Below are 57,671 nucleotides of genomic sequence, written 5' to 3' on the forward strand. Positions count from 1 at the left end.
GTTCTTTGAACGGCTTTTTAATTACTGTCGCCATTGCATCAGCATTAAAACAAAAAGAATTACTAGGAGAACTGCACAATAGGCCGTTGCCAACCATGCGATAATTTGTACGAACGGCAGTGACGATACCACCGTAATTATTTCTAAAACAATCGCTAATACACACCACACAATTAACCGGGTTCGTACCCGCTCAATCGCAGATTTCAAATTTCTTTTCACTTAACCATCTCTTCAACTAGCGTTGCAATAATTGCCCCTAGCAGCGGGCCAACCATTGGTACCCAAGCGTACCACCATTGACCGCTTGTTTTATGTGGTACTGGCAAGATCGTATAGGCCAAACGTGGCCCCCAATCTCGAGCTGGATTTAAGGCAAAACCGGTCGTCGTTCCCAAACCAGCACCAATGGCAAAAATCGATAATCCAACAATTAATGGTTTCAAACCTAACGTAAAATTACCCAAATTAATCAAAACCAGCATAAACATAAAGGTGGCAATCACTTCACTTAATAAGTTTGCCCAACCGGACTTAATCGCTGGCACTGTAGCAAAAATGCCAACGGTATTTTGTTTCTTCTCTGGCGTTGCTTGGAAATGCACCCAAAACTGGATAATCACTAAAACCGCCCCTAAAAACGCCCCAATAAATTGGCCTAGAATATAGGGCACTACCTGTCGCCAAGGAAAAGTGTGGTTAACCGCAAAAGCAATGGTAACTGCTGGGTTCAAATGTCCCAGTGAACCTAATGAACCGGCGGCATATACTCCCATTGTCACTGCTAGTCCCCAAGCAAAAGCAACGTAAAACCAATCTTTCTGCTGACTACTGAAGGTGCAGTTTAAATTCAGTCCCGCACCTACCCCGCAGCCAATGGTGATTAAAATTAGCGTACCAATTAATTCACCAATAAAGCCATGCCATACCATCACAAACCTCACTAACTCTCTAAGTTCTTGAGGGCCAAGGCAAAGTTACCAATCGTGGCCGAACTATTATTCTTGGCTAGTGGCATCGTGATGTAGTCTTCCAACGGTTCACAATCAACATAGCCATTCATTAACTTAGCAAACTCACGCCGAACCTTCTTTAAGAATTCTTCGCTGGTTACTCCTCCACCAAAAATAATTTTATCTGGCCGCATCATTAAGGTGGTATTCAAAGCCGCTTGGGCAACGTAATAAGCCATAATGTCCCAAACGTGATCCGTCAATGGTACCACTCGGCCACTCTTACCAAGCCGCGCATCAAAAGTCGGTCCGGCAACGAGTCCTTCCAAACAGTCCCCGTGGAACGGACAGATCCCCTTAAAGTCTAAGTCGTCCGGGTGTCGTTTCAAACGAATATGTCCCATTTCTGGGTGCCCCATCGTGCCAATAAACTTGCCGTCCACAACTGCTCCAGCACCAACACCTGTTCCAATCGTGTAATAAACTAATGAATCCAGCCGTTGATTAAAGAGCGTTGACAAGACATATTCACCATATGCGGAGCCATTAACATCCGTCGTCCAGAATACTGGAATATTAAGCGCCTGTTGGAGCTTGCCCACGACATCCGTATTACTCCAGCCCTTCTTTGGTGTATCGGTGATATAGCCATATTGAGGCGAATTACGCCGAATCTCAATCGGCCCAAATGATGCCACTGAAAGTGACTGTCATTCCGGAAACTTTTTAAAATAATCAATTGCCTTTTGCAACGTTTCAGCTGGCGTGGTTGTCGGAAACACCGTCATATCCTGAATCTGGTAATCCTCATTTCCGACTGCACATACAAATTTGGTACCGCCGCCTTCAATACTCCCTAATAACATTGTATCCACCTCATTTTTGAAATCGTTTTCAGAAACATTATCCCAGTTTTTATTTAAAATGGCAAGCGTTTAACAAAAAAGATCCTCATCGAACGAGCTCGATTGGGGATCTTTTAAAATACATCGATATTATTGGTTATCTGCCATTTCTTTACGGAGTTGGTCACCAATTTCCTCATAACCTGGCTTACCTAGCAAACCAAACATGTTTGTCTTGTAGGCTTCAACCCCCGGTTGGTTAAATGGATTAATACCATTCAGATAACCAGAGATGGCAATTGCAACTTCAAAGAAGTAAATCAGGTAACCCAGGGTGTATTCATCTTCCTTGTCAATGTGGACTGTCATAACAGGAACACCACCAGTCGTGTGGGCAGCCACAACTGCTTCATAGGCCTTGGTGTTCACCCAATCCATATTCTTGCCTTGTAAATATTCAAGACCGTCTAAGTTACTCTTCGCCTCTGGAATAGTCAGATCATGATTTGGTTGGTCCAACTTAACGACCGTTTCCATTAAGAAGCGGCGCCCTTCTTGGATGTATTGACCAAGTGAGTGAAGATCCGTCGTGAAGTTGGCACTTGATGGGTAAATCCCTTTTTGGTCCTTCCCTTCGGATTCGCCAGCTAATTGCTTCCACCATTCCGCAAACATCGTCATGTTCGGTTCATAATTTTCAAGCAATTCGGTTTCGTAACCCTTCCGATAAAGGATATTCCGGTAAGCTGCATATTGGTATGCTTCGTTCTTAGTTAAATCAGGGTCAACATACGTGTGTTCTGCAGCTGCTGCCCCTTCCATAAGCTTATCAATATCAGCACCAGAAGCTGCGATTGGTAACAAACCAACGGCACTCAGGACAGAATAACGACCACCAACACCATCAGGAATTACAAAGGTTTCCCAACCAGCATCATCGGCCTCACTCTTTAATGCGCCCCGCTTTTGGTCGGTAGTAGCGTAGATTCGGTGGTTAGCTTCTTCTTCACCATACTTATCAATTAATTTTTGTTTGAAGATCCGGAAAGCAATTGATGGTTCAGTTGTTGTCCCAGACTTGGAAATTACGTTCACAGAAAAATCCCGATCGCCAATTAATTCAATCAAGTCATATACATATGAAGAACTCAAGGAGTTACCCGCAAATAGGACTAATGGATTCTTGCGGTCAGCGGCTGCTTGAGCTTGATAGAAACTATTGTGCAAAAAGTCGATGGCCATCCGAGCACCCAAGTAGGAACCACCAATCCCGATCACTACCAATACATCTGAGTCATCTTTAATCTTGGCGGCAGCTTTCTTAATCCGGGAAAATTCTTCCTGATCATAGTCGCTTGGCAAGTGGAGCCAATCACGAAAGTCAGCACCAGCACCAGTTCCTTTCCGTAATTCATCATCCGCTGCATTGACCATTGCCTGCATTTCACCTAATTCATTTGGGTGAACAAACTTCTTTAAAGCACTACTATCAAATGAAACATGCGCCATTTGTCTAACCTCTTTCTTAATCATAGATATTAAACTTACACTTCAAATCATATCTGTTTATGAATACCTTTTCAATATAATTAATTAAAAAATGTCAATTATTAACCTTTTCTTTTAGTCCTGGTGCATTTCTTAAGCCCAGGGTTCGTGATATACTGATAACCACAAAATGACGATTCGAGGACATAAAAATGATTTTAAAAATAATTTTAGGACTGGTTTTTGTCTGTATCCTTTGGTTAGCAATTGAAATTTTCATCCATGCTAAAAAGGATCCAATGAGCCGGCCGCTTAAATTCAACCTGATTGGGTTCCTAATCGGTTTGATCACTGACTTCGGTGACACATTGGGAATTGGGAATTTCGGTACTACGACCACTCTCTACCGCTTCACCAACTATATCCCTGATGAGCGTAAATTGCCGGGAACCCTCAATGCTATTCAGGCCATTCCAACAATGACTGAATCCTTCTTCTTTTTAACCGCGGTCCCGGTGGAATTAACTACGCTGATTCCAATGGTGATTGCCGCAGTGGTTGGCGCCTATTCTGGAAGCCGGATTGTGGTTCGGTGGGAAACCGCAATGATTCAAAAGGTAATGGCGATTGCCTTAACGATTACTTCACTCCTAATGTTAGCTAATAAAATGGGCTGGATCGCCCTCATTGCCACCAACAATAGCGCCTACGGTTTGCATGGCTGGTTGTTAGTGATTGGAATTGTGGGTAACTTTATCCTTGGCGTTCTAATGACCGCTGGAGTTGGATTGTACGCCCCATGTATGGTCTTAGTGTACCTGTTGGGGATGAAACCAATCGCCGCCTTTCCAATTATGATGCTTTCCTGTGCCCTTCTGATGCCTGTCGCCAGCTACAACTTTATTCAAGAAGAACGGGTCTCCTACCGGGGCGTTTTTGGTTTCTTGATTGGTGGGATCCTTGGGGTTTATATTGCTGCTACCTTTGTAAAGAGCCTGCCGATGAAAGTACTAACCTGGTTAATCGTACTAGTATGTCTTTGGACAGCCCTGCAGCTTTACCGTTCATCCGTTACCAATCAAAACAAATACTAATAAGATAAAAAATCCAGTGTTCGACTTTATCGAGCACTGGATTTTTTGATCATAACATATTTTCGGTTAGGCAAAAACAGTTAATACTGCGCCCACAACTACGAAACATAGTCCGATTATGGTGTAACGCATTTCAAATGGTGACTTGGTTTCTTTTAAGAAGTAAATTCCCCCTAATGTAGAAATCAAGACATTCATTTGACTAAAGATGAAAGCAACGGTAATCCCAATTGCTCGGGCACCAAAAATGTAGCTTAGTCCAGCAACTCCCCAGAGTAATCCGGAGAGAATGTTTGCATACTGACCACGCTGTTTAAATACTTTTGGTCCTTCAGTCATCAGCTGGTAGACAGTTACCCCAAGCAAAATACCGATGGTTTCTGGTAAGTAAATGGCAATGGAATCAGTGTGCGCAAGCACTGGGAAGCGTGGGAAGGCAGAATAAACAATGTAACCAAGGGTGGTGACCAGTAAGAATAAGATATCCTTAATCGTTACTGACTTACCTGCCGACTTGTCTGTGATGGAAGTCAGCATCGCACCAATCACTACCAGTGCCAAAGCGATGAAACCAATCACAACTTGCTTAGTTCCCGTCCATTCATGGAAAATACATACCCCAATTAAAGTGTTCCCAATTAATTGGAAAGCCGTTGAGAGGGGCATGGTGTTAGAAACCCCAATCTTTTTCATGGAAGCAAATTGACCAAATTGGCCAACTGACCAACAAGCTCCAGAAATAACTGCCACTACAAATGGCACTAAATCGATGGACGGCCGCATCAATAACATACTAATTATTGAAACAATCAGTGCTCCTAAACCAATCCCAAATACTTGGTTACTGGAAGAACCACCAACCTTTGTCGTAAATAATGGAATAATCCCCCAACAAACTGCTGGGATTAAAGCGATTAAATAACCCATTGACTATTCAACTCCCTCTCTTAAAATCATAACTTTAACAGGATACAATGAAAGCGCTCAATTGACAAGCGCTTTCATAAAGTTTTCTTATTTTTTCACTTATCGTCAGAGCGATCTGGAAAGTAGATAGTAAAGGTCGTCCCGCGGTTAACTTTACTCTGAACAGTAATTTTACCGTGATGTAATTTAACTAATTGACGAACGAGTGACAATCCAATTCCAGATTCTCCATACTTCGTATTCATTCGGGAGCGGTCAGCCTTATAGAAACGTTCCCAGATGTTCTTTAATTGTTCTTCCGTCATCCCGATTCCTGTATCCTGAATCGTAAATTGCGCCCCTTTCGGGAGACGTTCCCCACGGATCGTAATCTTTCCTTGCTGCGTAAACTGAATCGCGTTTTGAATAATGTTAAACATAATTTGCACAAACCGGTCATAGTCAGCATACGTCCGTAAGGGATGCGGAGTCTGAATCACAATTTGATCACCCTGTTCCCGTGCGTTGGGCTCTAATTGATCCTTCAAGTTAGCCAAAACTTCGCTCGCGTCGAAAATTTGTCGATCCATTTTAATTTGATTGGTCCGAATCTTCTCATAGTTCAAATTATCATTTACCAAACGGATTAAACGTTTCGTATCTTTCTGCATCAATTCTAAACTATGCTTGCGGTCCTCTTCTGGAATGGCATCATAAATTAAGCCTTCCAATAGGCCGTTGATGGTAGTCAATGGCGTTCGCATTTCATGGGCTGCGTCAGCGAGGAATTCTTTCCGCCGTTCTTCCTGTTCCTTGATCTCTTCTTGCGAAGCCTGCAAAGAATCCGCCATTTTATTGAAGTTCTCACTCAATTCAGCTAATTCATCCTTTCCTTGACTGGAAAGGTGGATATCATAATTACCTTGAGCAATCTGGTTTGTCGCAGTTTTCATTTTATCAATTCGGCGGGTTAATGACCGTGCTAGAACGTAGCTAACTAATAGGGCCACCACGAGCGCAATCACAAAGTCCCATAACATTCGATGAAAAATCTGGCCATAAATTTGGCGCGCAGTCGACGAGAAGGTACTAATGTTAACGACCGCCACTAATTTATGATTAAAGAAGTATGGTTTCAGCATTCCAATCATTTGTGGCACCGGTACATTCTGGTGTTTTTTTTGCATTACCTTTTCATCCGGGTATGCAATTCGCTTTTTAATAATCTCGCCCTTGCGCAGTTTTTTCCAATCCTGCTTGTTAATCCGTGCTGAATATCCTTGACTATTATCGTAACGAGTATTACCTTTTGCATCCAATACCGCAAAATAAACGTTCTGTCGCGACAATAATTTCGATTTGGAATCGATCGCTTGTTGCTGGAACCCCACAATTTGATTCGTCTTCCGGTTAATGATCACTTCGTCATCTTGGATGAGACTATCAGCGTACTGGCTGAGTTGAAACCACGTTTGATGATACATGGTCTCATTAGCGACACTAACGAATGAAACCATTAAAATGGCACACAGCACCACCACCACCGTGGTAAAGCCGAGAATTTGCCGCCATATTAATTTCATTGGTCTTAGACCTCACTATCGTCAAATTTATAGCCGACACCCCAAACCGTCTGAATGACTTTCGGACCGACCTGCTCAATCTTTTGCCGCAACTTTTTAATGTGCGCATCAACGGTCCGTTCGTCACCATAATATTCATAATTCCAAACCAGTTGTAATAACTGTTCACGACTAAAGACTTGCTTAGGTTTAGAAGCTAAAGTCTTTAGCAAATCGAATTCTTTGGGGGTTAAATCTTTAATTGGCTGATCATTTAAAAAGGCTTCCCGAGTCTTTGTATTCAATTTAAAGTGCGGGGTCTGAATATCAAAATCCGATTCACTGGCTGGTTCTTTACCGCCTACATTGCCCATTGCAATCCGGCGGTGTAATGCTTTAATGCGTGCAATTAACGTCAACGGGCTAAACGGCTTGGTAACGTATTCATCTGCTCCCATTTCCAGTCCTAACACTTGATCACTTTCGGAATCCCGCGCCGTCAACATAATAATTGGTACTACTGGTGAAATTCGCCGAATATCAGCCGCTACTTGCATTCCATCTTTTTTCGGCAGATTAAGATCTAGTAATACTAAATCCCACCGTTGAGGATCTTCATTAAACTTATCGACTGCCTTTACTCCATCATATACAAATTCAGCCGTCCATTTTTCTTTTTTAAAAAACATTGCCATCATTTCACAAACTGAGTGATTATCTTCGACCATCAATATGTTCATGATTACACCCCTTATTTCGTCTTTAGTTCTACATTATAATTAATTCTTTGCAAAGTCTATGAAGATTTCTTGAATTTTTTGAAATTCCTGCGGGTTGTTGATATAATGTTTAGTACACCTTTTGGGGACGTTTTTGGATTCGACGGGTATAGGTTGAATCTTAATTGCACTTCGAAGGTTGCGTCTTCGTAAAAACGCTCAGTTTTTAAATTATAACTGCAAACAATAATTCAAACGCTTACGCATACGCTGCCTAGTCGGTAAGCATGCGTAAATCCGGCCGGACTCGTCCACGGTGCGTTACCGGGTTTCATATTTAGTGGACTAACGTTACTAATTTCCGTTTGTAATTAGTAAAAGAGATTCATCAAGCTAGCTGATTATGCGTGCCTTGATTAGCGGCGTTTTAATTAGTGAATTTTAAATAGTTAATCTATGAGTGTAGAGATTAGGATGGCAATATGCCCGGACGCGGGTTCGATCCCCGCCGTCTCCATAATGACGAAGCGGACTGGAAAAATTTTCCAGTCCGCTTTTTTATATTTTTTCAGCAAAAAAATGACTTTAAATGAGTCCATTCAAAGTCATTTTATACATTAAAGTTAGTTAGTCGCGCTTCTTACCCAAGCCCAGGCAGATGGCTAGACTTGCACTGGCTAAGCCAAGCAATGCGAGTACACTATTTTGGTTACCAGTTTGTGGTAATTGAGTAGCATGTTCGTTTGCTGAAGCAGCAACACCCTTAGTAACTGCCTGATGTTGAACGACTGGCTTTGCTGGAGTTGAACCAGTTTGCTCATCAGCACTTTCGGACTGATGATCTGGCTTCGTCAGCTGATCAGGCGTCTGTGGAGTTGGTACTGTGTCCTTGGCTACATGTACAATTTGCAGTGAGTGGTCCGCGCTGATGGTCAGTAATGGCTGACTGCCAACATAATGATAGCCATCGGGTAGAGAAAGCTTAATCGGATCATTTTCCTTACCTTCCTGATGGTCGGTTTTAACAACGTTCCCCTCCTGATCAACATAGCGAATAACGTTGAGAACAGGCTTATCAGGCACGACCACTGGGACATCAATTTGACTGTAGCCAATATTTACAACTGTATCTGAAGAATTTGGAGTGACCGTTTGTGCATCAACAATAGCCTGACTTGGCTTGTAGCCCGCATAGGTTGGTGCCGTGAACAAAGCCCATTGATGGTTATTGTTAGTTAATTCACTCCAGGAACTTTCATCTGCAGAGTTATTGCCCGTCAAAACCTTCCAAGGCGCATCGTTTAGTGGCTGGCCGGTAATGGCATCATAATCACCAAACTGCTGGAATTGAACGGTTTGCTTAGTCGTGACGACATTGCCATCTGGTTGCATAACGTTGATGGTCCGTGTTTTGGTTAGTGGTGTTTGGTGAAGAGCCCCTGATTGTTTATTAATAACAACGAATTCGTAATTAAGCCCCTCCTCATTACCAACGGTGTCGTCTAATGATGGGTAGTCATCACTACTTTTGATTTGATGTAATTTACCATCGTTACCAAAATAGCCATAAATTTGGTAATTGTCAGCCGATACACCAGCATTCTCAAGGTATTGACTAAGCTGCTGCCGAGCAAAATTATAAATAACGTTTTTGTCATACGTTTGTCCATAATTCAGTGGCGTCAACGCTGTCACGGCATTCCCAGATGGTCGTTTATCAGAGTAGGCATTATACAAGTTACCGTTCATGTCTTTAAACACAAGGTTTACGGGAGCAGACATGTAGATCTTATTGGCGTTTGAATTGTAATCTTCGGTGGAACCTTTACTACCATGATAGGTTACAACCATTGTTCCCCGTTTAATTTCGTTAGTAATTGTTGCACCAGTCAGGTAGTAGTGACCATCACGCTTAATTATTTGGTCGTTAATCCCGAAAGGAAGCGATGGACGGTAGCCAGTTGGTACCCCAGAAGGCAGAACTAATTCTTGGTCGGGGATAGTCAGTGAGTGGCCATTTTGAACCAAGTAGACATTCATAATTGGACGATCACCATCTGGTAGCGAATAAATGGTAACCCGGGCAATGTAACGGAAATAAAGATCCTGGTTACGCGAAACATTGTCAGCAGCGTCAAGGTGAATGCTTGGTACTGCGACTCCGTCCGGAACATAACCGGTAGGCAACGTCCAATCAAACGAGTCCCAATGTCCATTCACTGACTGTTGAGTTATGGTTTGTTCAGTTTCCTTAACAGTTTGGCCATTATAGGCAAAACCGCTGGCCTGGATGTGAATAACCCGGTTGTATTCTTTGTCCGGCGTGGTCTGGTTATTTGCCACCGGCTGGTTCTCGTTAAGAACCGGCTGGGAGTTAGCAGCTTCCTGTGACGTTTGCGTAGCACTGGTGCTGTTTGCTGCATCATCAGTGGAAGATAAAGTAACAACTTGTTTGTTCTCTTGACTAGTAGTTAAGTCTTTCTGCGCACCACTAGTCGTTGGCATTGCTGGCGTTGCTGAATTTGTTTGATCAGCATGTGCGACCGTCATCCCCATTGTCAGAGAAAGCAAAACGGCAGAACAGCCGATTACCCATTGCTTTTTCTGTTTATATAATTTGTATCGCTTGATAACACTCATATTAATTCCTCAAAACAAAAAGTGTAACTATCCGTAAAATAGTGTAACACAAATTGAGGAAGACAAGAAGTGCTATAAATGTTTTGATATTAAGACGAAAATCATAATCATTTTGTCTAAAAAACAGCATCAAGTTTCATCCTTGATACTGTTCAATAATCAGCTTAATTTGATATAGCATTATAAATACTTATTGGCTTCCCGAATCGACAAGGCGCTTAATCCCTCTTGATGTGTCTGAATAAACTGTCGCACCCATCGAGGATTGGTTTTGGAGTAGTCACGTAGCGCCCATCCAATCGCTTTGTTAATAAAAAATTCCTTCCGGTCAAGGTTATTTTCAATAATCTCAGCCAGGAGGTTGATATTCATTTGTTCTTTCCGCAATAACTGGTGTTCGATCGCCACCCGTCGCATCCACTGGTCATGATCCAACGACCATCTTAGCATCACGGCATCTACGGCCGGTTCACGTAGTCCTAGCTTACCTAGCGGTTTAATAAGACTATCAATGGTATCCCACCACTGCTTAGTTCTTAAATAAGGTTCAATTCGTGGTAAATCTGCTAATGTTAAAAACTTTTCCATTTTCCACAAATAATCACATACAAAATATTGCATTTCCCGATGGGGGTCAGCCCAAGCCTGGTCCAATAATTGCCAATCAATCCTACCGTTTCGGCGTTCGGTTAGTAAATCTTGATGATAAAGTCGTCGTCGAGCAGCGCTTTGGTAACCGTAAAATTCAAACTGGTTTCGCATATAAGCTGCCATTTGCTGTGCTAATTTCTGATTTGCTCCCTGGGCAAAACGCGTTTTTAAATCTTCATATCTCACAATCAATTCGCCAACTTTCTCTTTTCTCAGCCCTTTATTATGCCGATAATTGAATTGCCCGTCAACTTATTCCTACTTGAAAATGCTATAATTAATAATGGTTAAATAATTGACGTTTCGGATGAAAGGAGATCTTTATCATGGCAGTTAATCCGCAATTGGCGCAGGATGTTTGGAAAGACGCCGGTAGCAACGTCCTTTTTACCACCTTTGAACTTAAGCGAACAGATCAAGCGGCAGAACAAGCAGCAATTCAAGAATTTGTCGACCGCTATCAAGCAATTATTCGTTCCATGCGAATTCGCGCTGAAAAGGCCAACGTCCGCGCAGCACTCGGTTTTAGCAACGCTGCCTGGGACTATTTATTTCCAGATGCGCCAAAGCCAAAAGAATTGGAAACATATCAAACATTAACCGGACCTAAGTACTCGATGCCAGCAAGCAAGGGCGATATTTTTATTCACCTCCGTGCCAATGAAGAAGCGGTTCTATACGAAATGATGAGTCAAATGCAGCTCTTCTTAAAGGACTTCACGACCGTCGTGGATGAAACGAAGGGCTTCCGCTATTTTGAAGGTCGTGCCATCATTGGTTTTATTGACGGAACTGAAAATCCCCAAATGGAAGACGCCGTCAACTACGCAATCATTGGTGATGAAGATCCCACATTTGAAAACGGCTCATATGCCTTTGCTCAAAAATGGCGGCATAATATGGATATCTGGAATCACCTCACCACGGAAACACAAGAAAAGGCCGTGGGCCGCAAGAAATTCTCGGACTTGGAATTAGCTGATGATGAGAAATTCAAAAATGCCCACAACGTCGCTTCACAAGCAACGATTGATGGAGTTGAGCAAAAAATCGTTCGCATGAACGTCCCTTACTCTGATCCAGCGAATAACAACACGGGAACCTTCTTTATTGGTTACTCACGATACTGGAAGGTTACCAAGACCATGTTGCAAAATATGCTTGACCAAAATGATTATTTACTAACCTTCTCTGATATTTTGTCAGGTCAGCTCTTCTTTATCCCATCCCGTCCACTATTAGATAAAATTGCGGACGGTGAACTAAATTAATTGTTCCATACTAAAAAGATCCACGGTTCAATCTATCACGAACTGTGGATCTTTTATTTAGGATTATTTTTGAATTGGCAAATCTTCTTTAACAATCATCTCTGCATATTCTTTACTCGACTTTTGCAAATCATCTAGTTCATAAATTGTAAACGGCTGACAAAATTGCATTCCTAAATGAATACTCAGAACCTGAAATGGCTTTAGTAATTCATCAATCGTCGTCCGGTACTTACCATTCTTTGTAAAATCATAGGATGGTTCCGAATAAGCTACCGCTAATAGTAATTCCTTATTGGCAAGCACACTCTGACCACCTTTACCCGAATGGAGCCAATAATCATCAAATACTGCCTCTTTCCAACGCTGAACTAGAGTCGGTGCATCATACCATTTCAGGGGGAACTGTAATACGACCCGATCTGCATTCATTAAAATTCGTCGTTCTGCGTCAACATCAATTGGTTGACCACGATACAGGGCATACATATCACGAATGGTCACGCTCCGTTTTTGACCAGCCGCTTCAACTAATCTTTTATTAACTAACGAATGCTGCATGTCTGGATGGAATAACAATACAACCGTCTTCACTCCTGGCGCACCCCCTACCAATCAAATTCTTTATAATTATCATACCATAGTTTTAAAAAAGGCGGAGACCACCCATGTGAAGATCTCCGCCAATGAATATTAATTATTAATTTTAGTACCAACCGTTGGCCATCCAGAATTGCTGAGCAGCAGTCCAGGAACCGTACCGGTTAGCAACGTATTGGTCAGCCACCCGTTCTTGATTTTCTGGTGACAAATCACCATTTAAGTAAGATAAACTTAATTGATACTTACCGTAGTATTGACCGTTTTGCACCGTGTACAAGCCACGGGATTCATGATAAGCAATCCAATCCTTCGCTGCTTGATCAGCGGCAGAAAGGTTTGAATTATTATTTGGAGTATAAGCTGTTTGTTCCATCTTAGCCTTAGGTTTAGCAGATTGCTTACTACCCTTGATTACCAACTTTTGACCAACGTGAATCGTATTGATGTCATCGATATTGTTCTTCTTAGCAATTGTGTTCACATCCGCATTGTTGAACTTAGCTGCAATCGAAGAAAGGGTATCGCCATTTTGAACAGTGTAAGTTGTGTCAGCATGACCGATCGCAGAAGTTGCGACCATTCCCAAAGCTGCCGCCCCAAACGTTGCGCTCATCTTCAATAGATTCTTGTTTAACATAAAGTATTAACCGTCCTTTACAAAATCTTTCTTTATCAACGTTCTATATGATACAAGGTGATTATTACTAATTGATTGCAAAAAGTTTGCTTTTCCACTGATTAACTCAAATGGCTGTAATATTCTGTAACATTTACCATTAATAAGCTATTAATCATTTTTTATTAATAGTGGATAGCCTGATAATGACGGTAACTTTAGGCTGGCCAAAACAATTCGTGAAAAACTGATCATGTTTGATTGTTACTACTAAAAAAGTCGCCGAATTCAGCATTTTTCGGCGACTTTTCTAACTATTTAAGGCTTATATTACAAGTATTTTGCAAAAAATTGTTCTAAATAAACGGCAACTCCATCATTATCATTACTAGACGTGAGGTGATTAGCCACTGCTTTTACTTGGGGCAAGCCATTGGCCATTACGACCCCATCGGCAGCCGCTTTAATCATTCCTAAATCATTATCCGCATCACCAAAAGTCATTAGATTGGAATAATCCATTCCTAAATGTTGTAAAAGATGCTTAAGGCCAACCGCTTTATCCACCCCTTGAGGCAAAAATTCTAAGATGTGGGGTTGTGATTGGACCACATTAAAGTGTTGATGGATTTCATCGGGAATCGTCGGTATGATTTTTTTCAAACGCTCCGCTGGAATCGCCATGACCATTTTAGCGTATGGATGGCCACCCATCGGTAAGTCCGCAAAGTGACGATCCAAAAATTCAATATGCTTCACCGTCCCTTTGTATATCGAACGTGGCATATCCATAATTTCATACACCCGGTCAAAATCCAGCACATCCAGTGAGTAATCATGTTCATGAGCAAAGCGGTAGACAATCGCTAAATCATCCGCTGCTAGCCCCATTGAAAACAGTGGTTCCTTCGTTACGTTATTTACAACCAGGCCCCCGTTGAAGTTAATTGTATAGTCGCCTTCTTCAGTTAGACCTAATTGCTCAATATAATGCCAAATTGCATTAATTGGCCGTCCCGTACATAGCACAACCTTAATGCCCTGGTTATGCAGCCGCCGTAACACGGCTTCGTTTCGTTGACTGATCTCTTTATCACTATTTAAAAGCGTATTATCAAGGTCAAGTGCAATCATCTTTATCATTATTTATTCTCCTATTTTAAGAGGCTCTTAACAATCAATCGGGTAAATTGGACATTTCCTTTTTCATTCATATGGACATTATCACCAGCAAACCAATCCTGATGGGCAGCACTTTGCGCGTGCCAATCCACCACATGCACATTGGAATGTTTCCGCGCCGCTTGCTTGATTTGACGATTAACTGTCCGTTCCCAAGCCTTAGTTGGTACGTGGGCGGTTACCCAGTAAATCTGGTGACCCTTACCAATCGCATCAATAATTTCATTAACCGTATCACCCGTCATGGCACCATTGGTTCCTAAGTTTAAAACCACATTTTTATTTAAATGGCCATTGGCTTTCAGATCCCTAATTACTGCGGGCGCGTCACTTCCCTGACGACCAACTTTTGCTTCGACATACGCGTGAGGCATAACCTGCTGAAGACTATCAGAAGCGTCCGCCATCACTGAGTCACCAACTGCTGTCACCTTTAGCTTAGCCGCTCGTTTTAATTCACCCTTGGTTAAGCCATACTTCTTTTGTAATGATTTACTATTCACATTGACTTGCGGTGTCTTGCCCTCCGCAATTAGCTTATTGCGGACAGCAGTTGCATGCCGACTCTTTTTAATCCGCGTCTGAACGGCCGTATTTTTAGGTGCCCGGTCTGGTGTCGTAAACCCAGCAACCGCAACAAAAAAGACCACTAACGCCGGTGCAATGGCTAACCATTGCTTCCAGCCACGTCGTTTAACATCAAACCAGTTCACAATCGTCAATGGTAAATCCCGCCATTGATAGTGGCGCAGCAGCCGTTCCAAAAACCGGTATGATAATTCACTAATTAAAACAATTAATAAAACTTCAACGATTGCATTTAGCATTGGATGTGCTCCTATTTGGACCTTTGCTTCATAAAAAATCATGACTGGGTATTGGTAAACATAAATTCCGTAGGAACGTTCGCCAACCCACTTAAAGAACGGATTGGACAACCACTGGTTCATGTCAGCGCCTGGATGAACAATTGTGGCCAGTAATAACATCCCAATCAAACTGTAGAAAAACATGAGTCCATGGTAAGTCCGTGCGCTTTGTCCATTTACCACAAAAAAGCTTACTAACGTTAATACCAAACTTCCTACGCCTACTACATTTAAGAACCTACTTTCGCTGGTACTTAACCCCATACGCAGCTTTTCTCGTGGCCAAATAAACGCCAGCCAACTACCTAGTAATAATGAAAAAGCTCGCGTATCCGTCCCGTAGTACACTCGATTAATATTTTGCGGATCATATAAAATCCCCATTTCGATTGCAGAAAGAATCGCTAAGCTTAACACAATCCATTTAACTGCCCGCTTCCCAAGAAACCTTAGTAATAAGATTAAAATCAGCGGCCATAAAACATAAAATTGAACTTCAACCCCTAAGGTCCATAAATGGGTAAACGGCGATTCGCCACCAAAACGGTCAAAGTAAGATTGCCCATTAAAAATTTCCCACCAGTTATATACCCACAATAGATTAGTCACAATGATCGCCTTAATGTGGTGCAATAATTGGCGCTGAAAAAGTGTAATGTAAGCCGTCGTTAAAACCAGCATGGTGACTAAGACTGGGTAAAGACGACTAAACCTGCGGCGATAAAAGCTCAATAAATCAACACCGCCCCGGTCCCATTTTTTGAGTAGCTGATTAGTCACAAAGTATCCAGAAATCAGTAAAAATAATGGTACCCCTAAAAAACCACCGACCATCACATTAGGTAGTAAGTGGTAAATAATGACCCCTAATACGGCAAGGGTCCGCATCCCATCAACACCAGTAACGTATTGATGGCGACGCGGTGGCAATTGATGTTCTTCAAAAGCTGGGCGCATGGACCAGGACTCCTCCTCAATTAATACGAATAAATACTTTATTATTATAGTCAGAAACCCGGCTGGCGTACAGACCATTTCTTGATAATACAAGATTAAATTCAGTTAACTGAACTTTCCTTTTAGCTTGGACCATTTCCCGAAAGGGTTGGGGGGTTAACTAAAAAAGATCACCAAAGCACTGCTTTGATAATCTCTTACTCTCCTTAACCAACATGATTTTCTGCAAGGATCGCTTGGACTAGTTTTTCCATCTCCGGGGTCTTCTTCCACTCTTCCCAATGATCCATCGATTCATCTTGCATCTGGTAGTGGCTATTAATGTAGTCTTCATATTTAATCACATTTTGTGAATGCGGAATGTTAAGCTTCAAAATACGCACTTGAGTAATAAAATTACGTTCTGCCGCTAGTTCAGCCCGCCCATTATGGACCATGTTGCCAATTTCATAATATTTACTACCATCTTTACGCGTAATTTCTTCAATTAAATCTAATGTTCCTGGTTGGTCCGCCATGATAATTCACCTCACTCTCTATCATAACAAAAAACCACCGCCAGGGGGACGGTGATCGGCATAAGAGAGAAAGAGAATTGATTAGAAGGTAATTATTAATACCTTATGTTTGTATAATAGAACCTTTGTAAGCGCTGTCAATAAGTTCTACAAAAAAACGACTATTCAGCATAGTCGTTCATTTTTGAAATATTATTGGACAGTAACGGATTTGGCTAAATTCCGCGGTTTGTCAACATCCAAGCCCTTCCCTAGGCTAGTGTAGTAAGCTAATAATTGAGCTGGCAGGACACTTAATAAAGGTGTCAAAAGCGGATCAACATCTGGAATCACAATTGTATCATCTTCCTTTGCGAGATGCCGTGCCGCAATCGTCAACGTATTAGCGCCTCGTGCTTCCGTTTCTTCTAGATTACTGCGGGTTAAACCAGCTGTCCGATCCTGGGTAACAATCCCGATTACTGGTGTGTTCTTTTCAATTAAAGCAATTGTCCCGTGCTTCAGTTCCCCAGAAGCAAACCCTTCAGCTTGGACATAGGAAATTTCCTTCAATTTCAGCGCTGCCTCTAATGAAACAGACCAGTCAATTCCTCGTCCAATGTAAAAGGCGTTCCGTGGCTTTGATAAGTAATGGGCAGCTAAGGATTCAATCTTGTCTTTGCTGTCAGTAATTGCTTGCATCCCATTGGCCACAATTCCCAATTGCTGTTTTAAAGCAAAGTCTTGCGCTTCTGGAATCTGTTTAAATTCACCCAAGGCCTTAGCTAAAATTGCTTCGACGGCAATTTGAGCTGTGTAGGCTTTAGTTGAAGCCACCGCAATTTCTGGGCCAGCGTAAAGCAGGAGAGTATAAGTGGCTTCCCGCGACAACGTCGATTTATCAACATTCGTAATCGTTAAACTTGGCCAGTGATGTTCGTTCACGTGAACCAGCACTTCTCGACTATCAGCCGTTTCACCACTTTGGGATAGAAAAATGAAGAATGGCTTGTTCGAAAGCAATGGTTGTTCATAAGCAAATTCGGAAGAAATGTGCACCGTTGTTGGTGTCTTCGTCAGGCGTTCGAACATCCGCGCTCCAATTAATCCAGCATGATAGCTTGTCCCAGCACCAACGATGTAGATGTGATCAGCATCAGCCATGTCTTGGAGCAACTTTTCGTCTAGTTGTGGTTGATCATCCTTAAAGTACTTTTGCACTAATTTACGCATTACCGCTGGCTGCTCGTCCACTTCCTTTAACATGTAAAATGGGTAAGCACCCTTATCTGCAGCGCTTGGATCCATATCAACAGTAAAAGTATCCCGTGTTTTTTCATTACCATCCAAGTCTTCGATCTTAACCGCATCTGGCTTGACGATTACTAATTCGTGATCGTCAATCTCCATAAAACGGTTAGTCTGCTTCAACATTGAAGTGGCATCAGACCCAACCATATTGTAGCCATCCGCCAATCCAACTAGTAATGGACTCTTGTTTTTAGCTACAAATAATGTATCTGGCTGTTCCCGATCCATCAATACGAACGCATAAGATGAGTCCGGACTGATCAACCGAAGCGTCTTCAGCAAAGCTGACTTAGTATCTAAATTATACTTGGTAACAAACTTATCAACGAGCTGCACAATGACTTCCGTATCCGTTTGGCTCTTAAATTGAACGTCTTCTAAATAATGATCACGCAGTTGTTGATGGTTTTCAATGACCCCGTTGTGAACTAAGTAGAAACGGTTGTCGTTGGAGTATTGTGGATGCGCATTAACCTCATTTGGTTCTCCGTGCGTTGCCCACCGTGTGTGCCCAATTCCGGCAGTTCCTTGAACTTCCGGTGTGAGAGCTTCTTCTAAATTGCTAATCCGTCCTGGACGTTTAACAAGGTAGTCATGACCCTGCTGGTCATTAACATAGATTCCTGCAGAATCATAGCCACGGTATTCCAACTTTTTTAAACCATTAATTAAAATTGAAACACTATTTTTATTTCCGGTTACACCGACAATTCCACACATAATGATGTTCCATCCTTTGAATTAAAATTCCATAAATTGGTATAGATAACTTCTAACAACCAATTTATCTGTCAACGTTTAGACAATAATAATATAGTATAGATATTCACAAGGATTGTCAATGTTTTTTAATAAAATTGGTCTACAATGTCAAACGATTATCATCAAGCCAATTCGTAACTTTTTCACTTCTTTTTCCATATGAAAAATGCCCTGCATTTCGACTAATCCAAACACGGGGCATTATTTTTTTCTTTAGACTTCTAGTTCTGCCTTGGCAACCGCTGCAATCTTCATGACATAATCATGAACTAATTCTTTAGTTGGCGCCTCAGCCATGATCCGTAACAATGGCTCCGTCCCGCTTGGTCGTACCAAGACCCGGCCATCACCATTCATTTCCGTTTCAACTTCTTTAATTACTGTTTGTAATTTGTCATTGTTCATTGCGGCTTGCTTGTCAGCAACCCGAATGTTGACTAATTCTTGCGGATAGGTTGTCACATCAGCGGCCAGTTCAGCAAGACTCTTACCAGTTAACTTCATTACTTGCAGTAATTGCAGTGCAGTCAGCATTCCATCACCAGTTGTATTGTGGTCGAGAAAGATAATATGGCCAGATTGTTCACCACCAAGGTTATAACCGTTCTTCAACATCTCTTCAACCACATACCGGTCACCAACTTTAGTCTTCACACTCTTCATACCATGTGCTTCCAGGGCTTTATACATTCCCAAATTACTCATCACTGTTGTTACCACAGTATCCTTCTTCAGACGACCATTTTCATCCATATTCTTACCACAGATGTACATGATCTTATCCCCATCGACAATGTTACCTTCGGCATCAACGGCAATACAACGGTCACCGTCACCATCAAAAGCAATTCCCAGATCAGCTTGGTTTTCAACCACCGCCTTTTGCAATCCTTCTGGATGCGTTGACCCACAATTTAAATTCGTGTTGAGCCCATCTGGCTGGTCGTTAATTGGTACAAAGTCGACTTCAACATCCGCAAAAAGGTTAGAAACAAAGTCACTCGTGGCCCCATTAGCCGCATCAACAACCACCTTGAGCCCATTCAATTCTGTTGAAATCGTTTGTTCAAGGAATGACGTGTACTTTAATGCGCCTTCCTTGTAATCTTCAACCACACCTAAGCCATCATCGGAAGGGCGCGGTAAATCATCATTTGGTGCATCAAGAATCTGCTCAATTTCATACTCTAATTCATCAGAAAGCTTAAAGCCGTCGCTACCAAAGTACTTAATTCCGTTATATTGGATTGGGTTATGAGACGCCGTAATCATTACCCCAGCATCCGCTTCTTGGGCCCGAACTAAGTAGGCAACGCCGGGTGTCGTGACCACTCCCAGACGCAGCACTTCGATTCCAACCGAAAGAAGGCCAGCTACCAAAGCGTTTTCCAACATTTGACCAGAAATTCTAGTATCTCGAGATACTAAAACTTGAGGACGTTTCCGTTCTGAATGACGTGTGAGTACATAACCACCAGCACGGCCAACCCGAAACGCTAATTCAGGGCTTAAATCTTTATTTGCAACTCCCCGCACACCATCTGTACCAAAATATTTTAACTTCATTCGTTTACTCCTATCTAAAGTTGATTAATCATTACTACTTGCACTGCTGGATGAGCTCTCCATATTTGAAGAACTATCATTATCGCTGTTCGAACTAGCACTATTACTACTGCTGCTGGAACTAGTTGGCTCATTATTGCCTTGTTTTGAAACAGGAACTTCCACATTGATCGAACTTGGCATAATCACAACGTTAACTGTCCGGCCCTTTTTGTCAACCGCTTGCAGTGTAACCTGCCGGCTAAAGTTACCGTGGGCGTCCCTTGGCACGTCAACGTATGCAATCACCCGAGCAACGCGCTTTACTTGGTTCCGGGCACCAGTGATTTGCACCGTCTTCAAAGCTGGTCGTGGAGTACCAACATGGTAATTACCATCCACTGACTTTGAATTCAGCCGAACGTCGACTGGTGCGGTGACCGTACTCCGTGGCTGGATATTGACTTTAATTTGTTGCGGCTTAATCGTAGAGCGCAACTCTGAATTCAGTCCACTCTCCTTTAAGGTTACGGTATGAGTACCGATCCCCAACTTCGTTAAATCAGCGTAAACTTTAAAATTCTGGGTATTTGATACCGTCGTTACCATTGCAGATGGGCCCGAGACGCGGACCTTTACATATTGCGGATAACCAGTTACCACATACTTTTGCGAGTTCATTTTTAACTCCAGTGGCATTCGGATACTCATCGTTTTATTTGACATGAGAGCATTCCCACTATCTGATCCCCGGGTCGTTTGGCGTAAAAAACCATTTTTCTCACTATTGACATACATAAAAAGAAAAATAGCCAAGATTAATGAGGCAATTCGCATAAACCAAACGCTACCAAAGATTGAACCTTTTTTACCGTTCACTATGCTTCCCTCCTTGCCAATGAATCTTAGTTAATAAATAACCGAATAATCCACGATCCTTATGTTCTTCCTTCTTTTTATAAAGATGTGCCCGCATAAACTTCAAGTAATCTTTCTGCGACATATTGCGGAGTAGTTCATTATCTTTTGTAATGGAAACTTCCCCTGTCTCTTCAGAGATCACAATTGTCAGAGCATCAGTGACTTCACTAATCCCAACCGCTGCACGGTGACGAGTCCCCAATTCTTTTGGAATCAGCTTACTGTCTGAGAGTGGCAGATAAGCAGCTGCAACAGCGATCCGGTTGTTCTTGATAATCACCGCACCATCATGCAGTGGTGTGTTAGGAATAAACGTATTGATTAAGAGCGCACCAGTAATATCTGCGTCCATTGGAATTCCGGTCTCAATATATTCTTCCAATCCGGTATCCATTTGAATACTAATCAAGGCACCAATCCGCCGTTTGGACATATACTGAATTGCTTGATCAAGCTGCTTAATCATTTCTTCTTCTTGCTCGTTGGCTGTCTTGTTCCGGGCAAACAACGTGCCCCGGCCCAAATGTTCCAGCCCCCGGCGAATTTCTGGCTGAAAAATTACGACAATCGCGATGACACCCCAGTTAATAACCTGGTCCATTAACCAAGAAACGGTACTCAAACCAACATACCAACTGACGATCTTAATTAGGATAATCACCAGAATCCCCTTAAAAAGTTGGATGGCTCGTGTACCACGAATGAGCATAATTAGCTCATAGATTAAAAACCAAATGACTAGGATATCGATTAAGTTAATCAAGTTTCGCCACGTTAATAAAGTAGCGATTGTTTGCATTGAACTAACCCTCCGATCCTAAACTACCGTTTAATTATATCATCTTCATCACCGAGCGCAATTATCGTAAAATCACTTTGTTTCACGTCACCGTCCGTTATAATAGTCACTATGAGAGCAAAGGACGTGATTACAATTCAAACAACTCGTTTTTCTTACCGCTGGCAGCTGAGGGGGTTCTTCTTCCTGTGGATCATCTTTTTAAAGCTGGTCATGAAAGCTCCGTATAATTTTATGGCTTTTAATACTTTCTTAGGTTACATTCCCATTGAAATTAGCTTTCATTTGCCAAGACTCGCTGATCGACGGTCACTACTATTCTGGTTAACGTCATTAATCTGGCTGCTTTTCTATCCAAACGCCCCATACGTTTTAACGGACCTCTTCCATCTTTCCTGGTTGCATCCACATACCAATGTCAGTGGGATTTTAAAATCGACGCCATCAATTTGGTTAATTTTTGCCATCATGATCATTAGCGCATTTTGTTGTGTATTGATTGGCTCACTAGAATTACTGAATACCAGCGGATTAATTGCAAAGGTATTGGCACCCCATTATCCACAACTTCGTTACCTTTTAATGGTCATCTTTGCAACCTGCTCAAGTATTGGAATCTATATCGGTCGATTTCTCCGGCTGCATTCCATCTACATGCTCATCACCCCTAGCTGGTTCTGGCGACAAATTTTATCTGTAATGACGTGGAACGCCTGTCAGTTCATTATAATTTTAACTGTTCTCCAGTTAATCATCTGTTGGTTTGTTCACCTATTGCTCGTATTACGAAATTAAAAATGACGATGTCATAATAAATATTTCTAACATAAAATACGAATAGGGCTCCAGTGCTCGGTAAACCGAACTCTGGAGCCCTATTTATGCTCTCTAAAAACTAACTACGTCTCAACGTGATGAGAAGCAGAAACCAATGATGGATTCTGTTTCGTTCACTTTTCTAATCCCGGCCAATAATCCGGACTTCTGTTTCCAAATCAACACCAAATTTTTCCTTAACCGTTGCTTGAACATGATGAATAACGTTCAAGTAATCCGTTGCCGTTCCATGATTGATATTCACAATAAAACCAGCATGCTTTTTAGAAACCTGGGCCCCGCCTGATGTGTAACCTTGTAAACCAGCATCATGAATCAATTTACCGGCGAAATAACCTTTCGGCCGTTTAAAAACACTCCCGCATGATGGCAGGTCTAATGGTTGCTTGGCTGCCCGGCGCGCATTTAAATCATCCATTTCCGCCTTAATTGCCGTAAAATCACCTGGTTGTAAGGCGAAGTCGGCAGATAACACAATTAAATGCTGGTCCTGGACTGCACTATGTCGATAGCCGAAATCAAGTGCTTGATTATCTAAATCAAAGATTTCACCCGTCCGGTTCATCACCGTTGCTTTGGCAACTGCATTTTTTGTTTCGCCACCATAAGCCCCGGCGTTCATAAAAACAGCACCACCGACACTCCCCGGGATTCCAGCAGCAAATTCAATCCCGCTCAAGGAGTGGTCGCGAGCAACTTTTGTGACTTCGATATACGCCGCACCAGCGTCAGCGGTAACCGTTTGGCCATGAACGGTAATGGACTTCATTGCCGTTAAAATTAACACTAATCCAGCAATGCCACCATCTTTAACAATTAGATTGCTGGCGTTACCCAGCACCATAATTGGTAAGTCATGTCCCTTAGCAAAAGTTACCAATTGCCGAACTTGATCAACATTCTTCGGAAATGCGACCCAATCGGCTGGGCCTCCCGTATGAGTAAAGGTATATTTTGCTAATGGTTCATTCTCTTTAATATCGATTTCTGGAAAACGTGTCTTAATATTTTCAGCCATTTTTAATCGTCCTTTGTTTGTTGATATTTAATATTGTATCATTATAAAATTAGATTTAAAAACAATTCCACATCATGACTGGAGGTCTTTGAACTTTGAATTTTATTGCCATGGACTTTGAAACTGCTAGTCCAAAAAGATATAGTGCATGCTCGTTATCGCTGGCGATTGTACGAGATAATCAAATCGTTGATGAATTTTATTCATTGATTAATCCCCAAACACCCTTTAATTGGCGAAATATTCAAATTCACGGCATTCATGAACGTGATGTAGCAAATGCCCCCATCTTTCCTGAAGTATGGAAACATATTGCGCCATTCTATACTCCAGATAAATTAGTTATTGCTCATAATGCCACTTTCGATAATAGTGTTTTGAAAAACACCTTGGAACATTACAAGATCACACCACCAGCCTACCAAACTCTCGATACCCTGCGCACTAGTCAAAAGCTCTTGCCGCGATTACCTAATCACAAATTAAATACGGTGGCTGATGCATTAAAGATTGAGCTAAATCATCACCACAATGCTTTAGATGATGCCCAAGCATGTGCTGACATTCTCATTAATCAGGTCGAACAGTTTGGCCCAAGTCGATTAAAACCATTTGTTAAAATGCTCGGCTAAAAAATGCCACAGAACTTCAATTGCTTTTTTGCAAGTTAAAGTTCCGTGGCATTTTCTTAATGATTTACAAATTCCATCAGAATGACGTCTTGCTGTATCCTACGACTATCTTTATGGGAGGCCGTACTCGTTTGAATAAAACCTAACTTTTGATATAAATGACGGGCTCGTGAATTATTTTTGAAAACATCCAACACTAAATGGGCTAACGAACTATAGTTTTGAAACCAATAAATCGCTTCATTCACTAGGAGAGTGCCAATCCCATGATTCCAATACTTTTTCAGGACTGCAACCCCTAATTCACCTGCGTTTGCTTCTTCATCAACCTTTGTAATTGTGACGATACCGACTGGTTCTTGATCCAGCACTGCCAGTAATACTAAACAATCACTGCGAACACTCATCTCGTGAAGAGCAGCCTGTTCGTCAGCCACCGTTAACGACGATAGATGGTCAATCATAACCACTGCCGTTTCGCGATTAATTTGTCGTAGAAGCTGTAATACTGCCTTGGCATCTTCAGTCACTGCCATTTTGAGCGTTACTTCTTTGGTATCGCTCATAGTGCATCCACCATTTTGATAAAATGATCGCCCCGCGGTTCAAAAGTCAGTACTCGACTATTTTCATCATCGGTCCGACGAAACGTAATGGCCAAAAATTCATCAGGCAACTCCTCTTCAGCAAATTGTGCCCACTCGACCACGCTGACACCGTCGCCATCAAAATACTCATCCAATCCTAAATCTTCAGCTCCACCATTCTCCAGTCGGTAAGCATCCATATGGTAGAGTGGTAGCCGCCCATCCTGATATTCGCGAATAATGGTAAAGGTCGGACTCTTAATAACTTCACTAACACCAAGTCCCTTGGCAATCCCCTTCGTAAAAGTGGTCTTACCAGCACCTAAATCACCATTTAAAACAATCACGTCTCCAGCATGCAGAAATGGCGCCATTTTATCGCCTAAGGCAATGGTGTCTTCACGACTATTTAATGTGATTCGTTTCATACTAATCAACCTGGGCTGCTGTGATAATTGCGACTTTGTAAACTTCGTCTTCGTTGGTACCCCGGGAAAGGTCAGCCACCGGTGCATTCAAGCCTTGTAAAATTGGTCCAACTGCTTCAAACCCGCCAAACCGTTGCGCAATCTTATAACCGATATTTCCAGCCTCCAAACTTGGAAAGATAAAGACATTCGCGTGACCAGCCACCTTTGAATCGGGAGCCTTCAATTGACCAACCGTCGGTACAAATGCTGCATCAAATTGTAATTCACCATCCACAGCTAATTCTGGTGCTTGTTTGTGAACCAGTTGGGTAGCTTCTGCAACCTTTGTAACCATCTCACCCTTGGCAGATCCCTTGGTGGAGAAGCTCAGCATGGCCACTTTTGGATCAAGTCCAAATAACTTCGCCGTATGAGCACTTTCCATCGCTACTTCTGCCATCGTTGGTGCGTCCAGTTCAATATTAATGGCACAATCAGCGAAAACATAGCGTTCTGCACCCTTTTGCATAATGAATGCACCACTAATCCGCTTGGTCCCAGGTTTAGTCTTAATAATTTGCAAAGCTGGACGAACCGTATCACCAGTGGCGTGAACAGCGCCAGAAACCATCCCGTCCACTTTTCCCATGTACACTAACATCGTGGCAAAGTAACTAACGTCTTCCAACATTTGGTCCACTTGTTCTGGGGTATTCTTACCCTTCCGCCGTTCTAACAATGCATCATGCATCGCTTGCTTATCATAAGTTGCCGGATCGATAATCTCAATTCCAGTTAAGTTCCAACCGTGATCCTTAGCAACTTGTCCTAAATCGGCTTCGTTACCAAGTAGAATTGGTTGTAAAATTCCGTCATTATGCAGACGAATCGCTGCACCCATGATTCGTTCATCATTACCTTCTGGGAAAACAATCGTCCGTTGTTGTCCTTTTAAATCATTGGCTAGTTTTTCAAAAATATCCATGATATCTCCTCCTAATTTGTCTGAATATCAACGTGAGCTGGCAGTTGCCAATCAATTGGCTGTTCACCCATTGCTTTTAATGCTTCATTCGTCCTGGAAAATGGACGGGACCCAAAAAAGCCCCGACTAGCAGAGAGTGGACTTGGGTGAGCGGATTCCAACACAATATTAGTGGTTGTATTGATTAAGGCTTTCTTAGCTTGTGCTGCCCGCCCCCACAAGATAAAAATAACTGGCTCAGGGCGGTTAGAGAGTGCCTGAATTGCAGCATCCGTTAGTTTTTCCCAACCATGTCCCCGGTGTGAATAGGCTTGACCATCACGAACCGTCAAAACCGAGTTCAAAAGTAATACCCCCTGATCAGCCCACTTTTTTAAGTAACCATGGTGGACTGGTGGATACCCGAGGTCATTTTGGAGTTCTTTATAAATATTTTGTAAGGATGGCGGTACCTTTACTCCTGGCAAAACCGAAAAACTGCACCCATGCGCTTGGTGAGGGCCATGATAAGGATCCTGACCTAAAATAACAACTTTAACTTTACTAAAGGGGGTCCATTCAAAAGCTTCAAAAATGTGATGCATCTCCGGATACACCGTGTGATGCTGATATTCCTGAATTAAAAACTGCCGTAATTGCTGATAATAATCGGCTTCAAACTGCGGTTTTAAAATGGGCCACCAATCATTATGAATAATTTGTTTCAATGCTGTCCACCTCGTAAATATTTTACCATATTCCATCTTTAAACTCTCTTTAGAAAACTGTTCAATTAAAAGTTCAACTGGTAAAATGAATTTAAACGACAAACGTTGGAAAAGCGGTGAATGAAATGCGGACCTTGTACCTAAAAAACCGGGCAAATGATCATTCAGCAACCATTATCCATGATAACTTCGATCAAGCATGTTATCTTCTGACTGGTAAGTGGGGACTTAGGAATGATGCATTGTCGCTTTATACAATGCAGGGACAGTTATTAGCAGAACTTAAACAACTATCACTTGGCTTGATGCCCAAGTTTGCCATTTACCAAAATCGGCAACGAATCGGCACCATTGGTAAATCATTGGGCTTTGTTCGTGAATTCATTTATATTCATGGCCTGAATTGGGTCATTGTTGGTAATGCCTTTACTAATCACTATCGTGTTTTTCGCAATAACCACTTAGTATTTACCATGGAACCAGAGCAAAATGGATTATATTGCCGTATTACCATTAATCAACAGGCAGATGAACCCATTGCAATTTTAATTGCCAGTGTTTTAAACCACTGGGCTAATAAACATGCTACCGCCAGAAAATGGCAACGGAGTCACGGTTGGCGTTGGAACCGAAATTCGCTTCCGCAACTTGGTTGTTGTAAAACCAAATAATAAAACGGTCAGAAGCAGCAAAATGCTTCTGACCGTTTCTTATTTAATAATGTTTCATAACCCGCTCAATCTGGCGCTCCTGCTCACGTTTTTTAATATCATTCCGTTTATCATACTCATGTTTCCCTTTAGCGAGTCCTAATAAGACCTTTGCAAAACCATGTTTCAGATAAACCTTGAGCGGAATTAAAGTTACCCCTTTGGCACTCATTTCGCCAGCTAACTTTTTGAGTTCTTTCTTGTGCAACAAAAGCTTCCGATTACGTAGTGGATCATGATTAAAAATCGTTCCATTACTATATTCACTAATGTGAACGTTCATCAACCATAATTCACCATTGTGAAATTGGGCGTAACCATCTTTCAAATTAATTCGCCGGGCACGGACTGACTTAATTTCCGTACCCGTGAGCACCATTCCGGCTTCATAAGTCGCCATCACTGCGTAATCATGACGAGCTTTTTTATTTTGCGCTACTAGGTTATCATTTGGCGCCTGGTGCTTTTTGCCAGCCATCCAATCACCTCTCTTTTAATGTCGCCGTTTACGATCGTGTTGGTATTTGTCACCACCATGACGGGTTTGCCCACGGTTAATTTGTCGATTATTCCGGTGACCATTATCACGACCACCCTGGTGGTTATTACGGCGTTCATGACCTTGATGATGGCCACGGCCGCGTCCATGGCCATGACGACCATTATCACGGCCGACGCGCAGTTTGGTTACTGGAGCATCCTCTGGATTAACTAATTCAAAATCAACTTCCCTTTGATCCTTGTCAACCCGCAACAGCTTGACTTTTACCGGCTGACCAATCCGGAAAATATGATGATTACTTCGTCCAACTAGGGCCATTTGCTTTTCAACATATTCATAATAATCATCATTCATTGCGCTAATGTGAATCAGCCCTTCAACGGTATTCGGTAATTCAACAAACAACCCGAATTTCATTACGGAACTGACCACTGCCTCAAAAGTTTCCCCAACGTGGTCTTCCATATATTCAGCTTTCTTCATACTGTCAACGTCTCGTTCAGTATCAATTCCACGCCGTTCAGTAATCGAAGTATGTTCCGCAATTTCTGGCAAGCGATCACGATACTTAGCCTTAGCGCTTTCACTTGTACCGTGTTCACGGTACCACTTAATCAAACGATGAACGGTCGTATCTGGATAACGCCGAATTGGTGAAGTAAAGTGCGTATAGTATTCTGCACCCAAGCCGAAGTGCCCCAATTCATCCGCAGAGTATTTCGCCTGCTGCATGCTCCGGAGCATCATAACTTGAACCATTTCTTCCTCAGGAGTTCCGGCAACTTGTTTCAACACCCGTTGCAGCATTTTGGGTTTAACATTATTTAAGTCACCCTTCATTTCAATCCCAAGAACACTTAGGAAGTCAGCAAAGTCCTTAATCCGGTCACCATCTGGCTTTTCATGAATCCGGTAAAGGAATGGCACGTGAAGATGATCAAAATGTTCTGCTACTGTTTCGTTGGCCGCTAGCATGAAGGACTCAATCATCCGTTCAGATAATCCCCGCTCACGCAGTTGGATATCAGTTGGGTGTCCCGTTTCATCAACAATGATCTTTGCTTCTGGTGCTTCAAAATCAATGGCTCCCCGCCGGTGACGGTGCTTGAACAAGATGCGATGTAGTTCCGCCATTGTTTGGAACATTGGTACAAGTTCTTTGTACTGGGCCTTCGTTTTCTCATCATTAGCTTCTAAAATTTTGTTAACGGCCTTATAGGTCATCCGGGCATGTGATTTGATAACACTTGGAAAAATATCATGCTTTAAGATATTTCCTTGCTCATCAATTTCCATTTCACAAGACATTGCCAACCGTTCCTCATTTGGATTCAAGGAACAAATACCGTTGGATAATCGCCGTGGCAGCATGGGAATAACACGGTCAGTCAAGTAAACCGATGTCCCCCGTTTAAAGGCTTCTTCATCCAATGGCGTACCTGGTTGGACGTAGTGACTTACATCTGCTATGTGAACCCCTAAGTGATAGTGCCCATTATCCATCTTCCAAGCTACAACGGCATCGTCAAGGTCTTTGGATTCAATACTATCAATTGTAACTAACGGCTGCTTAGTGATATCCTTACGACCTTGTTTCTCCTCTGGAAGAACCTTCAACGGAATTTTATTTGCTTGCTCCATTGCTTCCTTAGGAAATTCATGCGGAACATCATGAGCATAGACCACAGATAGAATGTCAATTCCCGGTTCATTTTTATCACCAACAACCTCTGTTACGGCCCCCGTCATCACCGCCGGTGCATCCGCACTTGGGTATTCAGCAATCGTTGCCGTCACAATTTCTCCATCTTGCGGGTGGAGTCCTTGATCAGATACATAAAATTTAAGGTGGCTCAATTTTTTATCTTTGAGAATAATCTCACCGATATAATTCCCCATCGTCAGATTTTTGAACTCACCCACCACATGATCATAATGGTGATCCAAAATATCAGCAACCGCGCCTTCCGGACCCTGTCCAGAACGCGGATCACCGGCCCGCAAAATTTTAACTTGAACCTCGTCACCAGATAATGCATGCATGGTGTGATCAGGGTTAACATAGATATCCGGTAATGTTTCATCATAGGCTACAAAACCAAATCCCTTACTATTACCATGGAAAATTCCGGTCACCAGTTGTTGTTGAGGAATAATTTTAAATTCTCCTCGATCAGTAACTTCAACCTTCTTTTCCCGTTCCAACTGCGCGAGCGCTTGTACAATCGGAGTAAAATCTTCCGCTGAATTCATCCCCAGCTTGCGGGCAATCTTTTCCGCAGACAGACTGATGGTCGGATTGGCCTGTAAATCTTCTAATATTTTTGTTTTTAATTCAGTCATATTATTCCTTTCTAATGAAGTTAGATAAAACAAAAGGCTGCGAAACAACTCCCGTCATTTCTCAGCCTCTCCTGTGTTTTTCTTTAATGCGCCGAAACATAGACCAGTGCCAATGCCAAAATAAAGAACAGAGCACCAACAATGGTTGTAACAATTTGCATTACGGCTTCAAAGCCACGAGCTTTTCGACGTGAAAATAGATCACCAGCACCACCGGTTAAGGCTGACATGGCGTCATTATCATTCTTTGCTGGCTGCATCATAACACATGCGATCAAAACGACGCAGTCAATTAAGAAGAGGGTCATTAACATACTTTGCAAGGTTCTTCCTCCTAATTTCCCACATTATAACTATTCAATGATACCATACTTTACTACTCTTGACTAGGTTGTTCATGCTGATGGGCAGCTTGATTAATTAAGCGCTGGTTTTCTAAGTGATGGTGACCCGTCAACTGAATCACCAAGGTATCCCCTACTTGAAGCTTGGTTTCACCGTGAGGAACTAATTCTTCCTCACCACGATAAATGCCTAGAACTAAACTGCCGGTTGGCCATCCAAAATCCTTAATCAGGGTTCCATCCAGTCGGGACCCCGCAAAGATTGAAACCGTCATTTGAGTGATACCCGTTAATTCTTTTCGTGGGCTACGGTGAATAAAATTGTTAAACATCGCCATGTAAACTGGCAGGCCCCCTAGAATATCATTCATTACGTACGCGGTGACCGCTACTACTGCCAATGGCATCAGATGGGTCATCGAGCCAACCATTTCCGTAATTAATAAGATGGCGGTAAACGGCGCTTTCGAAATACAAGCAAAATAACCCGCCATGGCATAGATAGCGTAATTTCCCAAGTATTCTTTAGGGACGAAGCCGAAAGAAACTAGCGTAGCACAATAGCATGCACCAATGACGGCCCCAAGCGTTAAGATTGGCAGAAAAATCCCTCCAGGAATTTCAGAACCATAGCTAACCATGGAAAAAGCAAACCGTAATAGTAAGAAACCAAATAATAATGGAATGGATAGTGGTAATTTTGGTAAAGAAATAATTAAATTATTTCCACCACCAAGTGTAACTGGCCAATACCACGCGATTGGAATAACCAGTAAAAACGGTATTACCGGGTACCAGCTAGGCTTAAACCACTTTATTTTACGACTCCAAGTACCTAAATGAAGGATCACGTATTGATAAACTCGCCCCAGGATTCCTAAAAGCAACCCCAGAATAATTAAATGGATATACTGATTTGCTGGAAAAAGAACCTGATGTGGTAAATCAAGGTCCGGCCGTAATCCAAAGAAGGTCATTGAAACCCCATTGGCAACAACGGCACTAATAAATACAGACAGCCAGACGAGCGGTGAAAAGTTATGATAAACCTCTTCCAAAATAAACATTGAACTCGCAATCGGTGCATTAAATGCAGCTGATAAACCTGCAGCCGCACCAGAAGCAATCCCAACCCGCCGCTCAATTTTAGTAACGTGATTATGTTCCGCAATTCCTTGACCAATGGTGGCTCCCAACTGAATTGAAGGACCTTCTCGGCCTAAAAATAGGCCGGAACCAATCCCCAGAATACCACCAACAAATTTTCGCCAAAGAACCGGCCACCACTGCTCATCAAACTGTCCTGTCAATTGTCCTTCCACTTGGGGAATTCCGGATCCCTTAATGTTTGGATTTCTTTGAGACATTCTCCCCAAAAGCAAAGCAATAATGACGGAACCGATTACCCATGGAATTAACCAAATTGGCTGATGATGAAAGAAATTAAAACAGGCAATTACCAGTGTTAATCCATGCTGGATTGCGGAGCGGAAGACACTCACAACTAATCCAGTCAGGATTCCAATGGCAATTGCCCGACCAATTTGACGAAGATTACTAAAGTTTAATTTTCCAAAATGTAATTTACTCAACATTGCCACTCCAAAATTTTCATTCTTTTAGAGTGTACCACATTCATTAATGACTTGCTGATTGATCTTCCTTATGCCGCACTAGGTAAACGACCGTGGCAATAACTAATACCGCAGCACCGACAATCACCGAAATTCTGGTATCGGGATTGATGAACATAAAGATAACAATTACAAAGAGCATTAGGAACGCAAAGTAATTAGATAGTGGATACAAAGGTAATTTAAAGGGATGATTCTCCATGACATCGGGATTATTATGACGGAATTTTAATTCAGCCAATAAAATCACAAACCATGGCACCATTCCCGGTAGAACAGAAGAACTAAAGACAACCACAAAAAGGTCAGAAGTAGACTTGCTAAACATTGTAGCCACCATGTTTAGAATGAAGCCAATCAAGATCCCACCAGAAATTCCCAAAATAGCTGCATCCGGGACAATGCGCTTGGAAAGCCGCCCAAAAATCTTTGGAGCATCTCCTTCATGTGAAAGCTTAAAAAGCATCCGACTGGAACTGTAAATTCCTGAATTAGCACCGGATAAGGCAGCTGTTAAGACCACAAAGTTAATAATCGAAGCTGCGGCAGTAATTCCAACCTTGGCAAACGTCGAAACAAACGGTGAACCAACCGCACTTAGCCGGTTCCATGGATAAATCGTCACAATCACAAAAATAGCCCCAACATAAAAAATCAGAATCCGTAATAGAACGGATTTAACCGACTTAACGATCGCTTTTTGCGGGTTTGCAACTTCCCCGGCCGAAATTCCCAATAATTCAATTCCTTCATAGGAACCTACAATAATCGACATTGAGAAGAAGAAACCTTTGACACCACCAGTGAAGAAACCACCGTGAGCCCAGAGGTTGGAAAAACCTGTGGGGTGCCCGCCATTGCCAAAGCCAAAGAAAATCACCATGAAGCCCAGTAGGATCATCATGATAATCGTGACCACTTTAATCATGGCAAACCAAAATTCAAGGGAGCCATAGGCCTTTGCACTAGCTAGGTTTGCTAGAACTAAGAAGATAATAATTACAATTCCAGCAAACCACGTGTGTAAATGTGGCCACCAATATTTTAGATACTCAGTTGCTGCGACCACTTCAGACATCCCAACAACAATATATTCAAAAACATTAGCCCATTTTGCAAGGTATCCCGCCAACGGATGCACATACTCAGTAGCATAATCAGCAAATGATCCGGTCCCAGGATTGATATAAATCATTTCACCGAGCGCTCGCATCACGACATATAAAATTAAGCCAACAAAGGCGTATGCCAATAACACTGATGGACCGGTCCACTTAATTGTCGAGGTAGAACCCATAAATAGTCCAACCCCAATTGCACCACCAAGCGAAATCATTTCCATTTGTCCAGCCGTCATTGTTCTTGACAATTCTGGAGCATCATTTTTTGCCATTGACCGATTCACTCCTTCAAATAATTTCTGGAGTTATTATAAATAAGCTTAAATAAAAAATCAATGAGAAATTCTTAGCTGAATTTCATAAAAAAAGGACTGAACAAACAATGTTCAGTCCTTAAAAACTAAGTTTTTGCTTTAATTAACGGTTTTCGATATCTAACTTAGCTTGTTCGCTTAAGTTGTAGAAGGAACGAATTCCCTTGTACTTAGCAACATCGCCAAGGTTATCTTCAATCCGCATTAATTGGTTGTACTTAGCAAGACGATCAGTCCGGCTCATTGAACCAGTCTTGATTTGGCCAGCGTTCGTAGCAACAACTAAGTCCGCAATGGTCGTGTCTTCGGTTTCACCAGAACGGTGAGAAACAATTGCTGTATAACCAGCTTCCTTAGCCATTTCGATAGCTTCAACAGTTTCAGTTAAGGTACCGATTTGGTTCAACTTAATCAAGATGGAGTTAGCAGCACCCATCTTAATACCCTTAGCTAAGTAATCAGTGTTAGTAACAAAGAAGTCGTCACCAACTAATTGAACCTTCTTACCAAGCTTGTTAGTAATCGTTACCCAGTCATCCCAGTTGTTTTCATCAATTGGGTCTTCAACAGATACAACTGGGTACTTAGCAATGATTCCTGACAAGTAGTCAATCCATTCTTCAGTAGTGAATTCTTCACCAGTTGACCAACGAAGCTTGTATTTCTTGTCATCGTCATTCCATAATTCTGAAGCAGCAACGTCAAAGGCAATTGCTACATCCTTACCAGGCTTGTAACCAGCATCCTTGATCGCCTTGATTAAGAATTCAAATGGTTCTTCGTTGTTTGCAAAGTCAGGAGCAAATCCACCTTCATCACCAACAGAAGTAACCTTACCGGCAGCTTCCAATTCTTTCTTTAAAGCATGGAAAGTTTCAGAACCCATCCGAATGGCTTCACGAACAGTTGGAGCACCAACTGGCATGATCATGAATTCTTGGAAGTCAACCTTGTTATCAGAGTGTGCACCACCGTTGATAACGTTCATCATTGGGGTTGGCATTACATGAGCATTGAAACCACCAAGGTAGTTGTACAGAGGAACTTGAAGTTCGTCTGCAGCAGCCCGAGCAGCAGCCAGTGAAACAGCCAAAATGGCGTTAGCACCTAACTTACCCTTGTTAGGGGTACCATCTAACTTGATCATTGCCTTATCAATCGCAATTTGATCAGTAACTTCCATTCCCACGATTTCTTTGGCAATAACGTTGTTAACGTTAGCAACAGCCTTTAAAACACCCTTGCCGCCAAAACGGTTCTTGTCGCCATCACGAAGTTCAACAGCTTCGTGTTCACCAGTAGAAGCACCAGATGGAACGATTCCACGACCAACACCGCCAGCTTCAGTGTAAACTTCAGCTTCAACGGTTGGGTTACCACGTGAGTCAAGGACTTCACGAGCATAAATATCTGTAATAAGTGACATTGTATTTCTCTCCTCCAGAATAAATTGGAAAGCTCTATGCTTACAGCTACCATTGTATTATTTTGTGAACCCTAAAACAAGTCTAAATAATTAGTGGTTTACCAATTTTAAAAAGCTTTGCGGATCTAGACTAGCTCCTCCTGCTAGGACGCCATCAATGTCCTGACTAGCCATCAATTGATTGATATTATCACTGTTAACGCTCCCGCCATATAAAATTCTTACATTATTTGCAATAGTATCACCATACATATCAGCGATGGTTTGGCGAATTAGATAACAACCTTCTTCTGCTTGATCTGGATCCATGCTTTCACCAGTTCCAATTGCCCAACTCGGTTCATAGGCAATGGTCACCTTATCTACGTTTTCCGGCTTTAAGTCTTTTAAATCAGCTAAGATTCGACTAACTACCCAATGGACCTTTTTTCCTGCCACTCGGCGACCCATCGTTTCATCACAACAAACAATTGGGCAAAGGCCTGCATCTAATGCGGCATGCACCTTTAGATTAATAAGATGGTCTGTCTCGTTAAACAATTTCCGCCGTTCTGAGTGGCCTAAAATCACGTGGTGAATACCCGCACTGTACAGAGTGGTGGGGCTAGTTTCACCAGTAAACGCTCCCGCGTCTTGATAATAGCAATTCTCCGCAGCAATCTTTAATGGTGTTCCTGCTGCAGCCTTCACCATTGGCACAAGAGCAATAGTTGGTGCTGCCAACACTGTTTCTTGAACGTCCGGGTTTGGTAAATGATTCTTTATTTGATTCACAAATTCTACGGCTTCCTCAACCGTCTTATTCATCTTCCAATTTCCAGCAACAATTGGCGACCTCATCATCTAATCCCCCATTCTTAGTAATTAATAAAAAGATTGTTTTACCAGAATTGACATTACATAAATGGGTTCCAGTGCCCGGCCAAGCCGCACTCTGGAACCCAATTTGTGCTCATTCAATAGATTTATTTATCAGAAATTGCATCAATGCCTGGCAGAACCTTACCTTCAAGGTAAGTTAATGATGCACCACCACCAGTGGAAATATGGCTTAATTGGTCAGCAATTCCTAATTGCTTAGCTGCCGCAGTAGAGTCACCACCACCAACAATTGTGGTTGCGTCGCTCAGGTTACCTAAGAACTTACCAATAGCCAGAGTTCCCTTTGCAAAGTTTGGCATTTCAAAGACACCCATTGGGCCGTTCCAAACAACGGTCTTGGCATCCTTCAAAACATTTTCAAACTCTTTAATTGACTTTGGACCAATGTCTAAGCCCATCCAGCCATCAGGAATATCGCCTTCAACCACTTTGGTGTTCGCGTCATTATTAAAGGCATCAGCAATCACACTGTCAACTGGAAGAACCAGCTTATCGCCAGCCTTTGCCATGATGTCCTTAGCAACATCAATCTTATCTTTTTCAACTAATGAATTACCAATCTTAATGCCCTTTGCAGCAAAGAAGGTGTAGGCCATTCCACCACCAATAATAATCTTATCAGCTTTGTTCAACAGGTGATCAATAACTCCAATTTTATCGGAAACCTTGGCACCACCAAGAATAGCAACGAATGGACGAACTGGGTTGTCAACAGCGTTCCCTAAGAACTTAATTTCCTTTTCCATTAAGAAACCAACCCCGGACTTGCCATCTCCAATATTTTGGGCAATTCCAACGTTAGAAGCATGTTGCCGGTGAGCAGTACCAAAGGCGTCATTAACGTAAACATCACCAAGCGAGGCCCAGTACTTACCCAATTCAGGATCGTTACCGGATTCACGCTTAACATTTTCACCATTCTTAACATCTTCGTAACGGGTGTTTTGAACCATCAAAACATCACCGTCATTCATGTTGTTAATAGCATCCTCAAGTTGTTTACCTTCAGTTACTGGCACAAAAGTAACTGGCTTATTTAATAGATTGGAAAGCCGTTCTGCAACTGGACGCATTGATAAACCAGGCTTGTCTTCTTCCTTCTTAATCCGTCCTAAGTGTGAGAACAGGATTGCCTTACCATTATGATCAATTACATACTTAATAGTTGGTAATGCCGCCACGATTCGGTTGTCGTCACCAACAACTCCATCTTTAATTGGCACATTAAAGTCAACCCGCATTAATACTTTCTTACCTTCCAAAGGTAAGTCTTCGACAGTCATTTTTGCCATAATTAATTCTCCTCTTTCTGTCAAAAAGGTGGGCGGAGTTTCCTCCTCCCACCTTTTAATTAGTACTTAGTTTTTGCTTACAGAGTAGCAAAGTGAAGTAAAGTACGGATCATGTTTGAAGTGAAACCGTATTCGTTGTCGTACCAAGCAACAGTCTTAACTAATTGTGAACCATCGTCACCTTCCATGATTTCGGTTTGTGATGGATCAAATACGGAACCGTAAGTTGAACCGATAATATCAGTTGAAACGATTGGGTCTTCAGTGTAACCAAAGGCATCATTGCCATCAGTTGCCTTCTTCATTGCATCGTTAACTTGGTCAACTGTAACCTTCTTGTCAAGAATTGAAACAAGTTCAGTTAAGGAACCATCAACAACACCAACCCGTTGTGCGTGTCCAGAAAGCTTACCGTTTAATTCTGGGATAACCAGACCAATGGCCTTAGCAGCACCAGATGAGTGAGGAATCGTGTTAACACTTGCAGTACGGTTGTTACGCATCTTCTTACCACGAGGACCATCCAGGATAGCTTGAGTAGAAGTGAATGCGTGGATCGTAGTCATAGTACCAACCTTGATACCAAAGTCCTTGTTAAGGAAGTAAGCCATTGGTGCAAGACATGAAGTAGTACATGAACCAGCAGAAACGATCTTGTCATCCTTCTTAAGAGTATCCAGGTTAACACCAGGAACAACAGTTGGGATGTTACCAGCAGGTGCAGAAATCAGGACACGCTTAGCACCAGCGTCTAAGTGTGCTTGTGACTTTTCAGCAGAAGTGTAGAAACCAGTACATTCAAGTACAAAGTCAACACCATCATTCTTAACCCAAGGAATGTTCCGTGCATCACGTTCAGCGTAAACTGGGTATTCCTTACCATCAACAACAATACCAGTGTCGGTAGCAGAAACTTCACCAGGGAACTTACCATGAGTTGAGTCATACTGCAAAAGGTATGCAAGCATTGCAGGAGTAGTCAAATCGTTGATGGCTACAACTTCAATATCCTTAGCACCCAATTTGTGAATCCGACGGAATGCTAAACGACCGATACGGCCAAAACCATTAATACCAATCTTTACAGTCATACTGCAAATTCCTCCTTTAGGAAAACATATAATTAAATGTACGTTATTATTTTAACACTGAAAATTAGATTGTACAGTTCAAAAATTAACGCACATTTCCAACGCCCTTTATGATAACTGATTATTAGCAGAATGTCCATAATACTGCTAATTCCCCAACTAAATTTGAAAAAACTATTGCAATTTGTTTCCTAATTCGATAAGATATTATTTGTTGTTAAGCGCCCTTAGTGTAATGGATCGCACGTGAGATTCCGGTTCTCGAGATCAGGGTTCGACTCCCTGGGGGCGCATTAACTTTGCCCAAGTGGCGGAATTGGCAGACGCGCAACGTTCAGGTCGTTGTATGGATTTCCATGTACAGGTTCGAATCCTGCCTTGGGCATAATTAAACCCTTTCGGGGTGTTTCAAAATGTCTTAATCGTTGGTATTAAGGCATTTTTATTTTTGCCAAAACACCCTAAAACACCATTATTTTTAAATTCTGCTACCAAACTGCTACCAAAATTGAACATCAAAAACCGCTTCTAACCAGCGCTTAGGCCACTTTCATTTTGAAGGTGGTTTTATTTTTGCTACCAACTGCTACCAAAATATGCTCTATACTGTTTATTTGTGTTCTATCTACCTATTATATGGACTTGTTCGCTAAACATTTAACACCACAAAACAACACTGATTAATAACCTTGCTCCATGATTGCATCAAACAGGGCGGGATAAACTTGTTTCAATTGGCTACCAAACTCTAATAATGCTTCTCGTTCGTGTACATAGTATTGTGACTTGCTAATATTCAGCATTTTAATCACGGTATTCCCTTGCAATTGTTCCAGATACCGATATTCGATTAGCTTTTGATGGTCTGTAGTGCATCCGCCAACCGCCTGTTCAATTGCTAGAAAACACTTTAAACATTGCTTACTTTCCGCCCTACGGTTTTTAATTTCACGTTTCGCCCATGCTCCAGACCGCAAGTAGATACTACGATAATCAATTCTAAAAAAGCCCCGCAAACTGCGGATGATGGTTTTACTATCCATGCTGTTACCCCGTATAATATGAATTAGGGTTTCATTCGGGATATTCTCGGTATTAACAGCGCTAGTCAGTTTGACTTGTGCTGTTTTTATTTTGCTATTATCATATATCAATATGCGGGGGTCGCCCTCGTGATGGCTTTTTGAGTTCTGTATCTAGTGATACAGGGCTCTTTTTTGTTATCAGTGCAAAATCTGCAATTATTGCACTGATACGATAATCATTGTACCAATTCAAAAAACACTATCATTTGTCAGCATTCTACCAACATAATTAAACATCATAAGGGCTTCTGTGTTTGCCGTTAATCAATGAATCTAATTAGTTCCGTTTGTATGCAAGATTGCTATTTGTATGCAAGATTGCTATTTGTACGCAATCATTCTATTACAGACGTTAATTACCAAGTTTCACTAACACGGATGTTATTACCTTATCATTTCTTAGACCTAGCCCCCCTACCCTAAAATTTTTTAAATTACCGCTTGCGTACAAGCTAACGGCAATGTGTGCGCTCTTGCTGTCAGCAGATACGGGGCGGGGTAAATTAAAACGGTAACCATCCACCATTAGATAATTACCGTTGATTATTTTCTGTTCCTGTGCAAAGGCAATTAGTGCGTCTAAATCATCAATGCTTGCGTATTTGCGGATGAATGTTCTAGCATTTGACCGATACTGATACAGGCGGTTCTTTTCGGTGTGTCGTTTCTCATAGCGTCTAGTAGCGTTCATTTGTGCCTGACTAACCATGTTTAACCCTCTTTTCGTGTTCTATGATGTTTAAATATATCTTGTGTAGTGATAGATTTCTGATATAATTATATATGTAAAAGGCGTTAGGTGATGTCAGCACCTAACGCCCGATAGTCTACTCAGTTAGTGAGAAACGTCCTACTTAGGGCGTTTTTTTATTACCATAAACACAACATAAACTACCGTAATTAATACAGTAGCAAACAGCTTACCGTTAGAAATAGTAAGCGTGATTGTTATGTTCACAATAACAGCTCTCCACTAATTGAGTAGAAACAAAAACTAAACATATTACGTCGCGCCCCTGTCTACTCGGATTGATGTAGACGCTGACGCAGTTTAATGTTTTGTAGACTATCTTGGTTCTTGGTAGGCTCATGACTTCCTACCGCCAACCTGATTACATTTTATAGCTATCATACATATAACACAACGCAACAATTAAGCCGTTAGTCAGCAATTGACCAACGGCTTTTTAACTACGATTGTTTAGAAATGTCAACATTTTTCAACGGAAAAAATACCAGCTTAAAAAGCCCCTATTATTGCTCTAAATTGCGCTTCATTCATCCGCTTAATGCTGATGAATCAACAATCATAGGTCACCAGACAAACACAATCATATTTAACTACTAATAGAAAAACAAATACATGTTTTGCGAGGTTGTTTTATCGGAACCTATGCACCATGTAAACCACCGCAACAATCAATAATAAAGCGCCGACTTCGTACGGTAAGAACTGACCATCAAAGAATAACAGCATTACTAACATCCCCCCCATTTTTAACAACAATTAACAACATTCTTTTAACTATAAACATCCCCGATAATGTGCAATTTTGTGCACGTTATTTTAGCCAGATCACTGTTATATCAGCATTTCAGAATTGGACAAGGTACGGAACAGTTTTATTTGTTCTTAGTTTGTGACCTAATACCGATGTTCTTATAGGCGGTAGTTACTTTATTTTGATAGTAACCAGCATAAAAACGATGATGTTTTTGGTAGACAAAACCGAGTAGTTGCATGTTCTTTTTGAATTGACGGTTGCCTAATGGGGTAATCCCTTGCTGGTCACAATATTCTAAATAGTATTTATAGACCGTTGCGCATGGTGCATATAACCGCCGATTCTTAACCACGTTCGGGCTATAAACAAACTTAACTACATTCTTATCCGCTTGATCACGGTTTCTAATTCTGAAATAATTATCTTTCTTGTGTCGGCTTGCATCGAACCATTGCGATAAAGTCCGATGGTTCATTACATACCGCCCTTTATACCAGCCCATGCGATCCCTCCAAACTTATTTAAACTATTAATTAAAGAGTTAGGTCAACTAACCAGCCTAGTTCTTTTAACTATCTTTTGAACTGCGAAAAAATGAATTGAATAAGTACCCCTAGCAGCAAACCAAAAACTAAATTATTAACCATGTTTGTACTTATCATTTCCACCTCACAAAATACTTCACCTTTTCCGCCTAATGTTCCTTTAATTACAAATGATCAACACTGATACAACGCTCTTTTCATCACATCAGCATTTGTCGGTGTAGCCATGCTTCAAGCGGATGGACTTAGTGTTTATATTCCACCAATACATAACCCATTACCGCCAAAACTACAATGATCAGCATTGCTATGTTGGTACGCCAATAGGCTTGGTCTAGTGTGATATGAAAGGCGTTAGCAATTAAGCGGTAAAACATCCAATCGTCGAAACTATTTAGAATTGTCATTTTATTACCTCTCTTTTTTTAGGGTGTATGAACTGCCTGAATTCTTTTTTAGGGTGTCTGAATTGTCATCTTTTTTTATGATGCGCCCTTACCGCCCTTATTAACTGCTGACAAACTTAAACATGATTACAATTTAACTACGCCCGTTGCTGACAACAAGATAAGGGGGCTTTTTATTATGTTCTAATTCTCATTTTAAGGCTCTCTGACCAATTCTAGTGGTTACACGATTTTATATTAGTTCCCTGATATCCGCTACATAGCAGGGCAAAATTTGAGAATTAGCAAGGTAAAAGCGTAACAGTGTTTTCTTTTAGTCATGATTGTTAGGCATCCGACCTTGTGTGAAACACCTCTGTTACTATCTCCGCTACTATCTCTGTTACTACCTTTAACACTATCTCTGTTACTAAATCTGTTACTGCTACTACTTACCGTTGACAGTTGTAGTAATGTGATGCAACTATGCATCAGCTATATCCAGCTATCTAAACAGCTATATCGTGCATTTATCACTTCGGTCAACTCAATTAGGACAACTTGTCCGATTGCATAACATCAAGGGTTACGGATGTCAGTAGTGATAACTGTGTGCTTATTAGTGGTGTTATCAGTGTACTTAACAGTGTAGTTAATGCTGTATATGCCTCTGTACCTAACGATGGTACTAAACAGTACCAACATAGTTTACAAGGTGGTTTACATGTTAGTTGTCATGTTGGTTTACAAGATAGTGTACATAGACAAATACTGTCAGATAAGCAATAAGGGGTGTTGATTGATATTTCAACGCCCCCTTACTCCAGCATCTTCACCGATAACGGATTCCCCATGAACGGCTTTTCAGTCAACGGCTCTTCAGTCGTACTAGTCAGAGTACGACCTTATTTCTCGTTGTGACCATCAGGGAACAACCTTATTTTTTGTCCAGCGACCTTATTTAAATACTTATTATTGGTTGTACTAAATGTCACCCCCCAGTTGTACTATTTGTCACCCCCTGCTGTACAAAATGACACCCCCTGTTGTACTATTTGTCACCCTTAACTTGAAAATTAAATACCGTATTTAAAATAATAAATACCTTAGTAAATTTTATTTACTTCGTTAAAAAATTCGGGAACTTCTTTTTCTGATTGATAATTAATGTTAAGTTCTAATGATCTTTGATGATTCTCACTTGGTAAGTAGAATACATAACTTTTTTGGTACAATTGTTTTAGATTCCGTTTGATGGAACGTTCACTCAGATTCAGTATCAAAGCCATTTTTTGGTTAGACAAGGTGCTTTGACGTTTCCCATTCTTGAAAGCATCATCATATATTAGACTACAGATTATAGCTTCACGGTAGTTCAAAATCCCCCGTTGAACATCATTCAATATCTGATAAGGAACTGATAAATATGGTTTCTTGTTCCTTGCCAACGGGAAAATTTGCCAATTGGTTTTACCATCAGCATGATTATATTCAACAGCGACCCACCCTAAATTAGATAACTCTTGCACTTGTCTGCTAATGTAATCAACACCGCAATTCTGATACTCCGCAAGGGTTCGTCTACTTGCGTTAATTGTTTTGAATTTACGATTAAGCGCCAATAATTTTGCATACAAGATAGCTGATGATGGTTTACTACTTTGAACTAACGCCAACGGCAATTTGACTATGGGCGTTTTTAATTTTATTCCTTCTCCGTTACTCATAATTTATTCGCCTTATCAATTAACTAGAGCTCTAAATTCTGATAATATGAATAAAGCGAGCCAACTAAAAGCCCGCTTTATGAAAATATTTTTTCAAGTCGTTCCTGCTGTTTGATGTGGTAGTTAGTCAGCATGAACGGCTTTTTTTGTGTCCTTGAATTGATTGTAGTAATTCTGTTTCAAACGTTCCGCCCTCATCATCATCGAAAGTCCAGAGGTTCGGATGTTAGTGTAAGTACGCTGCAACTCCTCTTCGGTGCTGATCAAGTAATAGCCGTTATCCATTCCAATAGGGACACCCTCATTGGTCAAACGGGCAATAATATTACTAACGGCTCTTACATCAACCCCTAAGGCATCCGCAACCCTGCTTCGTGATATGGGGTTCTCTGAACCATAAGGTAGTAGCCTTAATACCTTACGTTCGATATTGGTTTCACCTTTGACTGCTTGCTGGTCAATCGTCGGCAAATTGAATAATGCTAATTGCTCCTCACTCATTCGTTGACCCCCTTAATTTCAATTCTCCAGTGCTTTTTAAACCACCTTAGTATTTCTACAACATGAACTGCTAAAACAGCGTACGGGCTTAAATACGCCCCGATAATCACGTTTAAAATGATCCAGAGTAGCAAAGCACCATTCTTTGTCAGTTCAATATCCATACATAAATTTAAATCATTCCGTATTTGTGTTCTCATCATGTCCACCCATTCAAATACATAACACTGCGCTGGTTAGCTATGGTTATTAATGACTATGTTTCTGACTGCGTGACTTGACCCATTGCTCTAAATCAGACTTGGTAAAACGGTAGCTACCACCGATCACGGCAACGGGAAAGTCATCGTATTCTTTGATCCATTTATCAAGGGTTGCCCGTCCACATCCAAGAAACTTTGATGCTTGCTGTTTGTTAAGTACAGCAGGGAACGGATCAACTGGTTTATAAGTTTTCATGCGCTCCGTCAATGCGTCTTGTAAAGCGCTGTCGGGAATGGTAAAAGTAAATTCCATCTTCGATTGCCTCGCTTTCTAACTAGCCCCATCTTGTAAAGAACTCATCTAGTGAAACCGTGATAAGTGGATGCGCTTTGGGCTCCAGTAGCTTGTTAATGATCTTGATTGCTAAATCTATCGTGTGTTGATCGTATCTATTCAGAAACGGGACTTTTGCCCCTCCCGATTGAAAAACATGTAGTACATGCTTTGCTTCGTTACGATCACTTTCAGTTAGTGCAATATCTTTTACATCAATCACGATTAACACCGCCTTATTTTTGAGAACCAACAATTACAAAAGCATCTTTGGTGCGTCTTTCATTAAGGGCAATTTGTAAACCATCATCCCATACCAGAACATGCGAATTGGCAATTGATGGATCAACTTGTGCAAATAAATACCCTTCTCCGGCGTAACTGATCATTTCATTACCCGCAAGCGGTAGGATGCTGTTTCCGTCTACTTGACGATCAGCAAAGATTTTATTTTGACCGTCTTTGTTTTCCAGCAGTTTTGTTAATTCCAGCCCCTTTTTAGTAGCTGTATAAACTGCCTTTTCACAATAAACTTGGTCGCCTTGTGCTAATACAACAATATTTTGCGTGTTTTCCATGATTAAATACCTCCTAGTCTGCTAATGCTTGTTTGAATTCGTCTGTGGTAAGTGAAGCCTTATCAACCAGCCGTGCGCCGTTGGCTCCATCAACCAATAAGTAATGGTTCCCGTAACCGTCTGTCACGGTGTCATAAGGCTTTAATGATACTGACTGACCATCTTTCTTAATCACTTCAGCAACTAACGGCATTTTGTCGGTTGTATCTTCCGTGTGATCAAACATCAAAGCACCAAAGTCATCATCGTTACGGTAAAAGGTGTTTTCAATTCGTAAAGTGTCGTCAAAATCTACACAAACTTTTTTCATCATTCATTACCTTCAAAATTCTAGTATCTGGCATCCGCTCAACGGCGGATTTTTTTGTACGTGCTATCACGAACCCGTTTTTGAAACATTACATGTTGACGTGGTTAATTTATCGAATTAACTAGGTTGCGTCCGTTTTTGCATAGCTAGTTATGTGTTACTCAAAAACCAGGGCTTTTTATGCAAATCTTGCAAATGTTTTTTCTGCAAATCGGTTAGCGGAACTTTTTCGCGGATATTAACCGTTCCGTTATCAATATCACCCTCTAACATGATTAACTGGTCTGCTACGTTGTAAGCCTTACGCTCGGGGTTCGATACATACTTTTCAAACTTGCGGGCGTGTTTCGGCTCATCCGTGTAAATGTGCCACGTTTCTGTTTCACGGTCATAAGTAATAATCGTTTCCCGCTCATTGCGGGGCGCTGTTACTACTTGCCGTTGAATTTCTGTCATTTGCTATTACCTCCTTTGCATCCACTCCAACGGATGCTTTTTATTTGTCCTGAGTTGCAACAACAGTATGATCTTGCATGAACTTATCAATAGCTGACTTGCTAATGCGTTTTGACTTGCCAACTTTAACGGTTGGCAGTCCCTGCTTAATGTAAGTTCGCAAAGTATCTTGGGTTTTAAATCCCATATACTGCATAGCCTCTTTATAGCTTAGATATTCAGTCATAATTACGCCTTCTTTCTCCCGTTTCGGTAATAATGTTATTCTCCCATTACGGGAATGCCAACTATTAAATACCAAAATGGGATAATTCGTGTTAAAGTTTATACGGGTGATTTAGTATGAATACAAACAAAAAGCCCCGCAATAGAATTGCGGAACTTAGAAAAGAAAAAGGGTTAACACTACAACAGGTTGCTGATGCCGTTAGCGTTGGTAATAACACTATCAGCCGTTATGAAACTGGAAAACGTGAGCCAAAACTAGAAACATGGATGAAACTTGCTAACGTTTTTGATGTTCCTGTGTCTTACATTATGGGAACAGATAATATTAACGCTATCAGAGAAACAAGAATATTACACAATACCAGTTTAGGCTCATTAGCTGAAATGACAGGGATTTCAGAAAAAAGGCTCAAATCCATTGAACAGTTTGAAACAGTTCCAACAGTGCAGGAATGGTTTTTAATAGCCGAAGTACTTTGTGTTCCTGTATCTGAAATACAGGGAACCAGAAAAGGAATAAACAATTTTAATTTACCTAATGAAAATTTCATTAAATTAGTCAATGAATTTGACGCAACAAATGAAAAAGGTGAAGTACCAAATATTAGCGGTTCCGAAGCCCATTTTATTGGTACAAGTATAGATGCATATAAACTGCTATTATCGAATTTAATTTCATTAGATCAAAAATATAAAACTGATGTTTATAAAAATTTTCTAAATACCGTTACCACTTTAACCACTCTTTTTGCAATAATTCCCGATAAAGGTAAAAACGAAACAGAAAGAAGAAAAATATATAAACTGCTAACTGACCAACTTTCAGCATTAATACATAATATTGCTAAAACAAAAAGCGGAAAATTATTATTGGATATTAATGAAGAACCATTTAAAACGGATGATAAAGCCAATAACTCTAGTAGTAAAAAGTAATACCCATTACGTCCAAGCGTGATTGACGTTAAAAGCTATGGGAGGTTCATTTATGAAAAAAGATGGTTTAGGTTTTGAAAGATTGTTGATCTTTCTAGCTGGTTTGAATTTGATTTTGCGTCTAGTCCTCTATGTTCAAGAAAAGCGTGAAGCCAATGAAAAAGATTAGTTTGATTTGCGCCGTTGCCCTTGCTGGTCTATCCTTAACCGCTTGCGGTAGCAACTCCAACAAGAAAACAAGTTCTAGTAGTAAAGTGTCTAGTTCAAAGGTGGTTAAGCACCACAAGAAAGCCAAGCACTCAAAGAAAAAGGCTAGTTCTAGCAGTAATTCATCCGCTGCGAGTGCGTCTAATCAGCAGAACCAACAGCAAAATAACAGCGGTGATCAAGCCGATCCATTTGATGCAAGTACATGGGATAAACCATATAAAGGCTATCCCAGTTTTAACGCCTATTTGCACGATCATCCCGATACTCCTAACATTCAATCACAAACAGCTCAAATTCAACATGATGAAAATGTGAGAAAAGGTATCGAAGACGCAAACGGTAATGAAACTCAAAACTTTAAAAATTGGGTTTCTGCTCGTGACAATGCTTGGGACAATGGGAACGATAATTTCCCAGACTATGATCAAAATCGCCAATGGTAATTAGTTGCTTTCCCCTTGTATGACGTTTTAACCATGTTTTGATTAATTACCCATCTATCCTTTTAAAAGCTCTCATGGGTCAATTCTGACCCCATATCATTCAAATACATAACACTGCGCTGGTTAGCTGTGCGAAAAAAAGGAATGATAGAAAATGAGTTATACGAAGAAAGTTAGTAAAGGATATTATGGTTACGCTACCTACTACGACAAGCACGGCAAGCGTCACGTTAAAAGTGCGGGGCTTTTCAAGCTCAAACGACAAGCCCAACAAGCGGGCAATGATTTAGAGAAAGAGCTTGACCAGCGCAACATGGATTTACAAGATATTACCTTGTTTGCTTACTATGAACGCTGGTTCAAGCTCTACAAACAACCAAATATTACGGATGTTACTAAGAACCGCTATAAAGTCATTGGTAAGGCAATTCAAGATTATTTTGACGTTACTAAGCTAGTTAATATTCGGCGTTCTGACTATCAAGGCTTTATTAACTGGTATGGTGCTGATCATGCTAGGGATAGTGTTACTAAGCTCAATGGTGCATTAAGAAGTTGTGTCAGTTATGCAATTGACGATGACATTATTACCAAGGACTTCACCCATAACGTGCAAATCGTTTATGACCGCTCCAGAAAAGTTAATGTGGAATACTTAACCAATGCTGAATTAGTGAGGCTCAAAGATGCGGTAGTACAGCACCTAAACCCATTAAGTACCAGCCGTTACATGATCTTGACGGCAATTTACACGGGGATGCGTAAAGCTGAGGTGCAAGCCTTAACATGGAAAGATATTGATTTCCTCCATTCCACCATTACCATCAACAAGTCATGGGATGAAATAAAAAAAGCCTTTAAACCTACCAAGACTTCAACCAGTAATCGAACAATTAAAGTTAATCGTGAATTACTGAAACGTCTTGCAGATTTAAAGGCGAACGGTTCAACGCTGGTCTTTATGAATGGTTTAGGAACAGTTCCAACATCAACCGCTTTAAACAAATGTCTACACCGTATTATGAACCATGTCGGTATCAAAAAGCAAAATTTCACGTTCTACTCACTACGGCATGTTCATGTTGCCTATTTAATCGGGCAAGGTGTCGATGTTTATGCAATTAGTAAGCGTCTAGGACACTCCAATATTACTACTACGTTGCGGGTCTACTCTTATTTGATTGATGAGTACAAGGCAAAGAATGATACTTTGATTATTAGCAAATTAGCTGACCTCTGATTTTCTGCTACCAAACTGCTACCAAATCAGAGTAAAACATTGATATATCAACGTTTAGGACACGGTTTTTGTGTCTGCCTTGGGCATAATTAATTACTTTCAACCGTTGATTACTCAACGGTTTTTTTATACATAATAAAAGGCATCCTAATCAACAGGATGCCTTTTCGTTACTTCAAATTTAAATGAAGATCGTATTGTTTATTTGATACATCGTCATCACTTTTACCAAAAGCTTCGAATTTAAAACGCAATTTCTTAATATCATTAATATTCTTAACGTGATTAAATACCACTACAACATCACCAGTTTTAGATATTCCATTATCAATATCGCCATCAAAGTCTTGGTCGCCCATCATCGCATTTGCTTGTAAACCATTATTAGTCGAAACCGTTCCTTGAGTTGGGTAAATACTAATATCCTGGTTGGCTTTGATTGTCATATTAATTAGCATCACGCAATTGCCAGATTTACCATCAAGGCCGATTCTTTGATAATCTTTAGCCAATTTATAAATTGTCACACTATTAATCTTAATATTAGCATGATCCCAAGAATTAACGTCCCGGTTTAAATGATAAGTCTTTTGACCCGTATATTGGTATGAATCATACGTCAGTTTAATCTTCCCCTTAGCTTTTGCAGCGTGATCATCATGGTGATCAACCACTAGTCCCGTGCTTTCTCCTGTCGCTTGCAACCTATGAATTCCATGATAAGTTGCTACATCAGCAAGTACGATTAGAACCGCCAACACTGCCACAATTGAAACCCAGTAAACCTTATTATGGTACCAAACTCGCTTCATAACTAAATCCTCCCAAATTTAACTCGCTAGAATTACAATAATCATTAACGATACGAAAAATACTAAATTAGCTACAACGCTGATCAAGGCACCAATTCCCGCAGAATTTGCATTCATCGGTCGTTCTTTTCTCCACACTAAAAATAAAATCAACCCTACTAACGGGATGAAGAAGCCAAGTAAGGCCCAGCCAAAACTTCCTGAATCTACAGAATGGGAACGAACATTGTTTTCAACATTCGGTACGGTAGATTCAATTTTCTCCGCGGATGGTTCTGGCACTTGTTCTGAAGCTTTCAGTTGACTACTAGAATGATCATTTTCTAATGCTCCAGGAACTGGTTGACCACAATGTGGGCAAACTAGTAAGTGTTCCGCCATTGACTGGCCACAATATTGACATTTTTTCATTTTAATCCTCCCTAAAAATTAACCTCCTAAATCGCTAAAAATATATCAAATTATCAATAATCAGTCAATGACCAGTCAATAATTCTATCTAGATATGAATATCATTATTGTTAAGTCAACGTTACAAGTGATATCATTCGATAAAAGTCGTTTGAGTGAAATCACAAAAAAAGCAGGAATCAAATGATTCCTGCCCATAATTTAATAATTAAACTGATTACTTTTCGTCAGCTGGCTTTTCTTTAGCCCACTTACGAATTTCTTCAATCTTCTTTTCCTTCAATGCCCGCTTGTACTTAGGAGCAACTGGACGACGGCCTTGTACGCCATGTGGATGTGCTTTACGCATGTCAATATGCCTCCTTTAATATATTATCGTTAATAATCAACATTCCGATTATAACTAAATGCTGCAAAAAGCGCAACCTTTCCATCCAGAACCTGCAATTTTTAACTACTCCTTAAAATTAGACCATTTTATGCAAACGTTTATCAAAACTGTAATGATAAACTTCTTGATAACTATACCAATTTAAGATAATATGGAAACTGTTAAAAGATCACGGTGTTTAACTTAATTAACCAATTCAAGCACCAAATTAATATGGAGGATTATTATGTCCAAGCAAGACTTACAATTCAAAATGTTTGAAATTAAACCAGATCAAGATCGGGATCAATTAGATAACGAATGTGCTGATTTAGAACTGGACCTAATTGCAGAAAACTTAAAATAGTACTTGGGAGGTTGAAAAATTCAACCTCTTTTTTATCAGTATTCCTTTGACCTTTCTTGACCTATAGGGTAAAATACAATCATACGTTAGCAATTAACGCTAATAAGTGCTAAAAGGAGGCCACTTAATATGAACTTAGTTCCAACTGTGATTGAACAATCATCACGTGGTGAACGTGCTTATGATATTTATTCACGGCTTCTCAAGGATCGGATCATTATGCTTTCTGGTCCCATTGAAGACGATATGGCAAATTCAATCGTTGCGCAACTTCTTTTCCTAGACGCGCAAGATTCAACCAAAGATATTTACTTATACATTAATTCACCTGGTGGTGTTGTTACGTCCGGAATGGCAATTTATGATACGATGAACTTCATTAAGGCAGACGTCCAAACCATCGTTATTGGGATGGCTGCTTCAATGGCAAGTGTCCTCGTTTCATCCGGTGCTAAGGGCAAACGATTTGGTTTGCCACACTCCCAAGTGTTAATTCACCAACCTTCTGGTGGTGCACAGGGTCAACAAACCGAAATTGAAATTGCTGCCACAGAAATTTTGAAGACTCGTAAGATGATCAACGAAATTCTGGCAGAAAATTCCGGTCAACCAATCGAAAAAATTAACCAAGATACTGAACGAGACCACTACTTAACTGCTCAAGAAGCGGTTGATTATGGTTTACTGGATGGCATCATGGAAAACAAGCCAAAGGCAGACTAAGGCTACTAATTCAAAAAAGGTGTTGCGAAATTATCGCAACACCTTTTTTTATTGACCACTTTTAATCTTATCCGCGTACGCATTCAACTTTCTTAATCGGTGATTAACTCCTGACTTAGAAATTGGTCCACCAGGAACCAACTCCCCAAGCTCTTTTAAACTAACTTCCGGATGAGCCAAACGGGTCATCGCAATTTCCCGTAATTTCTCTGGAATATTATTCAAACCGACATGCTGATCAATAAATTGAATGTTTGCGACCTGTCTATTAGCCGCATTGGCCACCTTATCCATATTGGCATTTTCACAATTAACAAGCCGGTTCACAGAATTGCGCATGTCACGCACAATACGAATGTTTTCGAATTCTAACATGCTATTTGTCGCCCCAATTAATTGTAAAAAGTCAGCAATCTTTTCTGCTTCCTTTAAATAGACGATATACCCGCTCCGCCGGGCAGTTGTCCGCGCGTTCAACTGAAAATGATTGATCATTTCGGCAATCATCTCGTTGTGCTCTTCATACAAGGAATAAATTTCCAAGTGGTAGCGGGAGGTTTCAGGATTATTAACTGAACCGCCTGCCAAAAAAGCTCCTCTTAAATAAGACTGAATCATCAAATCATTTTTCAACAGCTGAACTGGAACTCGCTCCATAATATGGAAGCCGTCTAAAATCCCCAATTCCGTTAATAATTCCTTCACATGATACCGCAGACGGACAACATAGGTATTATTCTTTTTCAATTTCATTTTTCGTCGCACCACGATTTCTGATTCGACGTTATAGAAATCTTTTAACAATGAATAAATTCGCCGGGCGATTGCCGGGCTCTCTGTCTGTACGCTTAGTACCATCTGCTGATTGGCAATTCCTAGTGACCCATTCATTCTGATTAAGGCCATTAATTCAGCCTGTGCGTTATCCTTATGCACCGTTAAGCCAGTTAATTCTTTTTTGACCTGACTTGCGTATGACATCTAATCACCCTTTCTCAATCAGCATGAACATCGTGGAGACGGTTAAGCAATTCGCGCACCACCTTATCCCGATCATGGAATGCCCCATTATCACGTAACCGCAAGAAATTGGCTGAAATTACCCGACAGCCTTGCTCCCGTAATCCAGCAAAATCGTGCGTAACGGGTTGCGAAATCTCATTCCATTCCTGAAAATTAATGTAATCCTTTGGCACCGGCTGAATATTAACTAACACCGTATCAATGAATGGCTCGCCGAGATGGCGGTTCAATACCCGGACATGATCGGCATCCGTAAAGTGATCCGTCTCGCCCTTCTGGGTCATAATATTACAAATATAAACAACTTCCGCCTTCGTTTTTTTCACCGCCTCACCAACATTACTAATCATGAGGTTCGGTAAAATACTAGTAAATAGGCTCCCGGGGCCCAGCACAATCTGATCGGCATCCATAATAGCATCAATCACCTGTTTAACCGCCATTGGTGCTTCTGGATCATCTGAGTCCGTTACCCAAACCCGTTGAATTTGTTTATGAGCAGCAGTAATTTCTGACTCACCTACTAACTTACTACCATCAGTAAATTCAGCATTCAAAGTTAATGGCTCATTCGCCACGGGGTAAATATGTCCATTAATCCGCATTAAATCAGATAATTCTTGCACCGCATCAAAAATATTTCCCTTCATCTCTGCCAGCGCAGAAATAATTAGATTACCAAGTGCATGCCCAGCAAAGAAATTATCTTTACTGTTAAAACGGTATTGGAAAATCTCTTTTTCAATCGTTGGTAATTCAGATAGCGCCACCAGTGCGTTCCGAATATCACCAGGTGGGACAACATTAATATAATTCCGTAAAATACCCGAAGAACCACCATCATCGGCCACCGTTACTATTGCTGTTACATCCACATTTTGGTCCCGCAAGCCACGTAAAATAACGGGGAGGCCGGTTCCGCCACCAATAATCACAATTTTAGGTTTATGAAACATCGTGCACCTCCTTAATGTGCCTTATCCACATCACGGTGATGTGCATTCACTACATAGTCTTGCTTTCGCAGGTCCGCTGCCAGCCGGTTAGCAATTGTTACAGACCGGTGTTGCCCACCAGTACACCCAATCGCAATCGTTAAACTGGTCTTACCTTCTTTAATATAACCAGGTAGCGCTGTGGTAATCAGCGAATAAAGATGTTGATAGAAATTTTGGGCCTCCGGACTTTGCATTACATATTCTTGAACCGCTGGATCGTTACCGGTTAAATGTTTCAAAGCTGGAACGTAAAACGGGTTAGGTAAAAACCGCACATCCATCACAATGTCCGCATCCAATGGTAGCCCATACTTAAAGCCGAAGGACATCACATCAACATAGAAATCCGTCCCCTGACCATTATTAAAGATTTCTGTTAAGCGAATTCGTAAGTTCCGTGGCGTTAAATTAGTAGTATCAATTTTAACATCTGATTGTGAAGCTAATTCGCCGAGCAGCTTGCGTTCTCGTTCAATTCCGGCTAACACGCCGTCCTGTTTAGCTAACGGGTGCGCACGGCGAGTTTCCTTATACCGTGCAACTAGTTCGGCATTCCCCGCGTCTAAAAACAAAACTTTCACATTTATATCATGACGTTGACGCAGCTGCTGAATGACCGGTAATACCTGATCATAAAACCCTTTTGCCCGGGTATCCATCACCATCGCCATTTTCGGAAAATCAGCAGATTGCTTAATAACATCAACAAATTTCTCAGCTAATGTTGGAATCATATTATCAATTACAAAGTAACGTAAATCTTCAAAGAGTTGAACCGCTACCGTTTTCCCCGCACCGCTCATTCCGGTAATAATTACGACTTCTAACTTTTGGGACATTGAAATGCCTCCTTTAATAAAATCATTTTCTATTGTAACATACCGGGCGTGTCATTTCCGTAACTCAGTAAAAAAGTCTAGGATCATTGCTCATCCTAGACTTTTTAATTATTATTTTTGTTGCCGTTTTGCAGCCCATTCACGGTCACGTTCCAACATTGGCTTCAAATATTGACCGGTATAACTTTCCTTTACCTTAGCCACTTCTTCTGGAGTTCCAGTTGCGACGACATAGCCACCAGCGTCGCCCCCTTCAGGGCCTAAGTCAATCAGCCAATCAGCTGATTTGACTACATCCAGATCGTGTTCAATCACTAGAACTGTATTTCCGGCGTCAACTAACCGTTGCAAAACTGCTAACAATCGTTTGATATCATCCATATGCAGTCCCGTCGTTGGTTCATCCAAAATATAGAAACTCTTACCGTTAGATTGCCGGTGTAATTCACTCGCCAGCTTCATCCGTTGAGCTTCCCCACCAGATAAAGTGGTTGCCGGCTGGCCCAGGTGTACATAACCCAAACCAACATCTTGAATGGTTTGCAGCTTCCGGCGAATTTTTGGGATGGCGCTGAAGAAATCAAGCGCTTCATTCACGGTCATATTTAAGACCTGAGCAATATTCTTCCCCTTGTACTCAACTTCCAAAGTCTCTGAATTATAACGGGTTCCATGACAAACCTCACACGGAACGTAAACATCTGGTAAGAAATTCATCTCAATCTTTAAAATCCCATCACCGTGGCAAGCTTCGCATCGGCCGCCTTTAACATTAAATGAGAACCGGCCCTTTGTGTAACCACGCATCTTGGCTTCATTCGTCTGGGCAAATAGCGCCCGAATATCATCAAAAACCCCAGTATACGTTGCCGGATTACTCCGTGGTGTCCGCCCAATTGGCGATTGATCAATATCGATGGTTTTCTCGATATTATTAACTCCACTGACAGAACGGTAACGACCTGGTTTGGCAGAGTTATGATTCAGTTTTTGTGCCAAAATTCGTTTAAGAATTTGATTAACAAGGGTTGACTTCCCCGAACCGGAAACCCCCGTAACACAAATAAACTTGCCAAGTGGGAAACGAACATCGATATCTTTCAGGTTATTTTCAGCAGCTCCTTTCACCGTAATAGCCTTGCCATTTCCTGACCGACGTTGTTCTGGTACCGGAATCATCTTTTTACCCGATAAATATTGCCCAGTTAATGATTTGCGACTCCGCATTACCTGCTTGGGTGTGCCGGCAGCCATGACCTGACCACCATTTTCGCCCGCACCCGGACCAATATCGACAATGTAGTCCGCAGCCCGCATCGTATCTTCATCATGCTCGACAACAATTAGTGTATTACCCAAATTCCGCATCTTTTTGAGCGAATTAATCAACCGGTCATTATCACGCTGATGAAGCCCAATTGATGGTTCATCAAGAACATACATGACGCCTGAAAGGTTAGAGCCAATTTGAGTTGCTAACCGAATCCGCTGTGCTTCTCCACCAGAAAGGGTACGCGCCGCCCGACTTAGCGTTAAGTACTCAACCCCGACATTTTCCATAAACGTTAACCGATCAATGATTTCCTTTAAAATCGGCTTTGCAATTGCTGACTTTTGATCATCTAATTTTAGTTGCTGAAAAAATGGCAAAGACTTACTAATTGGGAGATCAGAAATCTCACCAATGTTATGATCATCAATCTTAACTGCTAATGCCCGTTCATTCAGACGGTAGCCATGACATGCCGGGCACGGTAGTTCCGCCATATACTTCCGCATTTGTTCACGAGTAAAATCGGAGTTTGTTTCCTTATAGCGACGGGCAACATTATTAATCACCCCTTCAAATGGCACATCAACGTCTCGTACACCGCCAAAATCATTTTCATAGTGAAAATGGAATGTTTTATCACCATTTCCATATAAAACTTTGTCACGCTGACGTTTTGTTAACTTGTTAAAGGGCTTATCCATATCAATTCCCTCTGATGTACAGAATTGCTCAAGCATTGATGGATAATATTGAGAAGAAATCGGGTTCCACGGAACTAACGCCCCTTCACGCAAAGTTTTAGTCCGATCAGGCACCACTAAGTCCAAATCAACTTCCAATTTAGAGCCTAATCCTTCACAGACTGGGCAAGCACCAATTGGTGCATTGAAAGAAAAGAGCCGCGGTTCTAGCTCACCAACCGTAAAACCACAAATTGGGCAAGCATATTGTTCAGAAAATGGGATCGGCTCCCCACCAATCACATCCGCAATTGCGTAACCATCACTCAAGCGTAATGCAGACTCGAAAGAATCGAATAACCGAGAACGAACACCATCCTTAACAATAATACGGTCAACCACAACATTGACCGTATGCTGCTTATTTTTATCCAGCTCCGGAACTTCTTCAACATCATAAGT

General features: G+C 41.2%; 57 protein-coding genes, 2 tRNA genes, 1 other RNA gene and 1 pseudogene (1 of these 61 running past the window's edge). 12 read left to right on the forward strand and 49 right to left on the reverse strand.

Annotated elements, in window-relative coordinates; translation table 11 throughout:
• Positions 1–218: 218 nt before the first annotated feature.
• The 3 genes and pseudogenes from HMPREF0501_RS05585 to HMPREF0501_RS05595 form a co-directional block, all read right to left on the reverse strand.
• Entirely contained in the window at positions 219–932 is a 714-nt protein-coding gene (locus HMPREF0501_RS05585) for an MIP/aquaporin family protein (RefSeq protein ID WP_006916921.1), read from the reverse strand.
• Positions 933–943: 11 nt separating this feature from the next.
• Positions 944–1,819, reverse strand: a pseudogene (gene scrK, locus HMPREF0501_RS05590) (fructokinase ScrK).
• A 129-nt stretch (positions 1,820–1,948) separates the two neighbouring features.
• Positions 1,949–3,307 (reverse strand): glucose-6-phosphate isomerase, encoded by a 1,359-nt coding sequence (locus HMPREF0501_RS05595; protein ID WP_006916923.1) that lies wholly within the window; start codon positions 3,305–3,307, stop codon positions 1,949–1,951.
• Between the two features lie 191 nt (positions 3,308–3,498).
• Here HMPREF0501_RS05595 and HMPREF0501_RS05600 point away from each other — a divergent pair, with 191 nt between their 5' ends.
• A complete protein-coding gene (locus HMPREF0501_RS05600) occupies positions 3,499–4,380 on the forward strand; it encodes a sulfite exporter TauE/SafE family protein (protein ID WP_006916924.1) in 882 nt (293 codons plus the stop codon).
• A gap of 66 nt (positions 4,381–4,446) precedes the next feature.
• On the opposite strand, the gene HMPREF0501_RS05605 is transcribed toward HMPREF0501_RS05600, so the two are convergent.
• The 3 genes from HMPREF0501_RS05605 to HMPREF0501_RS05615 form a co-directional block, all read right to left on the reverse strand.
• Entirely contained in the window at positions 4,447–5,307 is an 861-nt protein-coding gene (locus HMPREF0501_RS05605; RefSeq protein WP_006916926.1) for a GRP family sugar transporter, read from the reverse strand.
• A gap of 95 nt (positions 5,308–5,402) precedes the next feature.
• Positions 5,403–6,869 carry a sensor histidine kinase gene (locus HMPREF0501_RS05610; protein ID WP_006916928.1) on the reverse strand — a complete coding sequence of 489 codons (1,467 nt, stop codon included), beginning with the start codon at positions 6,867–6,869 and terminating at the stop codon, positions 5,403–5,405.
• 5 nt (positions 6,870–6,874) lie between these two features.
• A complete protein-coding gene (locus HMPREF0501_RS05615) occupies positions 6,875–7,588 on the reverse strand; it encodes a response regulator transcription factor (protein WP_006916930.1) in 714 nt (237 codons plus the stop codon).
• A gap of 123 nt (positions 7,589–7,711) precedes the next feature.
• On the opposite strand from HMPREF0501_RS05615, the gene ssrA reads away from it, so the two are divergent.
• Positions 7,712–8,087, forward strand: a transfer-messenger RNA (tmRNA) gene (ssrA, locus tag HMPREF0501_RS08770).
• Between the two features lie 107 nt (positions 8,088–8,194).
• On the opposite strand, the gene HMPREF0501_RS05620 is transcribed toward ssrA, so the two are convergent.
• Positions 8,195–10,207, reverse strand: coding sequence for a mucin-binding protein (locus HMPREF0501_RS05620; RefSeq protein ID WP_006916932.1), 2,013 nt, complete (start codon positions 10,205–10,207; stop codon positions 8,195–8,197).
• A gap of 180 nt (positions 10,208–10,387) precedes the next feature.
• Complete coding sequence (locus HMPREF0501_RS05625) at positions 10,388–11,044, reverse strand: DNA alkylation repair protein (protein ID WP_040456041.1); 657 nt, start codon at positions 11,042–11,044, stop codon at positions 10,388–10,390.
• A 140-nt stretch (positions 11,045–11,184) separates the two neighbouring features.
• On the opposite strand from HMPREF0501_RS05625, the gene HMPREF0501_RS05630 reads away from it, so the two are divergent.
• Positions 11,185–12,129: a Dyp-type peroxidase gene (locus HMPREF0501_RS05630; protein ID WP_006916934.1), complete on the forward strand. Its 945-nt coding sequence runs from the start codon at positions 11,185–11,187 to the stop codon at positions 12,127–12,129.
• Between the two features lie 63 nt (positions 12,130–12,192).
• Here the strand turns inward: HMPREF0501_RS05630 and HMPREF0501_RS05635 are convergent, their stop codons facing one another.
• The 9 genes from HMPREF0501_RS05635 to cdaA all read right to left on the reverse strand — a co-directional run bounded on the left by HMPREF0501_RS05635 (position 12,193) and on the right by cdaA (position 22,191).
• The gene (locus HMPREF0501_RS05635; RefSeq protein WP_006916935.1) at positions 12,193–12,723 is read right to left on the reverse strand and encodes an NAD(P)H-dependent oxidoreductase; all 531 of its coding nucleotides are present in this window, start codon (positions 12,721–12,723) and stop codon (positions 12,193–12,195) included.
• Positions 12,724–12,835: 112 nt separating this feature from the next.
• Positions 12,836–13,369 (reverse strand): LysM peptidoglycan-binding domain-containing protein, encoded by a 534-nt coding sequence (locus HMPREF0501_RS05640; RefSeq protein ID WP_006916936.1) that lies wholly within the window; start codon positions 13,367–13,369, stop codon positions 12,836–12,838.
• 309 nt (positions 13,370–13,678) lie between these two features.
• Entirely contained in the window at positions 13,679–14,491 is an 813-nt protein-coding gene (locus HMPREF0501_RS05645; protein ID WP_006916938.1) for a Cof-type HAD-IIB family hydrolase, read from the reverse strand.
• Between the two features lie 11 nt (positions 14,492–14,502).
• Positions 14,503–16,356: an acyltransferase family protein gene (locus HMPREF0501_RS05650; RefSeq protein WP_006916940.1), complete on the reverse strand. Its 1,854-nt coding sequence runs from the start codon at positions 16,354–16,356 to the stop codon at positions 14,503–14,505.
• Positions 16,357–16,562: 206 nt separating this feature from the next.
• Entirely contained in the window at positions 16,563–16,874 is a 312-nt protein-coding gene (locus HMPREF0501_RS05655; RefSeq protein WP_006916943.1) for a hypothetical protein, read from the reverse strand.
• A 192-nt stretch (positions 16,875–17,066) separates the two neighbouring features.
• On the reverse strand, positions 17,067–18,884 hold the full coding sequence (glmS, locus tag HMPREF0501_RS05660) for a glutamine--fructose-6-phosphate transaminase (isomerizing) (RefSeq protein ID WP_006916945.1): 1,818 nt from the start codon (positions 18,882–18,884) through the stop codon (positions 17,067–17,069).
• A gap of 255 nt (positions 18,885–19,139) precedes the next feature.
• A complete protein-coding gene (gene glmM / locus HMPREF0501_RS05665; protein WP_006916947.1) occupies positions 19,140–20,492 on the reverse strand; it encodes a phosphoglucosamine mutase in 1,353 nt (450 codons plus the stop codon).
• Positions 20,493–20,516: 24 nt separating this feature from the next.
• Positions 20,517–21,350 carry a YbbR-like domain-containing protein gene (locus tag HMPREF0501_RS05670; protein WP_006916948.1) on the reverse strand — a complete coding sequence of 278 codons (834 nt, stop codon included), beginning with the start codon at positions 21,348–21,350 and terminating at the stop codon, positions 20,517–20,519.
• A complete protein-coding gene (gene cdaA, locus HMPREF0501_RS05675; RefSeq protein WP_006916949.1) occupies positions 21,340–22,191 on the reverse strand; it encodes a diadenylate cyclase CdaA in 852 nt (283 codons plus the stop codon). The genes HMPREF0501_RS05670 and cdaA overlap by 11 nt, the downstream gene beginning before the upstream one ends.
• A 126-nt stretch (positions 22,192–22,317) precedes the next feature.
• Between cdaA and HMPREF0501_RS05680 the strand changes: the two genes are divergently transcribed.
• The gene (locus tag HMPREF0501_RS05680; RefSeq protein ID WP_006916950.1) at positions 22,318–22,986 is read left to right on the forward strand and encodes a DUF1361 domain-containing protein; all 669 of its coding nucleotides are present in this window, start codon (positions 22,318–22,320) and stop codon (positions 22,984–22,986) included.
• 163 nt (positions 22,987–23,149) lie between these two features.
• On the opposite strand, the gene murB is transcribed toward HMPREF0501_RS05680, so the two are convergent.
• A complete protein-coding gene (murB, locus tag HMPREF0501_RS05685) occupies positions 23,150–24,046 on the reverse strand; it encodes a UDP-N-acetylmuramate dehydrogenase (RefSeq protein WP_006916951.1) in 897 nt (298 codons plus the stop codon).
• Positions 24,047–24,141: 95 nt separating this feature from the next.
• Here murB and HMPREF0501_RS05690 point away from each other — a divergent pair, with 95 nt between their 5' ends.
• Positions 24,142–24,678: a 3'-5' exonuclease gene (locus HMPREF0501_RS05690; RefSeq protein ID WP_006916953.1), complete on the forward strand. Its 537-nt coding sequence runs from the start codon at positions 24,142–24,144 to the stop codon at positions 24,676–24,678.
• Positions 24,679–24,734: 56 nt separating this feature from the next.
• Here the strand turns inward: HMPREF0501_RS05690 and HMPREF0501_RS05695 are convergent, their stop codons facing one another.
• The 4 genes from HMPREF0501_RS05695 to HMPREF0501_RS05710 are packed head-to-tail and all read right to left on the reverse strand — an operon-like array spanning position 24,735 to position 27,367.
• A complete protein-coding gene (locus tag HMPREF0501_RS05695) occupies positions 24,735–25,244 on the reverse strand; it encodes a GNAT family N-acetyltransferase (protein WP_006916954.1) in 510 nt (169 codons plus the stop codon).
• Positions 25,241–25,693, reverse strand: a complete 453-nt coding sequence (tsaE, locus tag HMPREF0501_RS05700) for a tRNA (adenosine(37)-N6)-threonylcarbamoyltransferase complex ATPase subunit type 1 TsaE (RefSeq protein ID WP_006916955.1) — start codon at positions 25,691–25,693, stop codon at positions 25,241–25,243. The genes HMPREF0501_RS05695 and tsaE overlap by 4 nt, the downstream gene beginning before the upstream one ends.
• A 1-nt stretch (position 25,694) precedes the next feature.
• On the reverse strand, positions 25,695–26,660 hold the full coding sequence (gene pta, locus HMPREF0501_RS05705; RefSeq protein ID WP_006916956.1) for a phosphate acetyltransferase: 966 nt from the start codon (positions 26,658–26,660) through the stop codon (positions 25,695–25,697).
• A gap of 11 nt (positions 26,661–26,671) precedes the next feature.
• The gene (locus tag HMPREF0501_RS05710; RefSeq protein ID WP_006916957.1) at positions 26,672–27,367 is read right to left on the reverse strand and encodes a uracil-DNA glycosylase; all 696 of its coding nucleotides are present in this window, start codon (positions 27,365–27,367) and stop codon (positions 26,672–26,674) included.
• A 125-nt stretch (positions 27,368–27,492) separates the two neighbouring features.
• Between HMPREF0501_RS05710 and HMPREF0501_RS05715 the strand changes: the two genes are divergently transcribed.
• Positions 27,493–28,038 carry an LURP-one-related/scramblase family protein gene (locus tag HMPREF0501_RS05715; RefSeq protein WP_040456044.1) on the forward strand — a complete coding sequence of 182 codons (546 nt, stop codon included), beginning with the start codon at positions 27,493–27,495 and terminating at the stop codon, positions 28,036–28,038.
• A 43-nt stretch (positions 28,039–28,081) separates the two neighbouring features.
• Here the strand turns inward: HMPREF0501_RS05715 and smpB are convergent, their stop codons facing one another.
• The 9 genes from smpB to gap all read right to left on the reverse strand — a co-directional run bounded on the left by smpB (position 28,082) and on the right by gap (position 39,026).
• Positions 28,082–28,555, reverse strand: a complete 474-nt coding sequence (smpB, locus tag HMPREF0501_RS05720) for an SsrA-binding protein SmpB (RefSeq protein WP_006916959.1) — start codon at positions 28,553–28,555, stop codon at positions 28,082–28,084.
• Positions 28,556–28,570: 15 nt separating this feature from the next.
• Complete coding sequence (gene rnr, locus HMPREF0501_RS05725; protein ID WP_040455982.1) at positions 28,571–30,922, reverse strand: ribonuclease R; 2,352 nt, start codon at positions 30,920–30,922, stop codon at positions 28,571–28,573.
• 83 nt (positions 30,923–31,005) lie between these two features.
• The gene (gene secG, locus HMPREF0501_RS05730) at positions 31,006–31,245 is read right to left on the reverse strand and encodes a preprotein translocase subunit SecG (protein WP_006916961.1); all 240 of its coding nucleotides are present in this window, start codon (positions 31,243–31,245) and stop codon (positions 31,006–31,008) included.
• Between the two features lie 53 nt (positions 31,246–31,298).
• A complete protein-coding gene (locus tag HMPREF0501_RS05735; protein ID WP_040455984.1) occupies positions 31,299–32,861 on the reverse strand; it encodes a ClC family H(+)/Cl(-) exchange transporter in 1,563 nt (520 codons plus the stop codon).
• Between the two features lie 43 nt (positions 32,862–32,904).
• Positions 32,905–34,293: an amino acid permease gene (locus HMPREF0501_RS05740; protein WP_006916963.1), complete on the reverse strand. Its 1,389-nt coding sequence runs from the start codon at positions 34,291–34,293 to the stop codon at positions 32,905–32,907.
• 145 nt (positions 34,294–34,438) lie between these two features.
• Positions 34,439–35,761, reverse strand: a complete 1,323-nt coding sequence (gene eno / locus HMPREF0501_RS05745; RefSeq protein ID WP_040455986.1) for a phosphopyruvate hydratase — start codon at positions 35,759–35,761, stop codon at positions 34,439–34,441.
• A gap of 90 nt (positions 35,762–35,851) precedes the next feature.
• Positions 35,852–36,601 carry a triose-phosphate isomerase gene (tpiA, locus tag HMPREF0501_RS05750; protein ID WP_040455987.1) on the reverse strand — a complete coding sequence of 250 codons (750 nt, stop codon included), beginning with the start codon at positions 36,599–36,601 and terminating at the stop codon, positions 35,852–35,854.
• Between the two features lie 125 nt (positions 36,602–36,726).
• Positions 36,727–37,935, reverse strand: a complete 1,209-nt coding sequence (locus HMPREF0501_RS05755; RefSeq protein ID WP_006916966.1) for a phosphoglycerate kinase — start codon at positions 37,933–37,935, stop codon at positions 36,727–36,729.
• Positions 37,936–38,012: 77 nt separating this feature from the next.
• Positions 38,013–39,026, reverse strand: coding sequence for a type I glyceraldehyde-3-phosphate dehydrogenase (gene gap, locus HMPREF0501_RS05760; protein ID WP_006916967.1), 1,014 nt, complete (start codon positions 39,024–39,026; stop codon positions 38,013–38,015).
• A gap of 221 nt (positions 39,027–39,247) precedes the next feature.
• Here gap and HMPREF0501_RS05765 point away from each other — a divergent pair.
• Together HMPREF0501_RS05765 and HMPREF0501_RS05770 are read left to right on the forward strand one after the other, a co-directional pair.
• Positions 39,248–39,319: transfer RNA gene (locus HMPREF0501_RS05765), tRNA-Arg, on the forward strand.
• A gap of 8 nt (positions 39,320–39,327) precedes the next feature.
• Positions 39,328–39,411: transfer RNA gene (locus HMPREF0501_RS05770), tRNA-Leu, on the forward strand.
• Between the two features lie 295 nt (positions 39,412–39,706).
• On the opposite strand, the gene HMPREF0501_RS05775 is transcribed toward HMPREF0501_RS05770, so the two are convergent.
• The 11 genes from HMPREF0501_RS05775 to HMPREF0501_RS05830 all read right to left on the reverse strand — a co-directional run bounded on the left by HMPREF0501_RS05775 (position 39,707) and on the right by HMPREF0501_RS05830 (position 46,882).
• A complete protein-coding gene (locus HMPREF0501_RS05775) occupies positions 39,707–40,069 on the reverse strand; it encodes a hypothetical protein (protein ID WP_040455988.1) in 363 nt (120 codons plus the stop codon).
• Positions 40,070–40,463: 394 nt separating this feature from the next.
• Positions 40,464–40,820 (reverse strand): hypothetical protein, encoded by a 357-nt coding sequence (locus tag HMPREF0501_RS05780; protein ID WP_040455991.1) that lies wholly within the window; start codon positions 40,818–40,820, stop codon positions 40,464–40,466.
• 914 nt (positions 40,821–41,734) lie between these two features.
• Complete coding sequence (locus HMPREF0501_RS05785) at positions 41,735–42,118, reverse strand: primase-like DNA-binding domain-containing protein (protein ID WP_006916969.1); 384 nt, start codon at positions 42,116–42,118, stop codon at positions 41,735–41,737.
• A 288-nt stretch (positions 42,119–42,406) separates the two neighbouring features.
• The gene (locus tag HMPREF0501_RS09050) at positions 42,407–42,568 is read right to left on the reverse strand and encodes a hypothetical protein (RefSeq protein WP_006916970.1); all 162 of its coding nucleotides are present in this window, start codon (positions 42,566–42,568) and stop codon (positions 42,407–42,409) included.
• 1,085 nt (positions 42,569–43,653) lie between these two features.
• Positions 43,654–44,274: a hypothetical protein gene (locus HMPREF0501_RS05790; RefSeq protein WP_006916971.1), complete on the reverse strand. Its 621-nt coding sequence runs from the start codon at positions 44,272–44,274 to the stop codon at positions 43,654–43,656.
• Positions 44,275–44,397: 123 nt separating this feature from the next.
• The gene (locus HMPREF0501_RS05795; RefSeq protein ID WP_006916972.1) at positions 44,398–44,775 is read right to left on the reverse strand and encodes an HTH domain-containing protein; all 378 of its coding nucleotides are present in this window, start codon (positions 44,773–44,775) and stop codon (positions 44,398–44,400) included.
• A 249-nt stretch (positions 44,776–45,024) separates the two neighbouring features.
• Entirely contained in the window at positions 45,025–45,234 is a 210-nt protein-coding gene (locus tag HMPREF0501_RS05805) for a helix-turn-helix transcriptional regulator (RefSeq protein WP_191975865.1), read from the reverse strand.
• 314 nt (positions 45,235–45,548) lie between these two features.
• Positions 45,549–45,890 carry a hypothetical protein gene (locus HMPREF0501_RS05815; RefSeq protein WP_006916976.1) on the reverse strand — a complete coding sequence of 114 codons (342 nt, stop codon included), beginning with the start codon at positions 45,888–45,890 and terminating at the stop codon, positions 45,549–45,551.
• 13 nt (positions 45,891–45,903) lie between these two features.
• Positions 45,904–46,203 (reverse strand): hypothetical protein, encoded by a 300-nt coding sequence (locus HMPREF0501_RS05820; RefSeq protein WP_006916977.1) that lies wholly within the window; start codon positions 46,201–46,203, stop codon positions 45,904–45,906.
• Between the two features lie 147 nt (positions 46,204–46,350).
• Entirely contained in the window at positions 46,351–46,656 is a 306-nt protein-coding gene (locus tag HMPREF0501_RS05825; RefSeq protein ID WP_006916978.1) for a hypothetical protein, read from the reverse strand.
• 40 nt (positions 46,657–46,696) lie between these two features.
• A complete protein-coding gene (locus HMPREF0501_RS05830; protein ID WP_006916979.1) occupies positions 46,697–46,882 on the reverse strand; it encodes a helix-turn-helix domain-containing protein in 186 nt (61 codons plus the stop codon).
• 116 nt (positions 46,883–46,998) lie between these two features.
• On the opposite strand from HMPREF0501_RS05830, the gene HMPREF0501_RS09020 reads away from it, so the two are divergent.
• The 3 genes from HMPREF0501_RS09020 to HMPREF0501_RS05845 all read left to right on the forward strand — a co-directional run bounded on the left by HMPREF0501_RS09020 (position 46,999) and on the right by HMPREF0501_RS05845 (position 49,713).
• Positions 46,999–47,820: a helix-turn-helix domain-containing protein gene (locus HMPREF0501_RS09020; protein ID WP_006916980.1), complete on the forward strand. Its 822-nt coding sequence runs from the start codon at positions 46,999–47,001 to the stop codon at positions 47,818–47,820.
• 155 nt (positions 47,821–47,975) lie between these two features.
• Positions 47,976–48,473 (forward strand): hypothetical protein, encoded by a 498-nt coding sequence (locus HMPREF0501_RS09115; RefSeq protein WP_040455996.1) that lies wholly within the window; start codon positions 47,976–47,978, stop codon positions 48,471–48,473.
• 154 nt (positions 48,474–48,627) lie between these two features.
• Positions 48,628–49,713 (forward strand): tyrosine-type recombinase/integrase, encoded by a 1,086-nt coding sequence (locus HMPREF0501_RS05845; RefSeq protein WP_006916982.1) that lies wholly within the window; start codon positions 48,628–48,630, stop codon positions 49,711–49,713.
• A 170-nt stretch (positions 49,714–49,883) separates the two neighbouring features.
• Here the strand turns inward: HMPREF0501_RS05845 and HMPREF0501_RS05850 are convergent, their stop codons facing one another.
• From HMPREF0501_RS05850 to HMPREF0501_RS09260, 3 genes are all read right to left on the reverse strand, one after another.
• Positions 49,884–50,525 (reverse strand): hypothetical protein, encoded by a 642-nt coding sequence (locus tag HMPREF0501_RS05850; protein WP_006916983.1) that lies wholly within the window; start codon positions 50,523–50,525, stop codon positions 49,884–49,886.
• Positions 50,526–50,543: 18 nt separating this feature from the next.
• Entirely contained in the window at positions 50,544–50,936 is a 393-nt protein-coding gene (locus HMPREF0501_RS08780; RefSeq protein WP_040455997.1) for a hypothetical protein, read from the reverse strand.
• A 217-nt stretch (positions 50,937–51,153) separates the two neighbouring features.
• A complete protein-coding gene (locus HMPREF0501_RS09260) occupies positions 51,154–51,285 on the reverse strand; it encodes a hypothetical protein (protein WP_006916985.1) in 132 nt (43 codons plus the stop codon).
• Positions 51,286–51,802: 517 nt separating this feature from the next.
• Between HMPREF0501_RS09260 and clpP the strand changes: the two genes are divergently transcribed.
• The gene (gene clpP, locus HMPREF0501_RS05860) at positions 51,803–52,396 is read left to right on the forward strand and encodes an ATP-dependent Clp endopeptidase proteolytic subunit ClpP (protein ID WP_006916986.1); all 594 of its coding nucleotides are present in this window, start codon (positions 51,803–51,805) and stop codon (positions 52,394–52,396) included.
• Positions 52,397–52,444: 48 nt separating this feature from the next.
• Here the strand turns inward: clpP and whiA are convergent, their stop codons facing one another.
• The 4 genes from whiA to uvrA all read right to left on the reverse strand — a co-directional run.
• Positions 52,445–53,377 carry a DNA-binding protein WhiA gene (whiA, locus tag HMPREF0501_RS05865; protein WP_006916987.1) on the reverse strand — a complete coding sequence of 311 codons (933 nt, stop codon included), beginning with the start codon at positions 53,375–53,377 and terminating at the stop codon, positions 52,445–52,447.
• A gap of 14 nt (positions 53,378–53,391) precedes the next feature.
• Complete coding sequence (locus tag HMPREF0501_RS05870; protein ID WP_006916988.1) at positions 53,392–54,375, reverse strand: gluconeogenesis factor YvcK family protein; 984 nt, start codon at positions 54,373–54,375, stop codon at positions 53,392–53,394.
• An 11-nt stretch (positions 54,376–54,386) separates the two neighbouring features.
• Complete coding sequence (gene rapZ, locus HMPREF0501_RS05875) at positions 54,387–55,256, reverse strand: RNase adapter RapZ (protein ID WP_006916989.1); 870 nt, start codon at positions 55,254–55,256, stop codon at positions 54,387–54,389.
• Between the two features lie 111 nt (positions 55,257–55,367).
• Positions 55,368–57,671 carry the 3' portion of an excinuclease ABC subunit UvrA gene (gene uvrA / locus HMPREF0501_RS05880; protein WP_006916990.1) on the reverse strand. Its footprint extends 552 nt past the window's final position, so 2,304 of the gene's 2,856 nt are visible here — the last part of the coding sequence; the start codon falls outside the window, past its right edge; it ends in the stop codon at positions 55,368–55,370.

It is taken from the genome of Limosilactobacillus coleohominis 101-4-CHN, assembly GCF_000161935.1.
Taxonomy (GTDB): domain Bacteria; phylum Bacillota; class Bacilli; order Lactobacillales; family Lactobacillaceae; genus Limosilactobacillus; species Limosilactobacillus coleohominis_A.

Coding starts and splice junctions, on each gene's coding strand:
- HMPREF0501_RS05585 (WP_006916921.1), bottom strand. CDS start 932: ATGGTATGGCATGGCTTTATTGGTGAATTAATTGGTACGCTAATTTTA.
- HMPREF0501_RS05595 (WP_006916923.1), bottom strand. CDS start 3,307: ATGGCGCATGTTTCATTTGATAGTAGTGCTTTAAAGAAGTTTGTTCAC.
- HMPREF0501_RS05600 (WP_006916924.1), top strand. CDS start 3,499: ATGATTTTAAAAATAATTTTAGGACTGGTTTTTGTCTGTATCCTTTGG.
- HMPREF0501_RS05605 (WP_006916926.1), bottom strand. CDS start 5,307: ATGGGTTATTTAATCGCTTTAATCCCAGCAGTTTGTTGGGGGATTATT.
- HMPREF0501_RS05610 (WP_006916928.1), bottom strand. CDS start 6,869: ATGAAATTAATATGGCGGCAAATTCTCGGCTTTACCACGGTGGTGGTG.
- HMPREF0501_RS05615 (WP_006916930.1), bottom strand. CDS start 7,588: ATGAACATATTGATGGTCGAAGATAATCACTCAGTTTGTGAAATGATG.
- HMPREF0501_RS05620 (WP_006916932.1), bottom strand. CDS start 10,207: ATGAGTGTTATCAAGCGATACAAATTATATAAACAGAAAAAGCAATGG.
- HMPREF0501_RS05630 (WP_006916934.1), top strand. CDS start 11,185: ATGGCAGTTAATCCGCAATTGGCGCAGGATGTTTGGAAAGACGCCGGT.
- HMPREF0501_RS05640 (WP_006916936.1), bottom strand. CDS start 13,369: ATGTTAAACAAGAATCTATTGAAGATGAGCGCAACGTTTGGGGCGGCA.
- HMPREF0501_RS05645 (WP_006916938.1), bottom strand. CDS start 14,491: ATGATAAAGATGATTGCACTTGACCTTGATAATACGCTTTTAAATAGT.
- HMPREF0501_RS05650 (WP_006916940.1), bottom strand. CDS start 16,356: ATGCGCCCAGCTTTTGAAGAACATCAATTGCCACCGCGTCGCCATCAA.
- HMPREF0501_RS05655 (WP_006916943.1), bottom strand. CDS start 16,874: ATGGCGGACCAACCAGGAACATTAGATTTAATTGAAGAAATTACGCGT.
- glmS (WP_006916945.1), bottom strand. CDS start 18,884: ATGTGTGGAATTGTCGGTGTAACCGGAAATAAAAATAGTGTTTCAATT.
- glmM (WP_006916947.1), bottom strand. CDS start 20,492: ATGAAGTTAAAATATTTTGGTACAGATGGTGTGCGGGGAGTTGCAAAT.
- cdaA (WP_006916949.1), bottom strand. CDS start 22,191: ATGCAAACAATCGCTACTTTATTAACGTGGCGAAACTTGATTAACTTA.
- murB (WP_006916951.1), bottom strand. CDS start 24,046: ATGGCTGAAAATATTAAGACACGTTTTCCAGAAATCGATATTAAAGAG.
- HMPREF0501_RS05695 (WP_006916954.1), bottom strand. CDS start 25,244: ATGAGCGATACCAAAGAAGTAACGCTCAAAATGGCAGTGACTGAAGAT.
- tsaE (WP_006916955.1), bottom strand. CDS start 25,693: ATGAAACGAATCACATTAAATAGTCGTGAAGACACCATTGCCTTAGGC.
- pta (WP_006916956.1), bottom strand. CDS start 26,660: ATGGATATTTTTGAAAAACTAGCCAATGATTTAAAAGGACAACAACGG.
- HMPREF0501_RS05715 (WP_040456044.1), top strand. CDS start 27,493: ATGCGGACCTTGTACCTAAAAAACCGGGCAAATGATCATTCAGCAACC.
- smpB (WP_006916959.1), bottom strand. CDS start 28,555: ATGGCTGGCAAAAAGCACCAGGCGCCAAATGATAACCTAGTAGCGCAA.
- rnr (WP_040455982.1), bottom strand. CDS start 30,922: ATGACTGAATTAAAAACAAAAATATTAGAAGATTTACAGGCCAATCCG.
- HMPREF0501_RS05735 (WP_040455984.1), bottom strand. CDS start 32,861: ATGTTGAGTAAATTACATTTTGGAAAATTAAACTTTAGTAATCTTCGT.
- HMPREF0501_RS05740 (WP_006916963.1), bottom strand. CDS start 34,293: ATGGCAAAAAATGATGCTCCAGAATTGTCAAGAACAATGACGGCTGGA.
- eno (WP_040455986.1), bottom strand. CDS start 35,761: ATGTCACTTATTACAGATATTTATGCTCGTGAAGTCCTTGACTCACGT.
- tpiA (WP_040455987.1), bottom strand. CDS start 36,601: ATGAGGTCGCCAATTGTTGCTGGAAATTGGAAGATGAATAAGACGGTT.
- HMPREF0501_RS05755 (WP_006916966.1), bottom strand. CDS start 37,935: ATGGCAAAAATGACTGTCGAAGACTTACCTTTGGAAGGTAAGAAAGTA.
- gap (WP_006916967.1), bottom strand. CDS start 39,026: ATGACTGTAAAGATTGGTATTAATGGTTTTGGCCGTATCGGTCGTTTA.
- HMPREF0501_RS05775 (WP_040455988.1), bottom strand. CDS start 40,069: ATGGATAGTAAAACCATCATCCGCAGTTTGCGGGGCTTTTTTAGAATT.
- HMPREF0501_RS05780 (WP_040455991.1), bottom strand. CDS start 40,820: ATGGTTAGTCAGGCACAAATGAACGCTACTAGACGCTATGAGAAACGA.
- HMPREF0501_RS05785 (WP_006916969.1), bottom strand. CDS start 42,118: ATGGGCTGGTATAAAGGGCGGTATGTAATGAACCATCGGACTTTATCG.
- HMPREF0501_RS09050 (WP_006916970.1), bottom strand. CDS start 42,568: ATGACAATTCTAAATAGTTTCGACGATTGGATGTTTTACCGCTTAATT.
- HMPREF0501_RS05790 (WP_006916971.1), bottom strand. CDS start 44,274: ATGAGTAACGGAGAAGGAATAAAATTAAAAACGCCCATAGTCAAATTG.
- HMPREF0501_RS05795 (WP_006916972.1), bottom strand. CDS start 44,775: ATGAGTGAGGAGCAATTAGCATTATTCAATTTGCCGACGATTGACCAG.
- HMPREF0501_RS05805 (WP_191975865.1), bottom strand. CDS start 45,234: ATGAAAACTTATAAACCAGTTGATCCGTTCCCTGCTGTACTTAACAAA.
- HMPREF0501_RS05815 (WP_006916976.1), bottom strand. CDS start 45,890: ATGGAAAACACGCAAAATATTGTTGTATTAGCACAAGGCGACCAAGTT.
- HMPREF0501_RS05820 (WP_006916977.1), bottom strand. CDS start 46,203: ATGATGAAAAAAGTTTGTGTAGATTTTGACGACACTTTACGAATTGAA.
- HMPREF0501_RS05825 (WP_006916978.1), bottom strand. CDS start 46,656: ATGACAGAAATTCAACGGCAAGTAGTAACAGCGCCCCGCAATGAGCGG.
- HMPREF0501_RS05830 (WP_006916979.1), bottom strand. CDS start 46,882: ATGACTGAATATCTAAGCTATAAAGAGGCTATGCAGTATATGGGATTT.
- HMPREF0501_RS09020 (WP_006916980.1), top strand. CDS start 46,999: ATGAATACAAACAAAAAGCCCCGCAATAGAATTGCGGAACTTAGAAAA.
- HMPREF0501_RS09115 (WP_040455996.1), top strand. CDS start 47,976: ATGAAAAAGATTAGTTTGATTTGCGCCGTTGCCCTTGCTGGTCTATCC.
- HMPREF0501_RS05845 (WP_006916982.1), top strand. CDS start 48,628: ATGAGTTATACGAAGAAAGTTAGTAAAGGATATTATGGTTACGCTACC.
- HMPREF0501_RS05850 (WP_006916983.1), bottom strand. CDS start 50,525: ATGAAGCGAGTTTGGTACCATAATAAGGTTTACTGGGTTTCAATTGTG.
- HMPREF0501_RS08780 (WP_040455997.1), bottom strand. CDS start 50,936: ATGAAAAAATGTCAATATTGTGGCCAGTCAATGGCGGAACACTTACTA.
- HMPREF0501_RS09260 (WP_006916985.1), bottom strand. CDS start 51,285: ATGCGTAAAGCACATCCACATGGCGTACAAGGCCGTCGTCCAGTTGCT.
- clpP (WP_006916986.1), top strand. CDS start 51,803: ATGAACTTAGTTCCAACTGTGATTGAACAATCATCACGTGGTGAACGT.
- whiA (WP_006916987.1), bottom strand. CDS start 53,377: ATGTCATACGCAAGTCAGGTCAAAAAAGAATTAACTGGCTTAACGGTG.
- HMPREF0501_RS05870 (WP_006916988.1), bottom strand. CDS start 54,375: ATGTTTCATAAACCTAAAATTGTGATTATTGGTGGCGGAACCGGCCTC.
- rapZ (WP_006916989.1), bottom strand. CDS start 55,256: ATGTCCCAAAAGTTAGAAGTCGTAATTATTACCGGAATGAGCGGTGCG.